This window comes from Vibrio sp. Vb1729 (assembly GCF_033338655.1).
Classification (GTDB): domain Bacteria; phylum Pseudomonadota; class Gammaproteobacteria; order Enterobacterales; family Vibrionaceae; genus Vibrio; species Vibrio alginolyticus.
This window is the reverse complement of the sequence record NZ_JAWOTB010000018.1, coordinates 1-54,857: the sequence shown is the minus strand read 5'-3', so window position 1 is coordinate 54,857 and position 54,857 is coordinate 1. Positions and strand designations below refer to the sequence as shown.

At 46.3% G+C, this 54,857-nt stretch carries 52 protein-coding genes; 16 read left to right on the top strand and 36 right to left on the bottom strand.

The window, feature by feature from the left end; translation table 11 throughout:
• Positions 1 to 231 precede the first annotated feature (231 nt).
• The 8 genes from fusA to fkpA all read right to left on the bottom strand — a co-directional run bounded on the left by fusA (position 232) and on the right by fkpA (position 6,207).
• On the bottom strand, positions 232 to 2,331 hold the full coding sequence (fusA, locus tag R7E29_RS10610) for an elongation factor G (protein ID WP_005382794.1): 2,100 nt from the start codon (positions 2,329 to 2,331) through the stop codon (positions 232 to 234).
• A 75-nt stretch (positions 2,332 to 2,406) separates the two neighbouring features.
• The gene (rpsG, locus tag R7E29_RS10605; RefSeq protein WP_005382796.1) at positions 2,407 to 2,877 is read right to left on the bottom strand and encodes a 30S ribosomal protein S7; all 471 of its coding nucleotides are present in this window, start codon (positions 2,875 to 2,877) and stop codon (positions 2,407 to 2,409) included.
• A 101-nt stretch (positions 2,878 to 2,978) separates the two neighbouring features.
• Positions 2,979 to 3,353, bottom strand: a complete 375-nt coding sequence (gene rpsL / locus R7E29_RS10600) for a 30S ribosomal protein S12 (RefSeq protein WP_004399892.1) — start codon at positions 3,351 to 3,353, stop codon at positions 2,979 to 2,981.
• 177 nt (positions 3,354 to 3,530) lie between these two features.
• Positions 3,531 to 3,806, bottom strand: a complete 276-nt coding sequence (tusB, locus tag R7E29_RS10595; RefSeq protein ID WP_005382799.1) for a sulfurtransferase complex subunit TusB — start codon at positions 3,804 to 3,806, stop codon at positions 3,531 to 3,533.
• A gap of 7 nt (positions 3,807 to 3,813) precedes the next feature.
• Entirely contained in the window at positions 3,814 to 4,170 is a 357-nt protein-coding gene (tusC, locus tag R7E29_RS10590; protein WP_054577174.1) for a sulfurtransferase complex subunit TusC, read from the bottom strand.
• The gene (tusD, locus tag R7E29_RS10585) at positions 4,167 to 4,562 is read right to left on the bottom strand and encodes a sulfurtransferase complex subunit TusD (RefSeq protein WP_017821752.1); all 396 of its coding nucleotides are present in this window, start codon (positions 4,560 to 4,562) and stop codon (positions 4,167 to 4,169) included. The genes tusC and tusD overlap by 4 nt, the downstream gene beginning before the upstream one ends.
• Positions 4,559 to 5,281 carry a transcriptional regulator gene (locus tag R7E29_RS10580; protein ID WP_005382804.1) on the bottom strand — a complete coding sequence of 241 codons (723 nt, stop codon included), beginning with the start codon at positions 5,279 to 5,281 and terminating at the stop codon, positions 4,559 to 4,561. The genes tusD and R7E29_RS10580 overlap by 4 nt, the downstream gene beginning before the upstream one ends.
• A gap of 143 nt (positions 5,282 to 5,424) precedes the next feature.
• Positions 5,425 to 6,207, bottom strand: coding sequence for an FKBP-type peptidyl-prolyl cis-trans isomerase (gene fkpA / locus R7E29_RS10575; protein WP_054577175.1), 783 nt, complete (start codon positions 6,205 to 6,207; stop codon positions 5,425 to 5,427).
• A 128-nt stretch (positions 6,208 to 6,335) separates the two neighbouring features.
• Here fkpA and R7E29_RS10570 point away from each other — a divergent pair, with 128 nt between their 5' ends.
• Together R7E29_RS10570 and R7E29_RS10565 are read left to right on the top strand one after the other, a co-directional pair.
• On the top strand, positions 6,336 to 7,322 hold the full coding sequence (locus R7E29_RS10570; RefSeq protein WP_017633742.1) for a WD40 repeat domain-containing protein: 987 nt from the start codon (positions 6,336 to 6,338) through the stop codon (positions 7,320 to 7,322).
• Positions 7,319 to 7,546: a SlyX family protein gene (locus tag R7E29_RS10565; RefSeq protein WP_005381455.1), complete on the top strand. Its 228-nt coding sequence runs from the start codon at positions 7,319 to 7,321 to the stop codon at positions 7,544 to 7,546. The genes R7E29_RS10570 and R7E29_RS10565 overlap by 4 nt, the downstream gene beginning before the upstream one ends.
• An 83-nt stretch (positions 7,547 to 7,629) precedes the next feature.
• Here the strand turns inward: R7E29_RS10565 and R7E29_RS10560 are convergent, their stop codons facing one another.
• The 5 genes from R7E29_RS10560 to kefG form a co-directional block, all read right to left on the bottom strand.
• A complete protein-coding gene (locus tag R7E29_RS10560; protein ID WP_031812779.1) occupies positions 7,630 to 8,571 on the bottom strand; it encodes an isoaspartyl peptidase/L-asparaginase family protein in 942 nt (313 codons plus the stop codon).
• 131 nt (positions 8,572 to 8,702) lie between these two features.
• Positions 8,703 to 9,254 (bottom strand): peptidylprolyl isomerase, encoded by a 552-nt coding sequence (slyD, locus tag R7E29_RS10555; RefSeq protein WP_005381451.1) that lies wholly within the window; start codon positions 9,252 to 9,254, stop codon positions 8,703 to 8,705.
• A 92-nt stretch (positions 9,255 to 9,346) separates the two neighbouring features.
• Positions 9,347 to 9,547 carry a YheV family putative zinc ribbon protein gene (locus R7E29_RS10550; RefSeq protein WP_005381449.1) on the bottom strand — a complete coding sequence of 67 codons (201 nt, stop codon included), beginning with the start codon at positions 9,545 to 9,547 and terminating at the stop codon, positions 9,347 to 9,349.
• 33 nt (positions 9,548 to 9,580) lie between these two features.
• Positions 9,581 to 11,377 (bottom strand): glutathione-regulated potassium-efflux system protein KefB, encoded by a 1,797-nt coding sequence (kefB, locus tag R7E29_RS10545; protein ID WP_005382809.1) that lies wholly within the window; start codon positions 11,375 to 11,377, stop codon positions 9,581 to 9,583.
• Positions 11,361 to 11,954 (bottom strand): glutathione-regulated potassium-efflux system ancillary protein KefG, encoded by a 594-nt coding sequence (kefG, locus tag R7E29_RS10540; RefSeq protein ID WP_017821749.1) that lies wholly within the window; start codon positions 11,952 to 11,954, stop codon positions 11,361 to 11,363. The genes kefB and kefG overlap by 17 nt, the downstream gene beginning before the upstream one ends.
• Positions 11,955 to 12,163: 209 nt before the next feature.
• On the opposite strand from kefG, the gene R7E29_RS10535 reads away from it, so the two are divergent.
• The 6 genes from R7E29_RS10535 (at position 12,164) to crp (ending at position 17,777) form a co-directional block, all read left to right on the top strand.
• Entirely contained in the window at positions 12,164 to 14,083 is a 1,920-nt protein-coding gene (locus R7E29_RS10535; protein WP_054577176.1) for an ABC transporter ATP-binding protein, read from the top strand.
• Entirely contained in the window at positions 14,080 to 14,568 is a 489-nt protein-coding gene (locus R7E29_RS10530) for a TIGR02444 family protein (RefSeq protein ID WP_033907158.1), read from the top strand. Before R7E29_RS10535 ends, R7E29_RS10530 begins: the two co-directional genes overlap by 4 nt.
• A gap of 87 nt (positions 14,569 to 14,655) precedes the next feature.
• Complete coding sequence (locus R7E29_RS10525; RefSeq protein ID WP_033907159.1) at positions 14,656 to 15,663, top strand: hydrolase; 1,008 nt, start codon at positions 14,656 to 14,658, stop codon at positions 15,661 to 15,663.
• A gap of 33 nt (positions 15,664 to 15,696) precedes the next feature.
• Entirely contained in the window at positions 15,697 to 15,909 is a 213-nt protein-coding gene (locus R7E29_RS10520) for a YheU family protein (RefSeq protein WP_005382815.1), read from the top strand.
• Between the two features lie 125 nt (positions 15,910 to 16,034).
• A complete protein-coding gene (locus tag R7E29_RS10515) occupies positions 16,035 to 16,904 on the top strand; it encodes a phosphoribulokinase (protein ID WP_005381434.1) in 870 nt (289 codons plus the stop codon).
• 240 nt (positions 16,905 to 17,144) lie between these two features.
• Positions 17,145 to 17,777 (top strand): cAMP-activated global transcriptional regulator CRP, encoded by a 633-nt coding sequence (gene crp, locus R7E29_RS10510; protein WP_005381432.1) that lies wholly within the window; start codon positions 17,145 to 17,147, stop codon positions 17,775 to 17,777.
• A 136-nt stretch (positions 17,778 to 17,913) separates the two neighbouring features.
• Here crp and R7E29_RS10505 read toward each other — a convergent pair whose 3' ends face one another.
• The 6 genes from R7E29_RS10505 to R7E29_RS10480 form a co-directional block, all read right to left on the bottom strand.
• A complete protein-coding gene (locus R7E29_RS10505; protein ID WP_042523639.1) occupies positions 17,914 to 18,705 on the bottom strand; it encodes a DUF1338 domain-containing protein in 792 nt (263 codons plus the stop codon).
• A 248-nt stretch (positions 18,706 to 18,953) separates the two neighbouring features.
• Positions 18,954 to 20,411 carry a succinylglutamate-semialdehyde dehydrogenase gene (gene astD, locus R7E29_RS10500; protein ID WP_053303044.1) on the bottom strand — a complete coding sequence of 486 codons (1,458 nt, stop codon included), beginning with the start codon at positions 20,409 to 20,411 and terminating at the stop codon, positions 18,954 to 18,956.
• Positions 20,412 to 20,439: 28 nt separating this feature from the next.
• Positions 20,440 to 21,459 (bottom strand): arginine N-succinyltransferase, encoded by a 1,020-nt coding sequence (astA, locus tag R7E29_RS10495; protein ID WP_005381422.1) that lies wholly within the window; start codon positions 21,457 to 21,459, stop codon positions 20,440 to 20,442.
• Positions 21,460 to 21,568: 109 nt separating this feature from the next.
• Positions 21,569 to 22,780, bottom strand: coding sequence for an aspartate aminotransferase family protein (locus R7E29_RS10490; RefSeq protein WP_005381420.1), 1,212 nt, complete (start codon positions 22,778 to 22,780; stop codon positions 21,569 to 21,571).
• A 361-nt stretch (positions 22,781 to 23,141) separates the two neighbouring features.
• On the bottom strand, positions 23,142 to 23,729 hold the full coding sequence (locus tag R7E29_RS10485; protein ID WP_053303043.1) for an aminodeoxychorismate/anthranilate synthase component II: 588 nt from the start codon (positions 23,727 to 23,729) through the stop codon (positions 23,142 to 23,144).
• A gap of 69 nt (positions 23,730 to 23,798) precedes the next feature.
• Entirely contained in the window at positions 23,799 to 24,278 is a 480-nt protein-coding gene (locus R7E29_RS10480; protein ID WP_033907165.1) for a MarR family winged helix-turn-helix transcriptional regulator, read from the bottom strand.
• 122 nt (positions 24,279 to 24,400) lie between these two features.
• Between R7E29_RS10480 and R7E29_RS10475 the strand changes: the two genes are divergently transcribed.
• From R7E29_RS10475 to R7E29_RS10460, 4 genes are all read left to right on the top strand, one after another.
• Positions 24,401 to 25,273, top strand: coding sequence for an EamA family transporter (locus tag R7E29_RS10475; protein WP_053303042.1), 873 nt, complete (start codon positions 24,401 to 24,403; stop codon positions 25,271 to 25,273).
• Positions 25,274 to 25,312: 39 nt separating this feature from the next.
• Positions 25,313 to 25,906: an NADPH-dependent FMN reductase gene (locus tag R7E29_RS10470; protein ID WP_053303041.1), complete on the top strand. Its 594-nt coding sequence runs from the start codon at positions 25,313 to 25,315 to the stop codon at positions 25,904 to 25,906.
• Positions 25,907 to 26,053: 147 nt separating this feature from the next.
• A complete protein-coding gene (locus R7E29_RS10465; RefSeq protein ID WP_053303040.1) occupies positions 26,054 to 27,226 on the top strand; it encodes a M20 aminoacylase family protein in 1,173 nt (390 codons plus the stop codon).
• Between the two features lie 52 nt (positions 27,227 to 27,278).
• On the top strand, positions 27,279 to 28,790 hold the full coding sequence (locus R7E29_RS10460; RefSeq protein ID WP_053303039.1) for an AbgT family transporter: 1,512 nt from the start codon (positions 27,279 to 27,281) through the stop codon (positions 28,788 to 28,790).
• 6 nt (positions 28,791 to 28,796) lie between these two features.
• Here the strand turns inward: R7E29_RS10460 and R7E29_RS10455 are convergent, their stop codons facing one another.
• Complete coding sequence (locus R7E29_RS10455; protein ID WP_033907171.1) at positions 28,797 to 29,711, bottom strand: LysR family transcriptional regulator; 915 nt, start codon at positions 29,709 to 29,711, stop codon at positions 28,797 to 28,799.
• 167 nt (positions 29,712 to 29,878) lie between these two features.
• A complete protein-coding gene (locus tag R7E29_RS10450) occupies positions 29,879 to 32,833 on the bottom strand; it encodes an ExeM/NucH family extracellular endonuclease (RefSeq protein ID WP_258630613.1) in 2,955 nt (984 codons plus the stop codon).
• 543 nt (positions 32,834 to 33,376) lie between these two features.
• Between R7E29_RS10450 and R7E29_RS10445 the strand changes: the two genes are divergently transcribed.
• On the top strand, positions 33,377 to 33,751 hold the full coding sequence (locus R7E29_RS10445; protein WP_053303037.1) for a hypothetical protein: 375 nt from the start codon (positions 33,377 to 33,379) through the stop codon (positions 33,749 to 33,751).
• Between the two features lie 56 nt (positions 33,752 to 33,807).
• On the opposite strand, the gene trpS is transcribed toward R7E29_RS10445, so the two are convergent.
• From trpS to nsrR, 5 genes are all read right to left on the bottom strand, one after another.
• Positions 33,808 to 34,824 (bottom strand): tryptophan--tRNA ligase, encoded by a 1,017-nt coding sequence (gene trpS, locus R7E29_RS10440; RefSeq protein ID WP_005381398.1) that lies wholly within the window; start codon positions 34,822 to 34,824, stop codon positions 33,808 to 33,810.
• A 116-nt stretch (positions 34,825 to 34,940) separates the two neighbouring features.
• Positions 34,941 to 35,627, bottom strand: a complete 687-nt coding sequence (locus R7E29_RS10435; RefSeq protein ID WP_005382834.1) for a phosphoglycolate phosphatase — start codon at positions 35,625 to 35,627, stop codon at positions 34,941 to 34,943.
• 110 nt (positions 35,628 to 35,737) lie between these two features.
• On the bottom strand, positions 35,738 to 36,481 hold the full coding sequence (gene rlmB, locus R7E29_RS10430; protein ID WP_047103967.1) for a 23S rRNA (guanosine(2251)-2'-O)-methyltransferase RlmB: 744 nt from the start codon (positions 36,479 to 36,481) through the stop codon (positions 35,738 to 35,740).
• A gap of 67 nt (positions 36,482 to 36,548) precedes the next feature.
• A complete protein-coding gene (rnr, locus tag R7E29_RS10425; protein WP_053303036.1) occupies positions 36,549 to 39,056 on the bottom strand; it encodes a ribonuclease R in 2,508 nt (835 codons plus the stop codon).
• A 115-nt stretch (positions 39,057 to 39,171) separates the two neighbouring features.
• On the bottom strand, positions 39,172 to 39,597 hold the full coding sequence (nsrR, locus tag R7E29_RS10420) for a nitric oxide-sensing transcriptional repressor NsrR (RefSeq protein WP_005381392.1): 426 nt from the start codon (positions 39,595 to 39,597) through the stop codon (positions 39,172 to 39,174).
• 157 nt (positions 39,598 to 39,754) lie between these two features.
• Here nsrR and hmpA point away from each other — a divergent pair, with 157 nt between their 5' ends.
• Positions 39,755 to 40,939: an NO-inducible flavohemoprotein gene (gene hmpA, locus R7E29_RS10415; protein ID WP_005381390.1), complete on the top strand. Its 1,185-nt coding sequence runs from the start codon at positions 39,755 to 39,757 to the stop codon at positions 40,937 to 40,939.
• Positions 40,940 to 41,019: 80 nt separating this feature from the next.
• Here hmpA and motX read toward each other — a convergent pair whose 3' ends face one another.
• The gene (gene motX / locus R7E29_RS10410; RefSeq protein WP_005381388.1) at positions 41,020 to 41,655 is read right to left on the bottom strand and encodes a flagellar protein MotX; all 636 of its coding nucleotides are present in this window, start codon (positions 41,653 to 41,655) and stop codon (positions 41,020 to 41,022) included.
• 216 nt (positions 41,656 to 41,871) lie between these two features.
• Positions 41,872 to 43,188 (bottom strand): adenylosuccinate synthase, encoded by a 1,317-nt coding sequence (locus R7E29_RS10405; RefSeq protein WP_005381385.1) that lies wholly within the window; start codon positions 43,186 to 43,188, stop codon positions 41,872 to 41,874.
• A 172-nt stretch (positions 43,189 to 43,360) separates the two neighbouring features.
• On the opposite strand from R7E29_RS10405, the gene R7E29_RS10400 reads away from it, so the two are divergent.
• Positions 43,361 to 43,546 (top strand): DUF2065 domain-containing protein, encoded by a 186-nt coding sequence (locus R7E29_RS10400; RefSeq protein WP_017633729.1) that lies wholly within the window; start codon positions 43,361 to 43,363, stop codon positions 43,544 to 43,546.
• Between the two features lie 63 nt (positions 43,547 to 43,609).
• Here the strand turns inward: R7E29_RS10400 and hflC are convergent, their stop codons facing one another.
• The 8 genes from hflC to tsaE all read right to left on the bottom strand — a co-directional run bounded on the left by hflC (position 43,610) and on the right by tsaE (position 52,757).
• Positions 43,610 to 44,590 carry a protease modulator HflC gene (gene hflC / locus R7E29_RS10395; protein ID WP_005381382.1) on the bottom strand — a complete coding sequence of 327 codons (981 nt, stop codon included), beginning with the start codon at positions 44,588 to 44,590 and terminating at the stop codon, positions 43,610 to 43,612.
• A 2-nt stretch (positions 44,591 to 44,592) separates the two neighbouring features.
• Positions 44,593 to 45,798: an FtsH protease activity modulator HflK gene (hflK, locus tag R7E29_RS10390; RefSeq protein WP_017633728.1), complete on the bottom strand. Its 1,206-nt coding sequence runs from the start codon at positions 45,796 to 45,798 to the stop codon at positions 44,593 to 44,595.
• A 45-nt stretch (positions 45,799 to 45,843) separates the two neighbouring features.
• A complete protein-coding gene (gene hflX, locus R7E29_RS10385; protein ID WP_318082641.1) occupies positions 45,844 to 47,133 on the bottom strand; it encodes a ribosome rescue GTPase HflX in 1,290 nt (429 codons plus the stop codon).
• A 38-nt stretch (positions 47,134 to 47,171) separates the two neighbouring features.
• Positions 47,172 to 47,435, bottom strand: a complete 264-nt coding sequence (gene hfq, locus R7E29_RS10380; protein WP_005381379.1) for an RNA chaperone Hfq — start codon at positions 47,433 to 47,435, stop codon at positions 47,172 to 47,174.
• Positions 47,436 to 47,629: 194 nt separating this feature from the next.
• Positions 47,630 to 48,562 carry a tRNA (adenosine(37)-N6)-dimethylallyltransferase MiaA gene (miaA, locus tag R7E29_RS10375; protein WP_005381378.1) on the bottom strand — a complete coding sequence of 311 codons (933 nt, stop codon included), beginning with the start codon at positions 48,560 to 48,562 and terminating at the stop codon, positions 47,630 to 47,632.
• Positions 48,559 to 50,571: a DNA mismatch repair endonuclease MutL gene (gene mutL, locus R7E29_RS10370; protein ID WP_017633727.1), complete on the bottom strand. Its 2,013-nt coding sequence runs from the start codon at positions 50,569 to 50,571 to the stop codon at positions 48,559 to 48,561. The genes miaA and mutL overlap by 4 nt, the downstream gene beginning before the upstream one ends.
• Before the next feature lie 18 nt (positions 50,572 to 50,589).
• Entirely contained in the window at positions 50,590 to 52,299 is a 1,710-nt protein-coding gene (locus tag R7E29_RS10365) for an N-acetylmuramoyl-L-alanine amidase (protein ID WP_005381374.1), read from the bottom strand.
• The gene (gene tsaE, locus R7E29_RS10360) at positions 52,293 to 52,757 is read right to left on the bottom strand and encodes a tRNA (adenosine(37)-N6)-threonylcarbamoyltransferase complex ATPase subunit type 1 TsaE (protein ID WP_005381372.1); all 465 of its coding nucleotides are present in this window, start codon (positions 52,755 to 52,757) and stop codon (positions 52,293 to 52,295) included. The genes R7E29_RS10365 and tsaE overlap by 7 nt, the downstream gene beginning before the upstream one ends.
• A gap of 276 nt (positions 52,758 to 53,033) precedes the next feature.
• Between tsaE and queG the strand changes: the two genes are divergently transcribed.
• Positions 53,034 to 54,161 (top strand): tRNA epoxyqueuosine(34) reductase QueG, encoded by a 1,128-nt coding sequence (queG, locus tag R7E29_RS10355; protein WP_005381370.1) that lies wholly within the window; start codon positions 53,034 to 53,036, stop codon positions 54,159 to 54,161.
• Positions 54,162 to 54,857 lie beyond the last annotated feature (696 nt).

The window sequence follows — 54,857 nt, the reverse complement described above, 5'->3', positions numbered from 1 at the left end:
TGTTTTACCGTGGTCAACGTGGCCGATAGTACCAACGTTAACGTGCGGTTTCGTACGTTCAAATTTTTCTTTAGACACGATCGTGTTCCTTCCTAGTTATGATTCGTCGTGATCATTATTGATCGACGACGCGCCAGAAATTGTTATTTTATGCGCCAACGCCCGTTAGCGCAATATTTGGACGCCCTGATCTCGCAAAAAGTCGTAAACTTTTTGCAGTTCAATCGTCAATTAGTAACCACGCTCTGCAATAATTTTATCTGCGAAGTTTTTCGGCACTTCAGCGTACTCGTGAAACTCCATAGAGTAAGACGCACGGCCTTGAGTTGCAGAACGTAGATCAGTTGCGTAACCGAACATTTCGGATAGTGGTACTTGAGCACGGATGATCTTAAGACCAGCCACACCTTCGTCCATGCCTTCAATGATACCGCGACGACGGTTTAGGTCACCAACAACGTCACCCATCCAGTCTTCCGGAGTGGTTACTTCGACATTCATCATAGGTTCTAGAATCACAGGTTGTGCTTCTAGTGCACCTTTCTTGAATGCCATCGAGCCAGCGATCTTAAACGCCATCTCGCTTGAGTCTACATCGTGGTAAGAACCATCAAATAGTGTAGCTTTAATATCTAGTACAGGGTAACCCGCTAGAACACCACTATTCATTTGCTCTTCGATACCTTTCGATACCGAACTGATGTATTCCTTAGGAATCACACCGCCCACGATTTCGTCTACGAATACGAAACCTTCACCAGGCTCAGAAGGCTCAAGTTTGACCCAAACATGACCGTATTGACCACGACCACCTGATTGACGAACAAACTTGCCTTCAACTTCCGCTTTACCACGAATGGTTTCACGGTAAGCAACCTGAGGTTTACCAACGTTACAATCAACGCTGAATTCACGCTTCATACGATCAACGATAATGTCTAGGTGAAGTTCACCCATACCTGAGATCAGAGTCTGACCTGATTCGTCGTCCGTTTCCACGCGGAATGATGGATCTTCCGCTGCTAGTTTACCTAGCGCGATAGCCATTTTCTCTTGGTCTGCCTTAGAACGAGGCTCTACAGCAATCTGAATAACTGGTTCAGGGAACTCCATGCGCTCTAGAATCACTTTGTGGTTCTGATCACACAGTGTGTCACCTGTTGTTACGTCTTTCAGACCGATAGCAGCTGCAATATCACCAGCGCGAACTTCTTTCACTTCTTCACGCTTATTCGCATGCATCTGAACGATACGACCGAAACGCTCTTTCTTCTCTTTTACTGAGTTGTAAACAGCGTCACCCGAGTTTACAACACCGGAGTAAACACGCATGAAAGTTAGCGTGCCCACGAATGGGTCAGTCGCAATCTTAAACGCTAGCGCTGAGAAAGGTTCGTTGTCGTCAGCATGACGCTCAACTTCATTTTCTCTTTCGTCGACACCTTTAATTGCAGGTACGTCAACAGGCGATGGCAAGAACTCAACTACTGCATCCAGTACCGCTTGAACACCTTTGTTCTTAAACGCACTACCACAAGTAGCCAGTACGATTTCGTTATTTAGTGTGCGAGTACGTAGAGCTTGTTTGAGCTCAGCTTCAGTCAATTCACCTTCTTCAAGGTACTTGTCCATCAGCTCTTCGCTAGCTTCAGCAGCGGATTCAACCATGTGGTTGCGCCACTCTTCAGCAAGTTCAATCATGTCAGCTGGGATGTCTTCGTAAGTAAACGAAGTGCCTTGATCGGCATCATTCCAGTTGATCATTTTCATCTTGATAAGGTCGATGACACCTCTGAACTCATCTTCCGCACCAACGTTCAGCTGGATTGGAACAGGAGTCGCACCAAGACGATTCTTAATTTGGTTCACAACGCGTAGGAAGTCTGCGCCCGCACGGTCCATCTTGTTTACAAATACCAAACGTGGAACGTGGTATTTGTCTGCTTGACGCCATACAGTTTCAGACTGAGGTTCAACACCAGATGAGCCACAGAACACAACCACAGCACCATCAAGTACACGAAGAGAACGCTCTACTTCGATAGTAAAGTCAACGTGTCCAGGGGTATCAATGATGTTTACGCGATGCTCAGGGAACTGTGCTTCCATACCACGCCAGAATGTAGTAGTCGCAGCGGATGTGATAGTGATACCACGCTCCTGCTCCTGCTCCATCCAGTCCATGGTTGCTGCACCATCGTGAACTTCGCCGATTTTGTGAGAAAGGCCAGTGTAGAACAGAATACGCTCAGTTGTGGTTGTTTTTCCTGCATCTACGTGAGCACAGATACCGATATTACGGTATAGCTCAATAGGAGTTTTACGAGCCACGATTGTATCCTCTTACTAAGGTGTACCTTAGAGTATAGAAAAGTGCTGCGAGAGAACCTCGCAGCACAGAAGGTATTACCAACGGTAATGAGCGAACGCTTTGTTTGCGTCAGCCATGCGGTGAACGTCTTCACGTTTCTTAACCGCAGTACCTTTGTTCTCAGACGCGTCTAGCATTTCAGCAGCTAGGCGTTGAGCCATAGATTTTTCACCACGCTTGCGCGCAGCTTCAACCAACCAACGCATAGCAAGTGCGTTACGGCGAACCGGACGTACTTCTACAGGTACTTGGTAAGTTGAACCACCAACACGGCGAGATTTAACCTCTACCGCTGGGCGAACGTTTTCAAGAGCTTCTTCAAAAATAGCTAAGTGGTCTTTACCAGACTTTTCAGCCATAGCATCTAGTGCAGTGTAAACGATTTTCTCTGCAGTAGATTTTTTACCGTCAACCATTAGGATGTTAACGAATTTTGCCAGCAATTCAGATTTGAATTTTGGATCTGGAAGGATCTTACGCTGACCAATGACGCGACGACGTGGCATGGATTTATCTCCGTTGTCTTCTTCAGGTTTTATCCAAAACTTTTCAGTTTTTTCAAAAAATTAAAAATAATTTAGTGTTTGGCCTTACTTAACGGAATCCATTAAGACTTAGGACGCTTCACACCGTACTTAGAACGACCTTGTTTACGGTCATTTACGCCAGCACAGTCTAGTGCGCCGCGAACAGTGTGGTAACGCACACCTGGAAGGTCTTTAACACGACCACCACGGATTAGAACAACTGAGTGCTCTTGAAGGTTGTGACCTTCACCGCCGATGTACGATGTAACTTCGAAGCCGTTTGTCAGACGTACACGACAAACTTTACGAAGTGCTGAGTTAGGTTTTTTAGGTGTAGTAGTGTAAACACGAGTACATACACCACGTTTTTGTGGGCACGCTTCTAGTGCAGGCACGTTGCTTTTAACAACTTGCTTTGCACGTGGCTTACGTACCAACTGGTTAATAGTTGCCATTAACTAGCTCCTGATTTACTTGAAAGTAAGCTTTGTGAAAAATCTATCCCCAACTGCCAATGCAGTTAGGGACGCAAAATTCTATGCAGCAGTGAGAGGTGTGTCAAGAAATATACGGATCTTTTTTGTTCAATTAGAACAATTCATCCGTAAAGCTTTGTCGACAGCAAATCTTGTTCAATCCCAAGTTAGGGATTTATCCTGTTTTGCTGTTAGTTCAACGAAGCCTGAGTAATTCACAATCGTCAGCGATGGACTGATACGATTTGCAATACCGCGAGCTTGCGCATCGCTCTCTAACACAAATACGCTGCGATTTTTTAGATGGGAAAATGCTTTATGTTGCGAGTTAGCAGCGTACACTGCATCTTCTATAAGTAAGATGTCATCCTGTTCACTGCATAAAGGCATAGCGTCTTCTAGAGCAGAGACTGTTTTTATGATGTGTAACATAACTTCCTCAAAAAGACAGTAGCTTGCCAGCGTGTTGTAACTTAGCTTTGAGCTGTTCTGAGCTTAACGCTTGGGCTTCAATGACTAAATCCGCTTGCGCCAAACCTCGCTGGGTTAACGACTCTGAACACACAAAGACTTGTTCGATGTCGTATAAATCGAAAAGCTTTAACATCGGCGCGTAATCTTTACTCAAAATATTGTTGGGGTCTTGCCCGAGTAGAAGCTGGTATACCCCGTCACCCATGAAAATGACGCTGATATCTTCACAGTAAGCCGACGCGGCTAACAGTGCATCCACACCTTCACGACCAGCTGCACTGCCATGTGGCGCACTACGAAATAGATAAGTTAACTGACTCAAAACTGTACCACTCTGTCTTGGGTTAACATCGCTTCAGCTAGGCTACCTAAGCCTGCTTGTTCAAAACCATCGGCTAGATTGTTCTGAACCAAACCATGTTGATTCGCTTCTTCTTCACTTACAATCCCGCGACGCAAAGCGGCCGCGACACAAGTTTCTAGGCGAACACCATGCTCTTTAGCCAAAGACTGCCACGCCTTATTGAGATCAAATTCATCGTTGGCTGGCACACTCAAAGCAGTACCATTAGTCACACCATCTTGATAAAAGAAGACGCTCACTAGCTGATGGCCTTGCTCTATCACCGCTTTGGCGAACTGATAAGCACTGCGCGCTGACTGGCTGCCATAAACGGGACCATTCACCACTAACGTGTAAGTCAGTTTACTCACCTTTCATCATCCTCGGTTTTACGTTGACGAATGTACAAGTAAACGGTGTGTTTTGAAATATTAAGGCGATCCGCGACACGGTTGATGGCATCTTTAATATCGAAGATACCTTTGTCGTACAACTCCATCACGATCTGGCGATTTTTGGTGTTGTTAGACACGGATTTATCCGCATTGATCTCTTCGATGGTGCGTTCAACAGTTTGGTCCACCAGCTCTTCTACGTCACTAGCAAAGTTGACCGAGGAAGCCGCTTCTTTCGCTTCTTGCGTCGGCATGAAAGACTGAAGGACTTGCGAGAAAGGCGCATCCAAGTTGACGTTGATACACAACAAACCAATCACGCGATTTTCGCCATTACGAATGGCGACAGTAATCGACTTCATCAACACGCCACCTTTTGCACGGGTAAAGTACGAACGTGAGAAGTTGCGCTCCGAGCCTTCGATGTCTTTTAGCATCTTAAGCGCTAAATCAGTGATTGGTGAGCCGACTTGGCGCCCCGTGTTTTCACCGTTAGCGATTTTAATTGCAGAGGTATTTAAGTCTTCTAGAGAGTGAAGAACGATTTCACAAAATGGACCTATCAGGCTGGCGATACCATCCACGACCGCCTCATAAGATCTTAAAATGATTTTGTCGTGCTCGGTAAACGGCATCACGTTAACGGATTCCATTTCGAGCAACATCTCCGCGTTTATTGTTTCTGTAGTTGTCATAAGCCTTCGAGCGAAAAATCAACAAATTGGTGTAAGTTTATCAGAAAATTTGAAAAGCAACCTAGCAAACTCACCAACTAGTGACCTAGAACAAAAAAGGCCCGTTAAACGGACCTTTTTCAATAACTTATCGCAGCTTATTGTTATTGCTCTGCGTTGTCGTTCTCAACTTTTAGCAGCTCAACTTCAAATACTAGCGTTGAGTTAGCAGGAATGCTTGGTGTGTCTTGGTCACCGTATGCTAGCTCTGGCGGGATAACGAATTTGAATTTAGAACCCACAGGCATTAGCTGAACACCCTCTGTCCAACCTGGGATTACACGGTTAAGTGGGAACGTTGCAGGTTCACCACGATCGTATGAGCTGTCGAACTGAGTACCGTCGATCAGAGTACCTTTGTAGTGTACTTGAACCGTATCAGTGTCTTTTGGCTTCTCACCTTCAGCTGGTGTCATTACTTGGTATAGAAGACCTGTATCTGTCTTCACTACGCCTTCTTGCTTCTCAAACTCAGCTCGGAAATCATCGCCAGCTTTTTTCGCTTCAGCTGCTTTCTCAGCCGCTTGTACTTGCATCTTTTCTGCAACACGCTTGTCTAGAGATTCTAGTGCTGCACGTGTTTCTTCTTCATTCAATTCAGCATTGCCTTTGAAGACGTCTTCGATACCTTTTAGTACCAAATCTTTGTTAAGATTAATGCCGATTTCGCTTGGCTTGTCGATGCTTGTGCTTAGGTAGTTAGCAAATGAAACACCGATTGCGTATGCCGCTTTGTCGTCGTCGGTTTTAAAGTGAACCGCTTTACCGGTTTCTGCTTGAACTTGTTCTGCTTGAGGTGCGGTTTCTGTTTTAGTTTCTTCTTTCTGACAACCTACCGCTAGCATAACTGTTGCAGCAAGTAGCGACACTTTTAAAACTGATTTCATTAAATTCTCCCAATAATGGCTCTGCCATTGGTTGTTGTGCACAAATCTTCTATGAGACTAGTGAAGACAATCGTTATACCAATATACTAGCTATATGTCTTAAGACACAAACCGGATTATTAGATGTGATGCAAAGAATTTTTCATTTATTCCTATATTTAATTGTCATCACCACGTTAAATGGTTGCTTTTTCGCCGAGCGTGAAGTGCAGCGTTGGCCGATAGAACCTCAAGGTGCGACGAGCTTCGCACTTAGCAGAGATGGACGGTTTGCTCTGCTCTATTCTCAACAACGTCATTTGATGTTGTGGGACCTAGAGCAAAATGAACAACTAGCCAATCTGGGTGAACTCGATGCCGATGCCAATGTGGTTTCCCATATCCGCATATCTGACAATGGTCGCTACGCAATTACAGCAAGCCAAATGAACTTCGCAGTTTGGGACCTAGGCTGGACGCAATCCGAAGGCCTTTGGTCTATCTCTGATGCGCTCATTCGCGACGTTGATATCACCAGTAATGGTGAACAAGTTCTGCTTGGGTTATCCAACGGTAAAGCAATTTATGTCAACTTAGTCACCGGGCGTCGCATGGAGTTCCTTGCACATCGTGAAAAAGTCAATTCCGTGGCCATTTCTCCTAATGGGCGCTTCGCCCTAACCGGAGGTAATGACTATAAAGCGTATCTGTGGGACACCGAAACCGGACAAGTACTACGAACCTTCGAACATGAACAACGAATTGTTCGCGTGGCCCTGCAAAGAGATGGAAAATTAGCAATGACATCTGATGGCGGAAACCAAGCGATTGTTTGGAATTTAAAAACTGGACAAGAAGTCACACAGTTGAGCAGTTGGTCACGCCAATTAATTTTCTCTACCGCACGATTTTCTGACGACGGGACTCAACTAGTCACAGGAAGCCCTTCTGGCCGTGTGTCGATATGGGATACTCAAACCGGAAAACGAATGAGTGGATTTGAAGTGGAGCCCAAAAAAGACACTCGCCCTCCCCGTGCGGTCGTGTATGATGCAGCCTTTGATTCAAAACAACGCGTAATTACTGCTACTTCAGCAGGTATTGCCCAAGCTTGGCAGTTAGAGAACGGATCATGACAGAAAAAATCATTCAGCAATTGGAAGCACGCATTAATGACTTAGAATGTCAGCTTGCGTTCCAAGAACAGACTATTGAAGATCTGAACGGAGCTTTATCGCAGCAACAACTGCAAATTACCAAGATGCTCGATCAGATGAAATATGTGGTAGGTAAAGTAAAAAATATGGACTCGTCGAATTTAGCCGATCCGTCAGAAGAAACCCCACCACCGCATTATTAAAATGCAGGCTCAAATAGCATAAAGCCCAGAACATGTTCTGGGCTTTGTTGTATTAATTACTTAAGAAGGTACTCAAGAGGAAGCTATTCGTCGGCGTAGATTTTAACGCTCAGCTCGCCTTGCGTATTAATGCCTGCTCGGTACATGCCAGAACTGTTCATCGCAAAGTGCATCTCACCTTTAGCATCAATGGCAATCAAACCGCCCTCTCCGCCCATCTGTTTGAGATCACCTTGGATAATGTGTTCACAAGCCGTATGAATATCTTCTTGTAAGTAACGCATACGTGCTGCAACGTCTTCCGCAACACGTTTACGAATAAAGAACTCGCCGACACCCGTAGTGGAAACTGCCACGACGCCATTTTCGGCCACCGTACCACAACCAATAAGAGCCGAATCTCCGACTCGGTTGTATTTCTTATTCGTCACGCCACCCGTACTGGTGGCAGCGGCTAAGTTGCCTTGTTGATCTAACGCTACCGCACCAACCGTACCGTGCTTACGGTCATCTGGGTAACGAGATTCCGACAAAGCAAACAGTCCTTTCTCACGCATAGACAGCAACTGCTCATAACGGCGATCAGTAAAGAAGTAATCTTGCTCGGTATACTCATGGCCTTGCTCAAAAGCAAACTTCTCTGCGCCCTCACCCACCAACAACACATGATTGCTGTTTCGCATCACGTCACGAGCGAGCTCAATTGGGTTTCTGATATGACGAACCCCAGCGACCGCGCCTGCTGCAAGGTTTCGCCCATCCATCACAGAAGCGTCCATTTCAACCATTTCGTTGTTGGTCAGCACTGAGCCTTTACCCGCATTAAAGTTAGGAGAGTCTTCCAATACTTTCACTGCCGCTACGACGGCATCTAAGGCTTCACCGCCCGTGTCTAGAATTTGATGTCCCGCTTTTACCGCAGCTTCTAAATCCGCCAAGATGGATTGTTGCAGCTCATCGCTCATCTGTTCACGCAAGATGGTGCCTGCACCGCCATGAATGGCAATCGAGAAAGGTTTCGTCATCACTTTGTCCAACTGTTATTCCTTGTATGGTTGGCACTACACCTTAGATAAACAAAAAGCGCAAGTTGAAAACTCAACTTGCGCTTTTCAAAGCTTTGCTAGATAAGATTATCTAGTGAAGGAGCTTATGATTAGTGAGAACCACAGCTACCGCCGCCACAGCAGCCGCCTTCTTCTTCGTGATCGTGGTCATGATCGTGACCACCACAACAGCCACCACCTTGGTGGATGTGACCGTGTTCGATCTCTTCTGCTGTTGCTTCACGTGTAGACATAACTTCTACTTCGAAAGTTAGTGTTTGACCAGCTAACATATGGTTACCGTCAACAACCACTTCGTTGCCGTCAACTTCTGTTACTTCAACAGGGATTGGACCTTGGTCAGTGTCAGCTAGGAAGCGCATGCCCACTTCGATTTGCTCAACGCCTTGGAATACGTCCGCAGGAACGCGCTGTACTAGCGCATCGTTGTGCTCACCGTAAGCTTCTTCAGGAGCTACCGTTACTGAGAACTTGTCGCCAGCCACTTTACCTTCAAGTTCTTTTTCAAGACCTGTGATTAGGTTGTTGTGACCGTGAAGGTAATCTAGAGGTGCTTCTGCTGTTGATTGATCAACAACGACACCGTCTTCCATCATTACTTTGTATGCAAGGCTTGCAACAACGTTCTTTTCAATTTTCATACTAACTCCAGGGAGATTAATTGACTTAACCTGAATGGGGTTAAGTACTGAGATATCTGGGTGTATTATGGGGATCAATTATCGAAGTTCAATTACTCCGGCTTAAAAATTCCGATCATTTCCTGATCTGAGTGTTTATTTTTCTCTACAGATTGTGGTTTACGCTGCTCTGTAAACTCACACTCGACACACTCAACTAATTCGATGTTATTTTCAATCCACCAGCGCAGGGTATCTTGCTGGCTGCAATTTGGGCAGCTAGCGCCGGCAATAAAACGTTTCTTGATTTTCACGCTATTTCCTTAGCTTGAGTCTTGGCTCAAGTACTACTTCCAATGATTAGGTGACTGATGGTCGCTCTCCATTTCACGACCAAATATTTCTTCTAGCTCTTTGCGGGCCTCTTTCGCTCTTTGAGCTAATTTCTTATCTTCATTGTGTTGAGGCAATAAGTCCTTAAGCATAGCATTATCTAACTTGCGAAAATGTGCTTCTGCCCGCTTTGCTTGATAAGGATGCATACCCAGTTCTACGAGCGCTTGGCGACCGAGATCTAGTGCCCCTAGAAATGTTTCACGAGAGTAATTCTCTACACCATGACTCATTAACTGGTAAGCCTCGACACGGCTTCTTGCTCGGGCTAACAACTTAAGTTTCGGGAAGTGCACGCGACAAATGTCCACGATGGCCATCACCTCATCAGGTGAATCAGTACAAATAACCAATGCTTCCGCTTTATCAGCGCCAGCAGCCCTCAATAGGTCAATTTGTGTAGCATCGCCATAAAACACTTTGTAACCATACTTACGTAATAGGTGGATTTGGCTGGCATCACTTTCTAATACTGTCACTTTGATTTTATTGGCATACATTAAACGTCCGACGATCTGACCGAAACGTCCAAAGCCTGCAATGATAACGCGTGGTCGGCGATCCACGACTTTCGTGGTCATGCCCTCTTCTTCTTGATTCAGGGTATGAGCAAACCACTTCTTTTGTCCCATCAGCAAAAGAGGAGTCGTCACCATGGATAGACTGACCACCACCAACAGAAACGCCACTTGCTCTTTGGACAAAATGCCCTCTTGGCTCGCCGCGGTAAATATGACAAAGGCAAACTCACCGCCTTGGCTCAAAATTGCAGCCATACGGCTTCTCGCTTTGGCTCCGACACGGGCAGCTCTCGCCAATGCATACAAAACCAAACCCTTAACTACGACCAAAGCCACCACCGCACCGAGAATCTCTAAAGGGTGTAATGCCAATAACCCCAAGTTTACCGCCATGCCCACCGCAATAAAGAATAACCCCAACAACAGACCTTTAAATGGCTCGATAGCGATTTCCAGCTCATGGCGATACTCACTCTCTGCCAGCAAAACGCCTGCTAAAAAAGTCCCCAATGCCATCGAAAGGCCGAGCTTTTGCATCACGACCGAAATGCCAAGCACGACTAAAAGTGCAGCAACGGTAAAGAGTTCACGAACGCCGCTCATCACGACAAAACGAAATAGCGGACGTAGTAAAAAGTGACCACCAATCAACAGTGCTACCACACTGCCTAAAATAGTGAAGACATCCAACCAACTTCCACCACTATGCCCGCCTGCTAGCAAGGGCAACATCGCCAGCATCGGGATCACTGCAATATCTTGAAAGAGCAGCACCGCAAAACCAGATTGCCCCGTTTCGGTACCATTAAGCCCTTGCTCTTCAATGACTTTAAGTGCAATCGCCGTCGAGGACAGCGCCAACCCCATCCCGATCACTAAACTCACTTGCATGCTTACGCCAAACATACTGACGACACTACCAATCACGGCGGTCGTGACCACAACCTGCGCACCGCCTAAACCTAAAATCGGCCCTCGCATCTGCCACAATTTTTTAGGGTTTAATTCCAGCCCTATCAAAAACAGTAACAACACAACCCCAAGCTCGGCAAAATGCAAAATGGCATCAACGTCGCTAATTAAGCCAAGCCCCCATGGGCCAATCAACACACCAGCGAGTAAATAACCTAAAACCGAGCCAAGCCCAAGGCGCTGAGCAATCGGCACCGCAATAACCGCAGCCGAAAGAAAGACCACACTGCTTTGAAGAAACTCACTGGTGATCGCCATACTGACCTCCTCGCTCTGCCGCTTGCCAGTTTTCAAGTGGGTTACTCAGCCATCCACGGTATAACTCGGCATGTTCGTAGCGTTCAATATCTGAAACATTTCTTGACCAATACAACACCAGTGGTTCAATCCAGTGCATTTGACATAGGGCTGCCGTCAGTTCAAACGGTTGCAAGATTTGCTCAAGTGGGTATTTGTTGTACCCCTTCGCGCTGAAGGCTTCTTCTTTACCACCTGTTGTAATGACACTGCGCCAGTATTTTCCTTCTAGCGCCGCACCTCCGCCAAACGCAAAGCCTTTACCTAACACTCGGTCTAGCCACTCTTTTAATAGGGCTGGACATGAATACATATAAAGTGGGTGGTGAAATACAATCACATCGTGAGCGAGCAACAACTCATGTTCGTAATTCACATCAATAAAGAAATCGGGGTAAACACCGTAAAGATCGTGCACAGTGACGTGATCAAGCGACTGAGCTTTTTTTATCATCACTTGATTGGCAATCGAGTTATGTGGCTCTGGATGAGCATAAATGACCAGAACTTTTGGGAGAATAGACGGTGCAACAGCCAAATGGTCGTCCTTGTGGTTATTTTTATCCGTTATCAAATTGTTATACTTTTTTGTACAGCATAATGCAATTAAAGCGAATCAATCGACTTTTCCGGCCAATACCCCTACTATTCACCGCTAGATATATACCCAAGTGGCTTTAAAAACGATTGAAACCACTTCGCTATGTAACCAAGCAACGCGCACTGCGCAAAGTGAATGAAAACTTTATGATTACCTTCTCTGATATTCAGTTACTGCGTGGCGGTAAACCTCTTTTAGACCAAGCTTCTGCGACTATTCACCCTGGCGATAAAGTCGGTCTTGTGGGCAAAAACGGCTGCGGTAAATCAACGCTGTTTGCCCTACTGAAAGATGAACTGTCAATTGATGCAGGCTCATTTAGCCAACCTCAACATTGGGAGTTGGCCTGGGTCGCACAGGAAACGCCTGCGCTAGAGCGCACTGCACTGGAATACGTCATTGATGGTGATCGCGAATACCGCGCTCTCGAAAAGCAGTTAGCTGAAGCAGAAACACAAGACAACGGAACCCTAGTTGCCGAGATACACGGTAAAATTGAAACCATTGGTGGTTACAGCATTCGCGCTCGCGCGGCAGAACTGCTCGATGGTTTAGGGTTCAGCCAAGAGCAAATGAGTTGGAGTTTGACCCAATTCTCGGGTGGTTGGCGTATGCGTCTTAACTTGGCTCAAGCGCTATTGTGTCGTTCTGATCTACTGCTACTCGACGAACCAACCAACCACTTGGATTTGGACGCGGTAATGTGGTTAGAGCGTTGGCTACAAAACTACCCTGGCACGCTGATTCTGATCTCGCACGACCGAGACTTCCTTGATCCAATTGTTGGTCGCATCATTCACATCGAGAATCAGCAGCTGAACGAATACACGGGTAACTACTCGTCATTCGAAAACCAACGCGCACAAAAGATGGTGTTGCAACAAGCGATGTTTGAAAAGCAACAGAAGCAGATGTCGCACATGCAAAGCTACATCGACCGCTTCCGTTACAAAGCATCAAAAGCACGCCAAGCCCAAAGCCGTATCAAAGCTTTGGAGCGCATGGAAAAAGTACTGCCAGCTCAATTCGATAACCCATTTAGCTTTCAATTCCGTGAGCCAACTGCGCTGCCAAACCCAATCATGATGATGGATGAAGTATCTGCAGGTTACGGTGACAACCTCATCTTAGAGAAGATCCGCTTGAACTTGGTTCCTGGCAGTCGTATTGGTCTACTCGGCCGTAATGGTGCGGGTAAATCGACCTTAATCAAGCTGCTCTCTGGTGAACTTAACGCGCAAGGTGGTGACCTAACTTACTCACAAGGCGTGAAAATTGGTTACTTCGCTCAGCACCAGTTAGAAACGCTTCATCCTGAAGAAACGCCGCTGCAACACATGATGCAAATCGCACCCGATCAAACCGAACAGCAGCTACGTGATTACCTAGGTAGCTTTGGCTTCCAAGGTGACAAAGCACTAGAAAAAGTTGCGCCGTTTTCTGGTGGCGAAAAAGCCCGTTTAGTGCTGGCCTTAATTGTGTGGCAAAAGCCAAACCTGTTGCTACTTGATGAACCAACCAACCACTTAGACTTGGACATGCGCCAAGCACTTACGATGGCACTGCAAACATTCGAAGGTGCGATGGTGATTGTTTCGCACGACCGCTATTTACTGCGCGCTACGACCGATGACTTGTATTTAGTGCATGATCGACAAGTTGCTCCGTTCGACGGTGATTTAAATGACTATTATAAATGGTTAACCGAACAACAAAGAGCGGAACGCAAAGAAGCGCAGGCTGCGCAGCCAAGCAAAGATACGGCCAACAGCGCAGCTGCGAAGAAAGAGCAAAAACGTCGCGATGCAGAGTTTCGAAAACAGACAGCGCCAATTCGCAAAACGCTGACACAACTAGAAAATAAAATGGATAAGTTAGGTGCTGCACTGGCCGAAGCTGAAGAACAATTGGCGGACAACTCACTGTATGCGGCCGAAAATAAAGCTAAACTTAACCAAGTGCTGGCACTTCAAGCTTCTAGTAAGGCTGAGCTCGAAGAAATTGAAATGGAATGGATGTCTGCTCAAGAAACGTTGGAGCAGATGGAGCTAGAGTTTAATCAATGAGTAATCAACACGCTGAATACACACTCACCCTAGAACACCTTTGGCAGTTTAGTCTGCAGTTTTATGGTGTGCGAGAAGTGAAAGAGGCGTGCTTATCATTGCAAAACAACTACCACGGTAACGTGAACCTACTCCTGCTGCTCAGATGGCTCGATGAGCAGCAACTCATTTTCCAAGAAAAAGACTGGCCCTTGGTGCAAGACTGTCTAGGTAGGAGCGAAACTTTACTTCACTCCTTTCGCGACCTTCGTCGCCACCTTAAGTCTCAAGTCAATGACGCTTTGTATCGTGAGACCTTGCAGTTTGAGCTGCAACTAGAAAAGCAGCAACAAGCGGATTTGGTGGACTGCATTAACTCACTTGCACTACTCAAAAATGATGGTGACCCACTGACGTTGAGATACTGTCGTCAACTCGGTGGGGAGCATTTGCAGCAAGCCTTTGCTATTCCGGTGCCAAACATTCAACCACCAAAACGCCCATAAATCTGTAGAATACCTATAATCTTTATAAAGGATTATATTAATAAGTTCTTCAACGGACACCGAAGGACCGCATAAGAGCAGTTAGGTATGACACAATTTTTCGCAGCCGCCGGGATCAAAAACCCGCATCTCCAAACGCTTTTGCCGCGTTTTATTCGCAAAAAAGCGTTATTTACGCCGATTTGGCAAACCCTCGATACATCCGATGGCGACTTTCTCGATCTCGCGTGGAGCGAGGACCCAACCCAAGAGCCTGCACAAAAAAAGCCGATTTTTGTTTTATTTCATGGGTTAGAGGGGTGCTTCTATAGCCCTTATGCCAATGGGCTAATGAATGCATTTGCTCAATCTGGATGGCTGTCGGTGATGATGCATTTTCGTGGCTGCAGCGGTAAACCAAACAAAAAAGCACGAGCTTATCACTCGGGAGAAGTGACGGATGCTCGTTACTTCCTAGAGCACCTTGAACAACGTTTTCCTGATAATCCCAAAGTTGCAGTTGGTATTTCTCTTGGCGGTAACATGTTGGCGAATTATTTAGCCCAATATAAAGACCACCCTATTTTGAATGCAGCGACTATTATCTCAGCGCCTTTAGACCTAGCGGCGTGTGCAAACCGTATTGAACAAGGCTTTTCGAAAGTGTATCGCCGTTACCTGCTTTCTTCACTGAAACGTAACGCGTTACAAAAGCATCATCTACTGCACGGCGAGCTTGCGCTGTCCTACAACTCAATAAAACGTGTCACACGGCTGTATGAATTCGATGATTTGATCACCGCACCATTGCATGGCTTTAAAGACGCACAAGATTATTACGATCAATGTTCAGGCTTAAGTAAATTACAACAGATCACGCTACCGACACTGATCATTCACGCCAAAGACGATCCGTTCATGACCGACGATGTGATCCCGAAGTTTGTTCTGCCAGATAACATTGATTACCGTCTCTTTGAACACGGTGGCCATGTTGGCTTCCTGACAGGAACGGCGTTAAAACCTAAGTTTTGGTTGGAGGAAGCGCTGCCCGCGTATTACGAAAGTATCGCCGCAGATTACCTTTCTGCTGTATCCAAGCAACGAACGCAGTAAACTAGCCGCTCATCATAAAAGTTAGAGGTATTTATGATCATTCCATGGCAAGACATTGCGCCGGAAACATTGGAAAACTTAATTCGTGAATTCGTCTTACGCGAAGGAACGGATTACGGAACCGTCGAGGTTTCTTTGCAAGACAAAATTGATCAAGTCAAAGCTCAATTGGAAAAAGGTGAAGCGGTTATCGTGTTCTCTGAGCTACACGAAACCGTCGATATTCAACATAAAACAAAATTTTAGACCCTTCACATTTTACCGTATCCCACTCGATGACAAGGTATTGTTACGTGCTATAGTGGGATATCGACCGTGCAGTAGTAACTCTACTGCACATTACAGGTAAGTAATTTTCGACAAGGTTTGTCATGTCAGCTAAACACCCAATTATTGCGGTTACTGGTTCGTCCGGTGCCGGCACGACCACTACATCTGAAGCCTTCCGTAAAATGTTCAATATGATGAACGTTAAACCCGCATGGGTTGAAGGCGATAGCTTCCATCGCTTTACTCGCCCAGAGATGGACATCGAAATCCGCAAAGCCCGCGAGCAAGGTCGACACATTAGCTACTTTGGCCCACAAGCTAATGACTTCCCGGGATTAGAAGAGTTTTTCCGTAAGTTCGGGCATGACGGCACTGGCAGCGTGCGCCGTTATCTGCACACGTTTGACGAAGCGGTTCCCTACAATCAAATGCCAGGCACGTTTACACCGTGGCAAGACTTACCCGAAAACAGCGACGTGCTGTTTTATGAAGGGTTACATGGTGGCGTGGTCGATGGCGATGTTAATGTTGCTCAACATGTGGATTTCTTAATTGGCATGGTGCCGATTGTGAACTTAGAGTGGATCCAAAAATTCGTACGTGACACTCGCGATCGCGGCCATTCGCGTGAAGCGGTAATGGACTCAATCGTGCGATCCATGGACGATTACCTCAACTATATCACTCCGCAGTTTTCTCGTACTCACATCAACTTCCAGCGCGTACCGACCGTTGATACTTCCAACCCACTTAATGCAAAAGGCATCCCTAGTTTGGATGAGAGTTTTGTGGTGATTCGCCTACGCGGTATCAAGAATGTCGACTTCCCATATCTGCTGGCCATGATTGATGGCTCATTCATGTCACGCCACAACACGATTGTCGTACCCGGCGGTAAGATGAGCTTTGCAATGGAGCTCATAGTTCGGCCTATCCTACAACAGCTCATCGAAACAGGGAAAATTGGCTAAAAACCTGCCTGCGAAGATGTTTACTTTTCATACCGTGATCATGTGCACAGTTTTGCTTACAAAATCTCAATCATGGCACGATTAAAATCAAGAAATCGTTTTCGAAAAAGGATACTATTTCTTACCGAAACACAAGAGAGCTTGCAGCATATAAAAAGTGCTCTTATTCTAGTAGGCCTAATTCAGGCTTAGCTAAAATATGGATAGCGCAAGCGTACCCTGCAGAGGAAGTGAGATATTATGGTTCTAGGTAAACCTCAAACCGACCCAACATTAGAGTGGTTTCTTTCACACTGTCATATTCATAAGTACCCTTCAAAGAGCACGCTAATTCACGCGGGCGAAAAGGCAGAAACTTTGTACTACATCGTTAAAGGTTCTGTTGCGGTTCTTATCAAAGACGAAGAAGGTAAGGAGATGATCCTTTCTTACCTAAACCAAGGAGACTTTATTGGTGAACTTGGTCTATTCGAGGAAGACCAAGAGCGCACAGCTTGGGTTCGTGCTAAATCTCCTTGTGAAGTTGCTGAAATTTCTTTCAAGAAGTTCCGTCAGCTTATCCAAGTAAACCCAGACATCCTAATGCGTCTTTCTGCGCAGATGGCTCGTCGTCTTCAAGTAACTAGCCAAAAAGTGGGTGACCTGGCGTTCCTAGACGTAACTGGTCGTATCGCTCAGACGCTTCTGAACCTTGCAAAACAACCAGACGCAATGACTCACCCAGACGGCATGCAAATCAAGATCACTCGTCAAGAAATCGGTCAAATTGTTGGCTGTTCTCGTGAGACAGTAGGTCGTATCTTGAAGATGCTAGAAGAGCAGAACCTAATCTCTGCTCACGGTAAAACCATCGTGGTTTACGGTACTCGTTAATCTCGAACTAGAGTGACACGAACAAAATTATAAAAGCCACCAATGGCAACATTGGTGGCTTTTTATTTACTCATGACCAAATGAGATAGGGTGCAGCGAACACTAATGAGTAAGCTTAACAGGTTAACCCTAAAACTTAGCCATTCGTACTTTCAAAGATTTTGTCCGCTGAAGCGGCCACGAAACCTGGGTACAAATCACCATTTTCCATCGGATAGCGCTTAGCAAATTCATAAAACCCGCCAGGGATAATTTCAGTGCCTTCGCTAAAACGAACCGCTACTTTATCTGCCATGGTCGATGACTGCTCTAGCAACACCTCAGGAGTGCCCTTCACTTCACCACCATTTTCATTAATGGTAAACCCAGCGGTACGCAGATGATCGTTTACCTGCTTCACTTCTTCATATTCATTGAGTTGGTTAACGCTCACCGTGAAGTGGTTTGCTCCGTAACCATGCGCCGCAAGCCAAGATGCGTACTCACTTTCTTTAGCCAACGTTTGGTAATCAGCAAAGCTTAAATCCCACAAGCGTCCACCATGTAAGAATGCGCTATCGTTCAGCTTGTCAGCATCGACTTGTGCCACCAAATTTTTCACAATCTCTTGTAGCTCAGGCGAGCACTCTTCAACTTTTAGCTCACTAATAAATACTTTAGGTTGCTTCGGATCTGGGTGCTCATAGTGCTTAGCAACCAGCTTTTTGCTTTCGAAAACGTAATCACCACACGCCTTGTAACCAATAGCTACAAATGGCTTAGCTAGAGTTTCAATACCAAGAGGCGCGATATTGAAGGTACGTAAAGCTATATGATCATTAATCAGAGGCTCATCTTCTTGAAGCAGCTGATGCACTTTAGCCGCCGAAGGGCAAAGACGTTGAATGTAATCTTGCCATAGCGATTCAAATAACACATCGGGCGTCATAACGACTCCTTGTTACGAGATGTAGAGTTTAAAGGTAAGCGGAAGTTGGCTGCTCGTTCACAACAAAAGTTGTCCAGAATAATGAACGAGCAACCATCAACCTGTGACGGTAAATGCCAGTCAGTCAACACGCTTTTCCGAGTCTTTGCTCACTTTTCGTGTTCTGCCAACGATCACTACAACCCATACCTAAATGATGCGCCGGCAAGGTGAGCCGCAATGCATAGTTGCGACTCTATTATTAAAACTTATAGCGCTACACCTGGACTCAATGTTGCAGGCAAGACAGTCTCTTGACCTTCCATTGATGCCATTGGGTACGCACAGTAATCTGCTGCGTAGTAAGCGCTTGGGCGCAAGTTACCCGACGCCCCCGGACCACCAAATGGCGCATCACCACTTGCACCAGTGAGCTGGCGGTTACGGTTCACGATACCTGCACGAATGTGGTCAACGAAGTATTCCCATTCTTGGTCGTCGGTTGAGACCAAACCAGCAGATAAGCCAAAGCGCGTATCGTTTGCTAGCGCCACGGCTTTGTCTAACCCTTCGTAACGCACCACTTGCAGAAGTGGGCCGAAGTATTCTTCATCTGGTAACTCAGCAATGTTCGTTACATCAATGATGCCAGGAGAAACAAACGCCGCCTCTCCTGCTTTCGCTTCAATCAAGCTTTCACCGCCAAGAGACTGTAGATTAGCTTGTGCATCAAGAATAAACTTGGCTGCCGCGACCGAAATTTGCGGTCCCATAAATGGCGCAGGTTCTGCAAATGGTTGGTCTACGCGAATATTGCGTGTCGCTTCAACGAGCTTGGTGATAAGCGCATCGCCCTTTTCACCCAATGGCACATACAAACGACGAGCACACGTACAACGCTGCCCAGCACTGATAAACGCTGACTGGATGATGGTATAAACCGTGGCATCCAAATCACCATATTTATCAGAGATCACCATCGGGTTATTACCACCCATTTCTAGTGCGAGCATCTTGCCCGGTTGACCCGCAAATTGACGGTGTAATACATGCCCCGTATTCGCGCTACCCGTAAACAGTACGCCATCAATGCCTTTTGCGTCAGCGAGGGCGATACCAGTTTCTTTCGCGCCTTGAACAAGGTTAATCACGCCTTTCGGCAGACCGGCATCTTCCCATAGCTTCATTGCCAATTCACCCGTCCATGGCGTTTGCTCAGACGGTTTGAAGACTACCGTGTTACCAGCCAGTAGCGCAGGCACAATGTGACCATTTGGTAGGTGGCCTGGGAAGTTGTAAGGACCAAACACCGCCATCACGCCCAATGGGCGGTGGCGCAATACGATTTGGTTGCCTGCTGCTTCACGGCTCGCCTCACCAGTGCGGTCATGATAAGCGCGAATCGAAATGGCAATTTTACCTGCCATGGCTGCTGCTTCAGTGCGCGTTTCCCAAATCGGCTTACCGGTTTCTTTGGCAATCACTTCGGCGATTTTTTCGCTGTTCTCTTTTACTTTCTCCGCAAAAGCCAACACGATTGCCTCACGCTCTGAAAATGAACGCTTTTTCCAGTCAATAAACGCTTCACGCGCTGCAGATACCGCTTGGTTCACCTGCTCTGCCGTTGCACCTTTGCCTTGCCAGATCACTTCTTGGTTGTACGGCGACAGAGACGTAAATGCTTCACCCTGACCTTGTACCCATTCACCTGCAATCCAATGTGTCATTGTTTCTATCCTTAAATTCTGTCGTCTGTTACTGCGGAAGAAGGCGAACGAAATCCCCTTCTTCAACCGAAAGTGCATCCGCAACGTCTGGTGCGATCATTACGCTCTGTGTCTCTGCGTCATACGCCGCCTTAGTGACTGTCGCACGGAAGTTCTCGAAAGATGAATTACACATCAAGAAGTCTTGTGTGCTGGAATGTTCAGAGATTTTGACTTGCGCGCGGAATGAATGACGTACCGACTCAATATTACGCAGATCACACTCAACCGTTGGGCCACCATCGAAGATGTCGACGTAGCCTCGGTTGGTAAAACCTTCACGCTCAAGCAGCTTCAGCGCTGGACGCGTGTTGTCATGTACTTGACCAATCACGGCTTGCGCTTCTGGGCTGAGCAGGTTGATGTAAATAGGCAGTTTCGGCATCAAGTCGGCGATAAAGCCTTTCTTGCCGATACCTGTCAGGTAATCTGCAAGCGTGAAATCGATAGAGAAGAAATGCTCTTGAAGCCATTGCCAGAATGGTGAATTACCCTCGTCGTCTGAAACGCCACGCATCTCCGCAAAGATCGTTTCAGAGAAGCGCTCTGGGTGCTCTGCCATCATTAGGAAACGACACTTCGACATTAGACGACCATTCAGACCTTGGCGGAATTTCTCACGCAAGAACAAGGTACAAATTTCGCTGTTACCCGTGTAGTTATTACCAAAAGTAAGCAGTTTAACGACGTTGTTAACGCCAAGCTTTGGCGACGAGTGCACGACTTTACTAATGTGATATGAGTAAAATGGGACATCCCAGCCGATAGATGCTTCGATTCCGGTGGTACCCGCAACCTCACCCGTTTCAGAGTCAAAGCCAACCATCAGGTAGCCTTCATCGCCTGGTTCTGCCACATCTGGCTTACCAAAGCTGTACTCTGAATGTTTGATTCGATTGGTTAACAGTTCTTCGTTAACCGGTAGAGATGTAAATCCGTGACCAGACTCCACCGCACAAGTGTGCAGTGCGTCGTAATCCGACATCGCGATAGGGCGAACTACTAGCATCAATACTCCCTCCAGATGCAAGAAGATCCTAACTATATTGTAGGAACAATTCCCCCATCAGAGATCCTTGACGGGGGTGTCTGCGTTGACGTTTAAACTGATATCGCGCTTAAACTAAAGTCGCGATCGCTTTATCCAGTTTCGCCAAGCCTTCTTCAATTTCTTGTTGTGTGATAACGAGTGATGGTGTGAAACGTACGACATTGGCACCCGCAACCAATACCATGAGACCTTGTTTACCTGCAGCAACCAGCACGTCACGCGCACGGCCTTGCCATTCTTCATTTAGTGCAGCGCCAAGTAATAGGCCTTGACCGCGCACTTCTGAGAAGATGTTGTACTTCGCGTTGATCTTCTCTAGACCTTCACGGAACATTGCTTCGCGTTCTAGCACACCAGCCAACACCTCTGGCTTGGTAACTTCATTTACAACCGCTTCTGCAACCGCACACGCTAGTGGGTTACCGCCATATGTAGAACCGTGAGTGCCCACTTTCATGTGCTCTGCCAATTTTGCTGTCGTTAGCATTGCACCGATTGGGAAACCGCCACCAAGTGATTTCGCAGTACTTAGAATATCTGGCGTGATACCTAAACCTTGGTAAGCGTAGAAGTTACCTGTACGGCCATTACCAGTTTGCACTTCATCGAAGATCAGTAAGGCGTTGTGTTTGTCACACAGCTCGCGAACCGCTTGAGCGAACTCAGGCGTTGGTGGCACGATGCCGCCTTCACCTTGTAGTGGCTCCATCATGACCGCACAAGTACGATCAGACATGTGTGCTTGTAAAGCTTCGATATCGTTGTAAGGAAGGTGTGTCACGTCGCCTGGCTTAGGACCGAAGCCGTCAGAGTATGCCGCTTGGCCACCAACCGTTACGGTAAAGAATGTACGACCGTGGAAACCTTGTTTGAATGCAATGATTTCAGATTTCTCAGTGCCATGAACGTCTGCTGCATAACGACGTGCCAGCTTCAAAGCGGCTTCGTTTGCTTCTGCGCCAGAGTTAGCAAAGAACACTCGCTCAGCAAAACTCACTTCTGTTAGCTTTTTCGCCAGACGAAGGGCTGGTTCGTTCGTCATAACGTTACTTAAGTGCCAAAGCTTGTTAGCTTGCTCTGTTAGCGCGTTTACCATTACTGGATGACAATGGCCAAGACAGCTCACTGCAATACCACCAGCAAAGTCGATGTATTCATTACCTTCCTGATCCCAAACACGTGAACCTTCACCTTTAACAGGGATCATTTCCATCGGGTTATAGCAAGGTACCATTACCTCATCGAATAAACCGCGCTCTACTTTAATTTCCGTTGTCATTGCACATTCCTTCTTGATACCGCATGCGTAGCAGATAAGCGAATTTAACCGGCTCTCTTTGCCAGCAAATAATGTTTTGCATTTAAGCTATTGCGGCATTGTATTTACATTTAATTAACCATTTCAATAGTGATTTATTCTTTTCGTTCTCGAAAGCAACTTCCATTAATCACTGCTTATGACTATTTATGCATCAAGAAAGTAAAATAGAGAAGTGATTTTTTATAAATGTTATGTAATACAGGGGATAGAAGGTTTAAAAAGACATGAATAGACAAAGAGACTCGAGAGAATCGCATAGTTTTGCAATCCGCTCACCTCAGCAAAAAGATGAATGATTTGTTAAGAAAAGTGATCGCGATCAGATCGCTTTGCGTGCTAAAAAGTTCGCAAGCAACTCGTGACCTTGCTCAGTTTTGATTGATTCTGGGTGGAACTGCACCGCATCAATTGGCAAGGTTTTATGTTGGTAACCCATTATTTCATCCATGCTTCCGTCAGGCAGTTCTGTCCATGCGGTCAGTTCAAACACGTCGGGTAAAGTACCGTTTTTCACCACAAGAGAGTGATAACGGGTTACCGTGAGTGGGTTATTCAGATTTTTAAACACACTACGACCGTTATGACGAATCGGTGAGGTCTTACCGTGCATCACTTGTCGTGCACGTACCACTTCGCCCCCAAACACTTGCGCTATCGCTTGGTGACCAAGGCAAACACCCAATATTGGAAGCTTACCAGCGAAGTGTTCTATCGCTTTCAGTGAAATACCTGCTTCGTTCGGCGTACATGGCCCTGGCGAGATCACCAAATGAGTTGGGTTGAGCGCCTCAATGCCTTGGATATCGATTTCATCGTTACGCACCACCTTTACGTCTGCACCAAGCTCGCAGAAGTATTGGTAAAGGTTGTAGGTAAACGAATCATAATTATCGATAATTAACAGCATGGGACTACATCGTGGAAACCTGAAAGCGAGTATTGTGCCGCCTTTTTATCTAAACGCAAGTACGATCAGTTATTCCACCTCGGCTTGCAGGAACTTACTCAGCAGGCTTTCCAACGCATTTCTTTCTTCAGAGTCGAGACAAGTTAAGTGCTGTTCCATGCTCGCGACATGCGCTTCAAGCACCTGATCTAAAAAGGCAACACCGTCTTCCGTCAATGTCACTCGATTACTTCTGCGGTCGCTTTCGCTCGCTACGCGGTGCACCCAACCTTTTTGTACCAAGCCTTCTAAGCGTGTACTCACTGCACCAGACGAAATCATCAACGTTTTGTACAACGTTGTCGGCGTGACGGGGTCTATGCTACGTCTTAGCGTGGCCAGAATATCGAACTCAATTGCGCTGATCCCAGCATCACCGCACACTTGGCCATGGACCTGTTCCCAGAAGTTTGCCGCGCGACGAATGCGCCCAACCACGCCCATCGAAGAACAATCTAAGTCAGGTCGTGCTTGCTGCCACTGCTGAAGAATCTTATCTACACCGTCCATTACATCATCCCCATTATCATCACCAACTAAAAATCTTTTCAAAAAGATACTTGACCAAAAGAAAAAACGCCATTACTTTTAAAAAACAATCTTTCACAAAAGATACTTTTACAGGAGGTATCATGACCAACGCAGAAAGGATTCAAGCAATACTGCTCACCGCGATTGCTCCCATCGTTTGGGGCAGCACCTACATCGTCACTACTGAGTTGCTACCCGCAGATAGTCCCCTACTCGCGTCTGCGATACGCGCACTTCCGGCGGGATTATTACTCATCGCTTATACGCGGTGCTTTCCGAACCAGCAATGGTGGGGAAAACTCGCATGCCTTGGAGTGCTCAACATCGGACTGTTCTTTTACTGCCTGTTTTTTGCTGCAAGTTACCTACCTGGAGGAACCGCGGCACTGGTCATGTCGAGCCAACCGATCATCGTGATGCTGCTCAGTGGGCTGGTATTAAAAAGTAAGATCGCTTTGAGCCACTGCATCGCAGCAATATTCGGTGTGCTCGGTGTAGCGCTTATCGTCATCAACGAAACGGTGCAGATCAGCGCGCAAGGAATTGCTCTGGCGGTACTAGGCACATTAAGCATGGCAAGTGGCGTGGTGCTAACCAAATACTGGGGACGTCCGAAGGATATGTCGACATTGGCGTTCACTGGCTGGCAACTCCTCGTCGGAGGCATCCTTTTATTACCTGCAGCGCTATGGTTTGAAGGTCTACCGGAGACCATTTCGCTAAAAAACTTGGCCGGATACAGCTACCTAACCATAGTGGGTGCGGTACTCGCTTACGCACTGTGGTTTAAAGGAATCGAGCGTCTTCCTGCAACAAACGTCGCGTTTCTAGGATTTCTGAGTAGCGTCTCGGCGAGCGTGTTGGGCTACGTATTTTTAGATGAAATACTCACACCACTGCAATTGTTAGGTGCAGGAGCAATACTGGTTTCGATCTTTTTGGCCTCCCATAGTCCTAAAGCTGCAAATGCATAACTCCAATAAACAAGATATAAAATTCAAAAGGAAATGATTATGAAACTAACGATTGTCTCTGGCAGCCAAAGGGCAAATTCACAAAGTCTCAACGTAGCTCGTTTTATCAAACAGCACGGTTTGCAAGAATTCGATCAAGTGGAAATCCTCGATCTGCATGAACTGAACCTGCCATTTTGGAATGAAGGCGTTTGGCAAGGTAGCGAAGAGTGGGGTGTCTGGACGCCAATCGCGCAAAAACTGAAAGAGTCTGACGCGTTTGTCTTTATCACACCGGAATGGCACGGGATGGCGACCCCAGCGCTGAAAAACTTCCTATTGCTGACGACCGCAAACGAACTGGCACATAAACCAGCACTATTGGTGAGTGTTAGCGTCAGTATCAACGGTGTTTACCCGATCAGCGAATTACGCATGACTGGCAGCAAAAATAACCATGTGTGCTTTTTGCCTGACCATCTCATTGTACGTGACAGTGATAAACTCATTGATCAAGAGGCGCACAGCGATGACAGTGACTTTGTCGCTCGCACTCAATACACTTTGAAACTGCTCAGCTGCTACGCGAGCGCATTAGCACCAGTGCATCAGGACATGCTGCCGCTCGGTAAACCATTTACCTATGGGATGTAATCGTCATTCAAGCCGCTCAGTATTGGGCGGCTTTTAGTTTAACCTCTCTCCAAGCAACTATTAGCAACGCTAATAGTTTCAGTAGAAATCCGGTTTGTTTGAATTGTTTCAATAGTGTTAAATCACTCTCAATTAAAGGGGAGATGTATGAACATTATTGAAGTCTTAGAACCTTGGTTAGCCGACGCGATTAGTATCCGTCATGCCATTCATAAGCAACCAGAATTAGGTTTTGAAGAAAATAACACTCAAGCGTTAGTGGTTGCCGAGCTCGAAAAGTACGGCGTCGATGAAATCTGTACTGATTTCGCCAAAACGGGCGTGGTGGGTGTGATTCACGGCTCGATCGGGGACGGAAAGAGCATCGGTCTTCGCGCCGACATGGACGCGCTACCCATCCATGAAGCCAACACATTTGCCCACCGTTCGTGCCACGACGGTAAAATGCACGCCTGTGGCCATGACGGTCACACCACTATGTTGCTACTCGCTGCGCGCTACTTGGCCCGGTCGCGTAACTTTGCAGGCAAAGCGGTGCTGATATTCCAACCGGCAGAAGAAGGTCGCGGTGGCGCCGAGACCATGATCACCGACGGCGTGTTAGAGCGCTTCCCGATCGACGAATGCTACGCTCTGCACAATATGCCGGGCATTCCTGAAGGGCATTTCGCATTTAAGACGGGGCCAATAATGGCGAGCTCTGACCGTCTGTTTGTCACTGTCGACGGAAAAAGTGGTCATGCTGGCTTACCACACACAACCCAAGATCCATTGCTTGTCGCGACCCATATTTACCAAGGTATTCAAGGCATGGTCAGCCGCAACTACGACCCGTTTGATCCACTAGTGGTTTCGGTCACACAGCTGCATTGTGGAGAAACAACCAACGCCATCGCCGACCAAGCTCATATGAGCGGTACGTTCCGTACTTTGTCTCAACAAACACGAGATAGCTTGGTTGAACGACTCGAGCAACTAGTAGCTCACAGCGCCAAGGCGCACGGGATGCAAGCAGAATTTAAACTCGGACCAATTTCTCACCCACCGACGGTTAACACCGAAAACGAAACTCGGCGAGCGATCGACGCAGCGGCTCAAACCGTTGGAGCTGAGCGCGTTAACCCAAGCTGTGAAGCTATGCTAACCAGCGAAGACTTCGCCTTTTTCCTCAACAAAGTACCGGGTTGCTACGGCTTTATCGGCAACGGCACTGAGGAGCAAGGATGCAGCGTTGGCCTGCACAACAAAGCCTACGACTTTAACGACCGGCTGCTGCCGATTGGCGCCGCTTACTTTATCAATTTGATTGAACAGCAATAACAACAAATGAGGGGAAGTGACTCCCCTTTTTACACAAAGGAGTGTTCTAACAATGTCGACTGCAATTACGCAAAAATCGAGTTCAGGCGCGTCAATGATCGACCGCATTGAGCGACTGGGCGATAAAGTCCCTCATCCCTTCTATCTGTTTATCTTCCTGTGCCTCAGCGTCATGCTGCTCTCTTGCCTATTCTCGTTTATTGGCGGCGGCGTGACCCATCCATCTACGGGTGAAGTAGTGCACGTTAAGAGCCTAATCAGTGGTGAAGGTCTGGTTTACATCCTGCAATCGACGGTGAATAACTTCGTCTCGTTTAAACCACTCGGATTGGTCTTATGTATGATGCTAGCGGTGGGGCTATTGCAAGAAGTAGGCTTGGCCGACAGTGCAATCAAGCAATCATTGCTCAACGCGCCGCGTCAGTTTGTCACCGCGTCGATTTTCGTCACTGGTATCATCGGTAACCTCGCCTCAGACGCTGCGTTCATTTTGGTTCCCCCTCTCGCAGGTCTGATTTTTGCGGCAACCAACCGCAACCCAATTGTCGGCATCGCCGCAGGTTTTGTCGCGGTCGCGGCTGGGTTTACCGCCAACCTATTTATTGCTGGCACCGATGTATTACTTTCCGGTATTTCAACCGAAGCGTCTGCCATCGTTGAACACGTCGAAGTTAGCCCGGCAGCAAACTGGTACTTTATGTTGCTTTCCGTTCCGATTTTAGTCGTCACAGGGACGCTCATCACCGACAAATACATCGAGCCTAAATTCGCGCATAAAGTGACAACCAACCACGCCGATAGTGAACCGTCTTTTGAAATTACCACTAAGCAAAAGAGTGCGTTGAAATGGGCTGGAGCAGCGTCTTTGGTGTTTATCGCTTTGCTTTTGGCCGCCCTGCTGCCAGCCGATTCACCTCTACGTAATGCAGACGGCGGTTTGGTACCTTCACCTTTCCTAAAAGGGATTATCCCGATCATCATGGCATTCTTCTTTATGAATGCGGTGGTTTACGGCGTCAAAGCGGGTACGATCAAACAAGCCAGTGATATTCCTGACTTGATGTCCAAAGCGCTCAAGGGCGTTGGCGGCTACATTGTCTTGGTATTTGTGATTGCCCAGTTCATTGCTTGGTTTAAGTGGTCTAATTTAGCTATCTTTATTGCGGTGAATGGTGCGGAATGGATTTCGTCTGTCGAGATGCCAAAGCTGGCGATGATGGCGCTGTTTATGATGCTTGCTGGCGTGATGAACATGATTGTGTTTAGTGGTTCGGCGCAATGGGCGATCATGGCCCCGGTATTTATCCCACTCTTTATGTTACTTGGCGTAGACCCGCAAATTACGCAAATGGGCTATCGTATTGCCGACTCCACCACCAACATCATTTCACCGACCAATCCATATATTCCGATGGTACTGGCGCTGATCGCCAAATATAATCCGCAAGTGAAATTTGGTACTTTCCTCGCGATGATGGTGCCATACGCTCTGGTGCTATTTAGTGTTTGGGGCGGGCTATTCCTGATTTACATGCTGACAGGTTTACCCGTCGGGCCAATGTAACGTCGCTTAACGACTGGGGATAAACTCAGCAAAGCCCCAGTCGCTGACATGCTTTTTCAAAATCAAACTGAACTCATCGACTAACTCTCGATGAGTTTCTTTACGTGTAATGAGCCCTACTGAGCGGTACTGAACCGGTTGAACAATCGGAATAAAGCGAACTTCCACGTTGTTGCTCAACTCACCGATAGTGGAAGACAGAATCGTCGAACCTAGTCCGCTGGAAATCATCCCTAATAGCGTTGAGGTATGCGAAGCGCTCAACTCCGGATCATAGGTTAAACCAATGCGTTGAAACGCTTCGTCGGCAAGTGTGCGTAAACTGTTCCCGGGGCTGACACCAATCGACGCGTATTGATGCGCTTGTTCCCAACTGACTTGCTTATGCTCGGCGAGCGGATGGTCTTGCCGGCAAACAAAGCACAGGTAATCGCGAAACAGTAAATCAAAGTTCAATTCTGGGTGATTCGGATTGGTGTTGATGCCGATGTCTGCCTGCCCTTGTAGTACTGAATGGGTAATGTCATCAACCCGTTCTTCAATTAAGCGAAAAGTAAAATCTGGATAGCGCTTTTTCAGGTCATTGAGGGTTTTCGGCGCTAAGGATGCACACAACGTATATAGCGACGAAACCACCAGCGACTTGTTGTAGCCGTGCTGGCGGTCTTTGTTTTGCTGAACTAGTTTATCCAAGCGATTAACGATAAATCGCGCTTCCTGATACAACTGCTCGCCCGCTTCGGTGAGGATGATTTTCCTGCCTTGGCGCTGATAGAGTTCGCTGGCAAGTTGCTGGGTCAGCTTTTTCATCATCTGGCTCAACGCAGACTGGGTGATGTGCACCTTTTCAGCGGCATAAGTAAAATTTTGTTCCTCAGCCAAGGCGATAAAAGCTTTGAGCTGACGATAGCTAATGTCCATTTAGTAGTCTCACCCTTTGCTCTGCTGAAAAAGTATACCCAAACTTGGTAACTAATACGTCAATATGATTATCCATTTCTATATTTTTTCTGAACATAAAGGCCAGCATAGGCTGGCCTTTGGTCTTTACAGCTATTTAGGAACTGTTTGTCAGGAAGTAAATTCGCTTAGCGGCGACGACGGAATAAGCCAAGACCTAGCAGCGCAAATAGAGCACCAAAACCAAACGAACCACCATCTGAATCCTTCGACCCTTCTGTTCCAGCTTCAGTTTGCGTCATTGAAACATCACGAACAGAGCTAAACTTCACGATATTACCTGTCGAGTCAGTCACTTTCTCTTCTAACTGATAATTACCTTGCTCTGGCGTTTGTTCAAACTCAATATTCACGCTACGCGCATCAATATCAGCTTGAACTAAAGTTTGGCTAGCCGAGTAAGCTTTCGTATCGCTGCTTGCCGCAGCCGCTTGTGTGGATGGCGTTAAGTTCACCGTAACAATATCGCCCACAACCGCCGTTGGTGGTAAACGGACATCGACGGCTAAGTTGTCACCTGCTTTCGGTAAATCGATGTCATCATCTGGTAAATCAATCGCGATGATCACTGGATCGTGGTCAGAGGCAGAGAACGCATCTTTGTACTTCGGCATATCACCTGTGTACTTGCTGCTGTATTCGAACAAGTTACTCTCTAGTGAGTTGATGTGCCAATCTTCAATTGCTACCACTTTTTGCGCTAGGCTACTGCTTGCCAATGCGTGGTCCAAATTACCCAGCTCGCCCGAATAGGTGTAAGAAAACGTATCAGTGCCGTGCAGCAACGTGTTTAAGTTGTGCAGACCGTAACCTTTTTCAATTTTGGTCTTCTCTACTTGAAGTTCACCATCACCAATGGTTGTGTAAGCAGCAGTATAAATGTCACGGCCGTATTTCTCTTTCGAGTAATCAGTCAGTGTCAGAAGTGGGTCTTCCATGCCATAAGCATTGAGGTCGCCCATGAGCAATACATCGCCTTTCACCTCTTTCAACGCTTCACCCACTGCGTGCGCAGCAGAAACGCGGAAGTTGTTACAGTTGCCTTGCAGATCCGCTGGCTCAGAATCTTCTACACCGGCAATCCACTCTTCAATACACTCAGAGCCTTTCGACTTAAAGTGGTTTACGACAATAGACAAATCTTCACCCGTCTCTTTCACCGTAAAGGTCTGAAGTAGACTGTGGCGTTGATATTTGTCGTATGCAGGGTTACTTTCAGTGCCCTCTTTACGAGTAATGGTGTTCTCTGCAATGTGTTGCTCTGGCGTCACAATGACTTTTGCTGCTTCTTTTGGTGTTACTGCGTTAGCACGATATAAGATCGCCACCATGATCGCATCACTGCCAAAGTATTCGTCTTGGTATTTGTCTTGCTCTTCGATTTCGACATACGTGTAATGATCTTCCACGTCATCAATCTCAGCGTTTAAAGCATCAACCAAGTTTTGGATAGCACTACCATCACCAAAGCCGTTATTTTCCACTTCCATCAAGCCAATGATGTCCGCGTCCATCTTATTCATCGCTGAAACTATTTTCGCTTGCTGGATCAAGAACTCATCAAGGTTTGTCGCGCCACGATTTTGCCCGGTTGGGTTGTCGTGCCCGCTGTCAGCAACTGAAGTGAAGTAGTTAAGAACGTTGAAGCTCGCTACTCGTAAATCAGAATCGGCTATGGCTGGCGCCGCTTTACGCGCAACGTTAAAGTCATCACCTGACGTGACAAAGTTGCTGCTATCAACTTCATTGGTCGCAATTAGGCGGTACTCGTTGTAGCTGTAAGCCACAACACCTTGCAGGCCTTCGACACGAGAGCCTAGGCGAATGTGCTGCTCTGAAGAGCCATTTTGGTCTGCATCTTTAGCAAAATCTGGGTAGTATGGGATTTGTCCGTTTGGTGCTTTGCCATCTGATTCTAGGTATACGCGGTTCGCTGCGTTGTCTTTTGCTAGCTCAACGGCTGCATCGCTCTCTGCCGCGTGTAATTGAGTCGGCTTTAACAATGGCGCTTCATGAGAGAGCATCATATTGTTACGACGTGAATCGTAGTCGTAAGAGAAGTTTCGAGTTACAAACAAGTCACTTGCCGAGGTCAACTCAACTTGCATCCCTTCATGACGCTCAAGCGCATCACGTAGTGTCTCACCTTCTTTGATAACAAGATCGGTAACTCGAGGGGTTTCAGAGGTGCCTGTTTTCACATAGCTGTTAGCATCAGAAGCAAGCTGAGTATTGCTGTAATACTCTTGAACTTTACCTTTCACACAAACAACGTCACCAGCTTTCAGCGCCGTGTCTGCCGCGTCAGTATGAATGAACAAGCCTTCTGAGGTCTTGTCGTTGTTGTCGCTTTCTAATGCTTGTAGGTAGAAACCTTTGGTTAGGCCAGTGGTAACAGCAGTCACGACACCCGTTACGAAATGATCTTCGTCAGTAATGTATGGGTAACCATCAATGAATGGAGACGTATCGCCTTCACCTTGAATATCTTGGATGGTAGTGAAGTTAGGTTGCTGACCGTCGACTTCACAAGCGAATGGTGCTGATGGCTCAGTCGCATTTAGCTCACCAAGGCCGTCAATGTTGTCTTTCTCAAATGCCGTCCACTGAGATGCATCATAAGTAGCAGAAGGGGTTAGTGCATCACTGTTACGAACTAATGTGGTGTCTTTACCAAAATCTACGTCACCCATCACACCGATGATGTCGTGCACTTCACCATCTTTAAGCAGTGCGAGCGGGTCGTCACCGTTAAAGTTCGCAACGCTTTTATCTATGATATCCGAGACAGCTTTAATGGTATCGCTCGCATCACCATGCGCCAGTACATACACTTGGTTAGCTTGTAGCGTCACTTGGCTAAGGTCGAATGTGCTACCCCAAGTACCACCACCGTTTGATGATTTCGCCAACTCGTAGCCAGTGAGTGTCACCGCAGTATCACCCGTATTAGCGATCTCTACCGCTTTATTATAAGCGCCGCCTTCTACGTATTGGGAAATAATAATCTCTGCGTTCGCGTTTGCACTAAGTGCACTGGCGATGGTTAATGCGAGTATTGAGGGTTTGATTAACGTGTCCATTGTCATACCTGATATTTATGTAAATGCAAACTTAGCTCTGGTTAGAGCCTGCCATTTGCGTCTACTATCAGGTTTATTTATGAAATAAATAAGAATGAGTAATTAAAGCCGTGAAATGAATCACATGTGAATATAAGAAAATATGCCAGAGCATCCCATTCAAACATTTTTTGTAATAAATACAGAGCGCTATTGATAAACAAGTCAGAATTTAGATTGATTACTCAGTTTACTTTTTCACTTCATGTTAAGGAGTAGAAAATACATCACTTGTTGAGTTGCTTATTAACCCAACCGTTCCGTTACAAATAAAAAATATAATTAGTCACTAATTTAGAATGCTTTAATTTTCACTTGCATCACTGTTCAAGCCCAAGAATCTATTACTCGCTTCGTTCTCTCTTATACAGGCCCCTCATACTTCAAAGTTTTCATGATTTATTCAATAACTTTTCATTACTCACTAGCCAAAAACATACACAAAAGATATAACACCTGCGCGAGACAATAAGATCTCATTAGCTGTAAACCCAGGAACGACAAATGAAAACAATTCAACGCAGTGTGCTAGCTATCTCCCTACTTGGCTTGATAGCGGGGTGTCAGTTGACCGCCAGTGAGCCACTTCAACCTACGGCGAATCAAGACATCATCGAATCAGCCAAAAATGAACTGGATGGTATTGAAGAGCTAGAAGTCAGTGACGAGGGTGTTATTACCTTTACTCAGCGTCTAAGAACGCCAGGAACCTACTGGATTCCAGCGAGAATTAAAGAACTCAGCTACGATATATCATGCGTACAGCTTAGTTACTTCATTGATAGAGGCATGGTTGTGAAGTCTGCCTTTCTAGGAGCTCGAGGACGTGTTGAATATTACGACATGGAACGCTGTATGAAAGACACGCCATTTCAGTAATACAGGCATAAAAAAAGCTCCACCAAAGTGGAGCTTTTCGTATTCGTTCTTAGCAACTATGGGCGAGCTACAAAACCTACTGCTTCGTATGCTTTCTTAAGCGTTTCAGCCGCTCGTGCCGAGGCTTTCTCAGCGCCTTGCTGCATTACCTCGTCCATGTAAGCACGATCAGCGCGAATACGGTGATATTCTGCTTGAATTGGCTCAAGCATTGCTACAACTGCCTCACCAACATCTTTCTTAAATGGGCCATACATTTCTACGCCTTGGTACTTCGCTTCAATCTCTTCGAAGCTCATGCCTGTCGCCGCAGAGTACAGACCCATTAGGTTAGCAATGCCCGCCTTGTTCTCGATATCATGACGGATACTTGGCGGCGTTTCGGTATCGGTTTGCGCTTTGTTGATCTTCTTAAGGATCGACTTAGGCTCTTCCAGCAGCGTGATAACGTTCTTACGGTTGTCATCAGATTTAGACATCTTCTTCGTTGCGTCTTGAAGGCTCATTACACGCGCATTTACTGTCGGAATGTAAGGCTCTGGAACTTGGAAGATTGGCTGCTCTGGCGAGTAAATATTGTTGAAACGCGTTGCGATATCGCGCGCTAATTCTAGATGTTGCTTCTGGTCACTGCCTACAGGTACTTGGTGTGCACCGTAAAGCAAAATGTCAGCCGCCATCAACACCGGGTAGTCAAATAGACCGACGTTTACGTCATTCGCGTAACGTGCCGATTTGTCTTTAAACTGAGTCATACGGCTCAGCTCACCCATTTGAGTGTAGCAGTTAAGAAGCCAACCTAATTGAGCATGCTCTGGTACATGTGACTGAACAAATAGCGTGCTCTTCTTCGGGTCAACACCAACTGCCAGACAAATTGCCAGTGCGTCTAGAGTTGCTTCATGCAGCGCTTTAGGGTCCTGACGAACCGTAATCGCGTGAAGGTCTACCACACAATATTGGCAATCATAATCGTCTTGCATCTGCTGCCATTGACGTAGAGCACCCAAGTAGTTACCGATACTTAGTTCACCTGAAGGTTGAACACCACTCAATACAATGGGTTTGCTCATTAGAATGATTCCTTTGACTTCTTAATCTAATTAAATGAAAAAAACCGTGCAGTAATAGGTGCACGGTTTACTCAGTGTACTCATTAACGAGTATTTTGGAAGCTCTTTTGTAGCCGTTATGCAGAAACCGCTACAACGTCCAATAATTCTGCCAAACTGTCAGCGACGAAATCTGGATTTGATGCTGAAATAGGTTCACCGTGGTTGTAACCATATGTCAGACCAAATGAGGCACAGCCTGCATTCTTTGCTGCGAGAATGTCGTTTTTCGAGTCGCCAACCATCAGCATTTCACTTGGTTGGATTTGGTGCTTTTCCATTAGCCAGTTCAATGCTACTGGGTTTGGTTTTTTCTCTGGGAATGCATCACCGCCAAGGACATCAACGAAGTATTTTGCGATGTCGTGCTTTTCCAAAACGTCAGGCACAAACTTTGAAGGTTTGTTAGTCACCAACGCCATAACAAAGCCCGCTTTGTGCAGCTCTGCTAGTGTCTCTTTTACCGTTGGGTAAAGATGACTTAGCTTGTGACCGCTTTGCTCGTAGTAGTCATCAAACAATACACGCGCTTTAGCACGAAGCTCTTCACTCAGCTCTGGGTTGATGGTCAGGCTTTGGCTTAATGAGCGACCAATAAGCACGTCTGCGCCGTTACCCACATAATCACGAACTTGTTCTTCTGAAACCGATGGAAAGCCAAGCGCCTGTACTGCTTGGTCTGCCGCGACAGCTAGATCTGGCACGCTATCAAGCAAAGTACCATCTAGATCGAAGGCGATGAATTTAATGTCTTGTTGAGTCATAACTTCCCTGAGGATTTTTATTTATAAATCGGTGAAAACGACAAAGGATGGCACCCCATCCTTTGTTTTTATCATTATGTCTGATTCTACAGTAACTGTTTGTTTCGTCGTTACTTTGCAGCAATACGCTGACGAACTGCCTCAAACAAACAGATGCCGGATGCCACAGATACGTTCAAGCTTGAAACGCTACCAGCCATTGGGATCTTAATCAAATCGTCGCAGGTTTCACGAGTCAGACGACGCATACCGTCACCTTCAGCCCCCATTACGATAGCAAGAGGTCCAGTCAGTTTGGCTTGGTAGATGTCGTGCGTTGCTTCACCCGCAGTACCAACAAACCAGATGCCTTTCTCTTGCAATGTACGCATAGTACGAGCCAAGTTAGTCACTCGGATCAATGGTACGACTTCAGCTGCACCACAAGCGACTTTACTTACCGTCGCATTCATTGGCGCAGAACGATCTTTCGGTACGATGATCGCCGCAGCACCTGCCGCATCTGCGTTACGTAAACACGCACCAAGATTGTGTGGATCGGTCACGCCGTCTAACACTAAGAGCAGTGGTGATTCGTGCTTTGCAAGGATGTCATCAATATCGTTCTCATTCAGCTGCTTCGCTGGTTTCACACGAGCGATGATGCCTTGGTGATTTGCACCGCGTGCTTTGTCATCCAAGGTTTTACGTGTCATCTGCTGAATAGAAACACCACAAACCTGAAGATCATTTAGGATTGGCATTAGGCGATCATCTTGACGACCTTTTAAAACGTACGCCTCGATAAAACGCTCTGGTTCGCGCTCCAATACCGCCTTCACTGCGTGAATGCCGTAGATAAATTCGTTACTCATTGTTTAACCTGTTGTTCTGGTCGTATTGCCTGCGCCAACCGAGTTTGAACTAAGTTGGCGCTTCAACCTACTGCGCTTCTTTTTTAGTGCGCTTGGTTTTCTTCGGCTTACTGTGCGGCTTCTTTTTACGTGCTTTTTTCACTTTAGGCTTCTCGTTGCCTTGGGCGTCACCACGTTTTGGGCCATTACGCTTACTCGTTGCGCCCGTTTCTTCTGGGCGTTTAGTTGGCTCTATCGCAGGAATTGCACGAGCCGCGCCACCTTCTTTCGATGAAGAGCGAGTCGCAGCGCGTTTTTTATCTTTCGCTTTGCGTTTTGCTTCCGCTGCGCGTTTCTTCGCAGTCTTACCTTCGCCGCGTAGCTTACGACTTGTTTCGACCAATTCAAAGTCAATTTGCTTGTCATCGAGGTTAACAGCCAGTACTTTTACTTTTACTGCATCACCTAAGCGGTAGATGTTACCGAAACTTTCACCAATAAGTCGTTGACCAATCGGGTCAAATTGATAGTAGTCGTTCGCAAGGGTAGAAATATGTACCAAACCATCGATGTGCAAATCCGTTAAACGTACAAAGAAGCCAAAGCTAGTGACATTAGCGATAACACCGTCTAGTTCGTCACCGACGTGGTCTTGCATATATTCACACTTCAGCCAATCCGCAACATCACGTGTTGCATCATCAGCACGGCGCTCTGTCATCGAACATTGTTCGCCGTAAAAATCCATGTCGTCAAACGAGTAATGATAGCCACCTGTTGGTGTCCAGCGATCTTGATTACGACCTTCTTCTTTAGCAATCAGATACTTGATTGCACGGTGAAGTAACAAGTCAGGGTAACGACGAATTGGCGACGTAAAGTGCGCATAGCGTTTCAATGCCAACCCAAAGTGCCCCGCGTTATCTGCGTTGTATACCGCTTGCTTCATTGAGCGTAGCAGCATGGTCTGAATCAACTCTTGATCTTGACGCCCGGAGATTTGACGTGCGAGATCAGCATAGTCCGTTGGTGAAGGCTCTAAACCACCTTTTAGCTCAAGACCAAGTTCACTTAAGAAGTCACGGAAACCTTGCAGGCGTAATTCACCTGGAGATTCGTGGATACGATAAAGCGCGGGCTCTTTCGCTTTTTCTACCAGCGATGCCGAAGCAATGTTGGCTAAAATCATACATTCTTCGATGATCTTATGCGCGTCATTACGAATTACTGGCTCAATGCTTTCGATTTTACGTTCCGCATTGAAAATAAATTTGGTTTCAACGGTTTCAAATTCGATTGCACCGCGTTGATCTCGTGCTTCTTTCAGCACTTTGTACATCTTGTGCAACTCTTCTAGATGAGAAACAAGCGGCTGGTAGCGCTCACGTAGTTCTTCATCCCCTTCTAGAATCGCGCTCACTTTGCTATATGTGAGACGAGCGTGCGAGTTCATCACCGCCTCGTAATGCTTGTAACCAGACAGCTTACCTGTATCGGAAATGGTCATTTCGCACACCATACACAAGCGATCTACTTGCGGGTTAAGCGAACATAGACCGTTCGACAGTACTTCTGGCAACATTGGCACAACTTGCGAAGGGAAATATACTGAGTTACCACGATTGATCGCTTCTTTGTCCAACGCAGAGTCAGGACGAACGTAGTAACTGACGTCAGCAATCGCTACCCATAAACGCCAACCACCTTCTTTGTTCTTTTCACAGTAAACGGCATCATCAAAGTCTCGTGCGTCTTCGCCGTCAATGGTCACTAGTGGCAAATCACGTAGATCCACACGACCAACTTTCGCTTCTTCTGGTACTTCTTCGCCTAAGTTTTCGATTTGTTTATCGACGGCTTCTGGCCATTCGTGAGGGATTTGGTGTGTACGAATCGCAATTTGTGTTTCCATACCTGGTGCCATGTTTTCACCAAGGACTTCAACCACTTTACCCATCATGCCGCGTGAGCGTGAGCCACGATCAGTAATTTCAATTACGACTACGTTACCCATGCGTGCACCCGCTTTGTGCTCATTTGGGATCAGGATATCTTGGCTGATACGCGAGTCATCTGGGACAACATAGGAGTATCCATATTCAAGGAAGAAACGACCAACGATTTGATCATTGCGCTCCTCTAGCACACGCACCAAACGTCCTTCACGGCGGCCGCGCTTGCTGTTGTCTGTCGGTTGCACTAAGACAAAATCACCGTGGATGATGTTCTTCATCTGATGGTGCGGTAACAGAATATCATCATCCTTGCCGACGCTGCCTTCTGGACGTACCCAACCATGGCCATCACGATGACCAATCACGTAACCTTTCACCATTTCAAGTTTTTCAGGCAATGCATAGCACTGACGACGGGTAAACACCAGTTGGCCATCTCGCTCCATCGCACGTAGCCGACGACGCAACCCTTCGTATTGCTCTTCGCCCTCAAGCTTTAGTGCCTCAAACAAGTCGTTACGATTCATTGGAACGCCCGCTTGCTCTAGAAACTCGATGATAAACTCTCGGCTTGGAATTGGATTTTCGTAATTTTTGGATTCACGATCTGCAAAAGGATCGTTTGGAATATTGTCTGACATAGGCACGCCTATCTAGCAAGGAAGGTATATGGCTAGTATATCTGAGTCTCTCGATAAGCTACAGAATTGCTTTGAAAAAAGAATGATCGAGATCGACTCTAGGCATGCAAATGAGTTAAGGACGAGCCAGCAAGATCAAAAGTTCAGAATTGTCACTGAGCAAGGATTCAATCGTGCAGTCATCCAACTCCGCCAGAAAGGCACTTTTTGCTTTCGCCAATTTATCTTTGAGGCGGCAAGCAGGGGTAATATGGCAAAAATCCACACCACAGTTGACTAAATCTAACGGCTCTAAATCGCGCACAACACCACCGACTGTGATTTCAGACGCTGGCTTCATCAGCCGGATACCACCGTTTTTTCCGCGCACGGTATGGACATAACCCAACTGCCCTAACCGATTGATAACTTTAACCATATGGTTGCGCGACACACCAAATAAATCCGTCACTTCGGTAATGCTGGTTAACTCATCTTCCGGCAACGAAGCCAAGAAAATTAAGGTTCTCAACGCATAATCAGTGAAACTAGTTAACTGCATATTCTCTCCCAAAGTGCGACTCAATAACCCGCTGGTGATGCTAAAACCCCAAACTTGAGCTATCGATAAAAGTGTAAATCTTTTCTTGATCGAAAGATACATTTGAGATACAACTTTAAACATGCATTATAAATACAACTTAAAGTAGGAAGCCCTTATGCTCAGCAATCAAACTATCGAGATCGTCAAAGCGACCGCACCACTCATCGCCGAAACAGGACCAAAACTGACCGCGCACTTTTACGAGCGTATGTTTACTCATAACCCTGAGTTGAAAGATATTTTTAACATGAGTAACCAGCGTAACGGCGATCAGCGTGAAGCATTATTCAACGCTATCTGTGCCTATGCTGCCAATATTGAAAATTTGCCAGCTCTGCTTGGCGCAGTAGAGAAAATTGCGCATAAGCACACGAGCTTTTTGATCACAGAAGATCAGTACCAAATCGTTGGTAAGCATTTACTTGCGACAATCGATGAGCTTTTTAATCCAGGTCAAGAAGTGTTGGATGCTTGGGCTGAGGCTTACGGCGTACTTGCGAATGTATTTATTCAGCGCGAAGAACAAATTTACCAACAAAATGAAGCTTTGGAAGGCGGCTGGCGCGGTCTACGCGAATTTGAATTAGTCGATAAAAAGATTGAGAGCGAGCACATTTGCAGCTTTGTGTTCAAGCCAACCGATGGCCAAAAAGTGGCGCCGTATAAACCGGGACAATACCTTGGCATCTACATCAACAGTGACCAGTTAGAAAACCAAGAAATTCGCCAATATAGCCTGTCTTCTGCGGTCCAAGAGAACACCTACCGTATCTCAGTAAAACGTGAAGAAGGCGGAAAAGTGTCGAACTACCTGCACGATAGCCTGAACATTGGCGAAAAAGTGCAGCTTGCGGCCCCTGCCGGTGATTTCTTTATGGATGCCGAACCACAAACACCCGTTGTTCTAATTTCTGCTGGTGTGGGACTTACTCCAACGCTGTCAATGCTAGAAAGTCTCTCAGCACATCAAGCACCTGTAACTTGGGTTCATGCAACAGAAAATGGCCAACAGCATGCTTTCAAGCAACACGTAAACCAACTCGTTGCAGAAAAAGAAAATATGAACGCGCTCGTTTGGTATAACCAACCAACGGCAGAAGACAAGCTAGGCGAAGACTTCCACTTCACGGGCTTTGTCAATCTGTATGAAATTGAAGCTGCATTAAAGCAAGATAACGTGCAGGTATACTTCTGTGGTCCTGTAGGATTTATGCAGCACGTAGCGAAACAGCTATTAGAACTTGGCGTACCAGAAGAGCAATTCCATTACGAATGCTTCGGTCCACACAAAGTGGTTTAAGCGCTACCAACTATCGGGAAAACAACAAAGCCCACGTGACGTGGGCTTTGTTGTATGAAGTTGTTTGCAATATTGAAGCGTTACCAAAAGGTGTCTCGCCGTTTAGCTCGAGCAATAACGTTTTGTGGCATGCGCTGTTCAAGGCCGTTTCTCAATACAGTTATGCGCTTATGCTGCCGCTTATCTGCTGTGACAGAGTTATATAACCAACGATACGCATCTTCGTAATCGAGTGGACTGCCATAATCACGTAAAAGCAACTCGGCCAGATGAATACGCGCGTTTAGGTTTCCCATTGACGCAGCTTCTCGCAAATATGGAATTGCACGTTCTTTATCTTGCTGTACTAAAGTGCCACGCGAATAGTATCGGCCAATCTGCTCTAGTGCAGCTGGTAACCCCTGATGCGCTGCATTTTCGATGTAGTAAAGACCCAGTTCGACATCTTGCTCGACACACACCCCCCAAGCCAACATATCTCCGTACAGAAATTCATAAGCGGGTAAGTTAATTCGAGTCGCACGAGCTACGATATCCTCCACCAGCTGGCAGTTATCAGCGCGCACACGTTGTAAGTGCTTATTTTGCTCAATAAGCTTTATCAGCTCTGCTTCGGTATAGATCGGAACTGGTGCCCCCACATCAGCAACATTGGCTTTCACTGTGGTAGCAACCAAGGTCAACAACAGTGAAGCAGCCACTGTTCGTAACTTCATAAACGTACCCTTAAGGTATCTAAGAAACCAAAGATCGGTGAAGGATCTCCTCTGCTTGATAACCTTATCGGCAAAAAACAGCTAAGCTTTAGACAATTTTTGCCTCTGATTTAGGCTCAGCGGCAAAAGCTTGCCATATGAGAGTCACGCTGTTTTTGTTCAGATACAAAAAAGCCGACCAGAAGGTCGGCTTTTGCAATCTTTAACGGCTATCAATTAAGCTTCGAATGGGTGAACTTTGATGATAGTTTCGTTACGGTCAGGACCTGTAGAGATGATGTCTACTGGAACGCCAGTTAGCTCTTCAATACGCTTGATGTAGTCAAGAGCGGCTTGTGGTAGAGCATCTAGTGACTTAGCACCAAATGTGTTCTCAGACCAACCAGGCATTGTTTCGTAGATTGGCGTTGCTTTTTCGAATGCTTCAGCAGCCATCGGAGAAACTTCTAGCACAGAGCCATCTTCCATCTTGTAACCAGTACAGATTTTTAGCTCTTCTAGACCATCTAGTACGTCTAGTTTAGTTAGACAGAAACCAGATACAGAGTTGATTTGGATTGCACGACGCATAGCAACAGCATCGAACCAACCTGTACGACGTAGACGACCAGTTGTCGCACCGAACTCGTGGCCAACTTCACCTAAGTGCTTACCAATTGGATCTTGCTTATCTAAACCGTCGTATAGTTCAGTCGGGAATGGACCAGCACCAACGCGAGTACAGTACGCTTTTGCGATACCCAAGATGTAACCGATGTGACGAGGACCAAAACCAGAACCTGCAGCAACACCACCAGCTGTCGTGTTAGAAGACGTTACGTACGGGTAAGTACCGTGGTCGATATCAAGTAGTGTACCTTGTGCGCCTTCGAACATGATCTTGTCGCCGCGCTTACGTGCTGCGTCTAGTTCGTCAGTTACGTCGATAACCATTGAAGTTAGTAGCTCAGCGTAGCCTTTCGCTTGCTCAAGTACTTCTTCGTAGCTTACTGGCTCCGCTTTGTAGAAGTTAACTAGTTGGAAGTTATGGAACTCCATGACTTCTTTTAGCTTCTCTGCGAAAGTCGCCATATCGAATAGGTCGCCAACGCGTAGACCACGACGAGCAACTTTATCTTCGTATGCTGGACCGATACCACGACCAGTAGTACCGATAGCTTTTTTACCGCGAGCGATTTCGCGAGCTTGGTCCATTGCAACGTGGTAAGGAAGAATTAGCGGACATGCTTCAGAAATGAAAAGACGCTCGCGTACTGGAATACCGCGCTCTTCAAGAGGCTTCATTTCTTTAAGTAGAGCTTCAGGTGATAGTACAACACCGTTACCGATAACACATTTTACGTTATCGCGAAGGATACCTGATGGAATTAAGTGAAGAACGGTTTTTTCACCGTCAATTACGAGAGTGTGACCTGCGTTGTGACCGCCTTGGTAGCGTACCACGTATTTTGCATCTTCAGTTAAAAGGTCTACGATTTTACCTTTACCTTCGTCACCCCATTGGGTGCCTAGAACGACTACGTTATTTCCCATCTTTCCAAGTCTGATTGCTAGTTAAAAATGGATTCTAGCACCGAATCTCACTTCTTGCAGTCATTTTTTGTTCACAGAGTCGCTACCAGAATGTCATCTTGCCGCTTTGTTCATTTTGAAATCAGCATATCACTGATAGTATTTAGCTTTCTCTATTCGACTGGAAAGCGCTATGTCTGAATCCATATGGTTGGCGATTGGGCTCGTCTTGATCGTGGAAGGCATTGGGCCACTGATTGCTCCTAACGGTTGGCGGAATATGGTGGTTCAATTAAGTGAACAACCCAACAATCAGCTACGACGCATCGGTGGCTGCCTAGTAGTTGCTGGAGCCGTCATCGCCATCATGATGAGCTAGCACTTAGCATCAGATACAAAAAAGGCTCCCTAAGGAGCCTTTTATTTCAATAAGACGCGGAGATTATTTCTCCATGCTGCCCTTCGACTGGTTCATGTATTGGAAGAACTCACTCTTCGGATCAAGCACCAGAATATCGCTCTTAGAGCTGAAGGACTTCTCATACGCACGTAGCGAGCGTAGGAAGCTAAAGAACTCAGGGTCTTTGTTGTACGCTTCAGCATAAATCTTCGCAGCTTCAGCATCCGCCTCACCTCGTGTCACACGCGCAGTTTTATCAGCTTCAGCTAGAATAGTTGCTACTTCTAGTTCTGCTTGAGCACGAATAACTTCCGCTTTTTCACGACCTTGAGAACGGTGCTTACGAGCAACGGACTCACGCTCCGCACGCATACGACGGTAGATAGACTCACTGATTTCATCAGGCAGGTTGATTTTCTTCATTCGGAAATCAACGACACGAACACCCAAGTCTTTCATTGCGCTTTCACGCGTGTCCTTCAATACTTCAGACATGATTAGGTCGCGTTCACCATCAATCTCAAGCGCTTCACGAGCCGCTTCAGTTGCGACAACATCAGCACTTGCGTCTTCTGGTAGCACATCATCGTTACGTGGACCAGATACGATCTGTTTGATTTCACGAGCACCGATTTCAGAACGAAGCACGTCCGTCACTTTACGCTCAAGTAGTGCCTCTGCCGTTAGCGAGTTACCACCGCCTGTCGCGAGGTAGTAGCGACCAAAATCTTCAATACGCCACTTCACGTAGGTATCAATGATAACGTCTTTTTTCTCAGACGTTACGAAACGGTCTGCACGACCATCCATTGTTTGGATACGTGCATCAAGTTGTTTCACACGGTCAAACAAAGGCATCTTGAAATGCAGACCAGGCTCGTAAATTCGAGTGATGTCGTTGTTGTCTTTCAAGACACGACCAAATCGAACCACGATACCGCGCTCACCTTCAGGAATCACAAACAAAGACATCAACATTAATGCCAGTGCGATTACCAGTACAGGGATCATTAACTTACGCATTCTTAGTATCTCCCTTGACGTGAACCTGTTGAACGAGACTGCGTGTTCGAAGTGTCTTCTTGTGTACGATCAGACTCAAGTTGAATTTGATCATAAGTTGAAGATGACTTCGATTTACGTTTGGTATCTGCTTTGCCCTCTTGTCCCGCCAACTTATCGATTGGAAGGTAAAGAAGATTGCCGCTTGATTCCGAGTCAATCAACACTTTCGAAGTGCTTGAGTACACCTCTTCCATTGCGTCAATGTACAGACGATCACGCGTTACACCAGGCGCTGCTTGGTATTCTGGTAGTAGTTTTTCGAACTGTGCTACCTGACCAAGAGCCTCGTTAGTGACACGCTCATTGTAACCTTGTGCTTCTTTCTTCAAACGCTCTGCACGACCCGTTGCCTTAGGCAAGATTTCGTTCTTGTATGCTTCAGCTTCACGAATGAAACGCTCTTCATCCTCACGTGCTGCGATTGCATCATCAAACGCATCTTTCACTTGCTCTGGTGGACGAGCAGACTGGAAGTTCACATCAACAAGTACCAGACCCATATCATAGCTATCAATGATTTGGTTCAGTGTTTCTTGCGTAGTTTGACGAATTTGCTGACGACCACTGGTTAGAATGCTATCCATCAATGAGTCACCAATTACTGCACGTAGTGCAGAATCCGTTGCTTGACGCAAGCTGTCGTCTGCATTGGTTACACGGTACAAGTATTTGTATGGGTCAGTCACTCGGTACTGAACATCCATCGCAACTGTTACAACGTTTTCATCTTTGGTCAGCATTAGACCAGATGCACGTAGTGAACGAATCGCTTGTACGTTTACCGCTTCGTACTCATCAATAAAGCGAGGACGCCAGTTAAGACCTGGGTCTACGATACGATCGTATTTACCTAAACGCAGTACAACACCACGCTCTGCTTCACCAATGGTGTAAAAACCAGCGAAGAACCAAACTGCAACAGCAATCAGAGCAATCACGCCAAAGCCAATTGCACTACCACCACCGCCGCCGATTGGAGAACCACCGCCGCCTTTTTTACCAAACTTGCCGCCCAGCTTTTGACTCAGTTTGTTGAACACTTCATCTAAATCTGGCGGACCTTGATCTCGGCCACCAGGACGCTGGCCACCACGATTATTATTACCCCAAGGGTCATTATCGCGGCCATTGTTGCCGTTGTTATTTCCAGGCTCATTCCACGCCATTAGAAAGCTCCATCATTTGATATGACGTTATACTGTAGCAGTCCTTTAAGTGACTATAAAGCCAGTCAAAACTGCCCCTTCTCTTTTTTCAAGTCTAGACCAATCTACTTGCTGCATTCGAATATCGATCAACAAGTTACCATCCTGGTCATATTCCTCACGTTGAATACACTTCATTTGGAAGAAGGTACTACGGAATCGTCCTTGATACTGTGGAGGAATTCGCAACTGATGCTCGACCATTTGTGACGCCAGACGTTCCGTCAGCACCTCAAACAGGACATCAATGCCCAACCCATCCATTGCTGAAACCCAAACTGCGCGAGGTACGCCTTCCTCGTCTCGTTCTATACGTGGTTTCTGCGAATCTAGATTGTCGATTTTGTTCATGACAACCAGAGTCGGCACTTCATGCGCGTCGATCTCTTCTAGTACTTCATGAACAGCTTGAATATTCTCACGAAAACGCTCATCACTGGCATCAACAACATGTAACAAAATGTCAGCTTCTTGCGTTTCCTGCAAGGTTGCCTTGAAGGCCGCAACCAAGTCGTGTGGCAAATGTCGAATAAAACCAACCGTGTCTGCCAAGATGGCAGGACCAACATCTGCTAACTCTATCTTACGTAAAGTCGGGTCCAAAGTAGCAAATAATTGATCAGCCGCGTACACGCCAGCTTCTGTAATACGGTTGAAGAGTGTCGACTTACCCGCGTTGGTGTAACCCACAAGTGAAACCGTTGGGATTTCAGCTCGATTTCGGGCGCGGCGCCCTTGTTCACGCTGCTTCGCTACTTTGTCTAAGCGTCGCAGGATGGCTTTGATTCTGTCACGCAATAAGCGACGGTCGGTTTCCAGCTGGGTTTCACCCGGGCCACGTAAACCGATACCACCTTTCTGCCTTTCAAGGTGCGTCCAACCACGAATCAAACGAGTAGAGATATGACGAAGTTGAGCCAGCTCTACCTGTAGCTTACCTTCGTGTGTTCGAGCTCGTTGAGCAAAGATATCGAGAATAAGACCAGTGCGGTCGAGAACTCGACATTGGCACAGTGCTTCGAGGTTACGTTCTTGGGCAGGAGAGAGGGCGTGATTAAAAATCACAATTTCGGCACCAGTTGATTGTACCGCTGTAGCAATCTCTTGGGCCTTACCCTCTCCGACATAGTATTTCGGGTGTGGGGATTGACGACTACCAGTTACCACTTGTAGCGCCTCTACCCCAGCAGAAGAAACCAGCATTTCGAACTCAGCCAGATCTTCCCATTCACCTTCTTGCGTGAAGTTGATATGAACAAGTACGGCTCGCTCACCGGATTCATAACGGTCAAACAAGCAATCAACTCCTTATTTTAAAAATACTCGATGAAGAATTAATCTTCAGATTTCTCTTGTGGACGCTCACCTTGTGGACGTTCACCGCTGTGATGGCTCACTGGACGAGCCGGCACAACTGTTGAGATCGCGTGCTTGTACACCATTTGGTTAACAGTATTCTTCAGCAGGATCACAAATTGATCGAATGATTCGATCTGACCTTGTAGTTTAATACCATTCACAAGGTAGATAGATACCGGGATACGCTCACGACGTAGCGCGTTTAGAAATGGGTCTTGTAGAGATTGCCCCTTAGCCATTTTTATTTTCCTTATTTAATTTGTAGTTGTAATTATTTAGCTAGTGGTGCAATGCAAAAGATACGGCTTTTGCATCTGAGCTAAACGAATCAAAAATGCACTCTAAGTAATTAGCAGCATAGTATAAAAACCGCCAACAACAGATCCTTTGAGAGTGCGTTCACGCAAAAACGATCACATTATACACAGCTATGTCAATCAGATGCTATTGCTTCCGACATCGTTTCTAATGCCTGTTCAATGTTCTCGCTATCCAACCAAGTTAAATCATCCCAGCTGCGTAACCAGGTGATTTGACGCTTGGCCAATTGACGAGTCGCGCATACGCCACGAAATACCGCTTCGTCACGTGTACACTCCCCATCTAAATACTCCCACATCTGTCGGTAACCGACGCATCGTATGGAAGGAAGATCGGGGTGAAGATCTTTTCGCGAATGTAACGCTTTCATTTCTTCTTCAAAGCCCGCTTCCATCATCTTCTCGAAACGGAGTTCAATCCGACGGTGAAGTTCTGCCCTATCCTTGGGAGCTATTGCAAACTGCTTGACTCGGTATGGTAGGCTTTCACCTTTCGTTTGAGTCAATTCAGTCAAAGTTTTACCTGAAATGCGAAAAACTTCCAATGCCCGAGATAAACGTTGGGGATCATTGGGATGGATTCTCGCGGCTGACACAGGATCAACCTCTTTGAGTTCATCGTGCAACACTGACCAACCTTTAGTCAATGCCTCTTGTTCAATTTGCTGACGAATTTCAGGATTTGCAGCAGGAAGTGGTGATAAACCTTCAAGTAACGCCTTGTAATACAGCATTGTTCCACCCACAAGAAGTGGAATTTTTCCTTCTGCAACAATATCATCCATCGCTTTCAATGCATCTCGACGAAAGTCGGCGACAGAGTAAGATTCACTTGGATCCAAAATATCTATCAAGCGATGAGGCGCCAAACTTAACTCTTTTTCATCCGGTTTCGCCGTACCGATATCCATCCCTTTGTAGATCAAAGCAGAATCAACACTGATGATCTCAATCGGAAATTTTTGACGAAGACGAATCGCCAGCTCAGTTTTGCCTGATGCAGTTGGCCCCATTAAAAATAGCGCCAAAGGTAGTTTATCTGTCATGGTTTTAATTTGGCTATCGTGGCAGAGAAATCAACAGCGGATACGAATTTTGTATCTTCTAATGGCAATTGACCATGTCTTAGCTGTTCAAGTTCCGCAATAATTTGAATGGCTTCAGAAAAAGTATAGTGACTCTTCACTGTCGTGACCTGTAATGCGAGCCAATCTATCAACTCAGACAGCATCTGAGCCGCTGCTATACCTTCGTTCACACAAGATTGCGCGTAAGATAACAGATCTGGTACTAAATTTTGTAAGTTTTGTTGACGCAGCGGAGCTGGGACGCCCATCACCATTAAGGCGTGCTCGTTTCTCGCTTTCAATTGAATACCAAGCAATGCCAAATCTTGTTGATAATCTTGGGCCAGTCTCACTAATTCGGCCTCTAACTTAATAGATAGAGGAACAAGCAGAGGTTGTGCCTTGAGTGCACCATCGCTTGGAGAAAGCTGGCCTTTTACACGATAAAATTCTGCTCTAGGTAACGAGACTAACGCCGCCCCACTGTCACTGCTCATCAAAACAAATTGTTCATCGACCACCATCAGCGCTTTGCCCAATGCAGTAATCGATGGCATTGATGTGTGCGAAGTTATCGTTTGGGGCGCTATTGGAGTGACTGCCTGAGCCTCAAACTCTGGCGTTTTCAACAGCTCGTGATAAGCGCGTACTTCTTGTTTAGTTGGCGCTGGTTCTACGTGGCGCTCTTTACTGTGACTTGGCTTTGGTGCAGGTTTGGATTCCACCCAATCATTACGTTTGAATGACTCCACTACGCGCGCCTCTCGCACGGAGGTTTCACTAGGACCGCTATTACGAGGCTTCACTTCATAATCACTGCGTCCAGGATAAGCCGGTGTACTCTCTATCGCTTGATAAACCCGCTCTGGTACTGGTGAAGATGCTGGCTCTTGTACATTTTCAGGCTCTGGCGAATGCTCAATCTCTTCGGACTCAGTCGGTTCCACGCGATGAAATGCCGATTCATTCACCTGTGGTTTATCAATCACGGCGCTTTGCGCAAGTGCATCCGTCAAAGCTTGATAGATGAAATCATGCACCAAACGAGCTTGGTGGAAACGCACTTCATGCTTAGCAGGGTGAACATTCACATCTACTTGGTGCGGATCTAGCTCAATAAAGAGCACATACGCAGCAAACTGATCTGGCTTTAAGCTCATTTCATAGCTTTGACGAATCGCGTGATTGATTAATTTGTCACGCATCATTCGGCCATTCACATAGCAATATTGTAAATCGCTTTGCTGCCTTGCTCCCTCTGGCGTGGTAATCCACCCATGTAGCTTTAACCCTTGATGCTCAAGCTCGATTCTGAGCATATGCCGCACAAACGCATTACCGCAGACAGCAGCAATACGCTTTTCGGTTTGAAGCTGATTTTTCGCCGCGCGATATTGACGGATGATCTTGCCGTTATGACGCACATTGATGGTGACATCAAAGCGGCTTAACGCAATACGTTTCAATAACTCATCAATATGAGCAAATTCGGTTTTCTCCGTACGAAGAAACTTGCGACGCGCTGGAGTATTAAAAAATAAGTCCAACACCTCAACAGTCGTGCCAATCGGGTGCGCTGCTGGCTTAAGCTTCACCTGCATATCACGCCCTTCGGAGTAGGCACTCCAGGCTTCTTCTTGTGCCGCAGGACGCGACGTGAGCGTCAAACGCGAGACTGAGCTAATACTGGCTAACGCTTCACCGCGAAAACCTAGACTCATAATGGCTTCGAGATCATCTAAGGTATGTATCTTAGATGTCGCATGACGACTGAGCGCTAAGCCAAGTTCATCTTTCGCGATACCTTTTCCGTTATCACGAACACGAATCAGCTTTGCGCCTCCTTTCTCGATATCGATATCGATTCGAGTTGCGCCAGAATCAAGACTATTTTCAACCAGTTCTTTAATCACAGAAGCAGGTCTTTCGACCACTTCCCCTGCGGCGATTTGGTTTGCAAGTCTGGCTGGCAAAATTTTAATCGTCATAATGAGTTAGAAGCTCACCTACTTGTTTGGAATGATCAGGACTTGCCCAACCGCTAGCTGATCAGAGCGTAAGTTATTCGCTTTACGAATGCTCGATACGCTAACGCCGTATTTGGACGCTATTTTGCCAAGGAACTCACCCCGAGAAACCTTGTGCTTACGAATCGGTTTATCTTTTACCGCGACCGTTATCTTCAACTTTTGCCCTACCCACAAGGTATCTGACTTCAAGTTATTCTCTCGGCGGATATCTGAAACCTTCACTTTATAGTGATTCGCAATCTTACCTAAGAACTCACCAGACTTAACCTTGTGCGTAATGGTTTCTGTCTCAACAGTAATCGGTTTACTTGGCACTTTAATCGTACCAGCAGAAGGAATGTTGAGCTTCTGACCAATTGCCAAGCCTGTCGACTTCAAGTTGTTTGCCGACATCAGCGCTTTAGAGCTAAGCCCATATTTGTTCGCGATCACCGATAATGACTCGCCACGCTTTACAATATGTACCATTGGCTTCGCTGAAGGCGAGAACACCGTACCCTCTGGTGGGTTATCTTTTAAGTACTTGACGACCGCCTTAGTGATAGCCTGAGCTAACTTATCTTGGTGCGCTCGTTGAAACAGTAAACGCTCTTCTGTTGGGTTAGAAATAAAGCCCGTTTCCACTAGCACAGACGGAATCTGTGGAGAGCGTAAAACCGCAAGGCTGGTGTTGATCGGTTTGGTGTTATGCAGGTGCGCAACACGTCCCATCTCACCTAGGATTTCTGTTGCCAGCTTATAACCTTCTTTTTGTGAATGACTAAACTGCAAGTCCAACAAAGTTTGGTTCACGTTACGATCTTTTGTCTTCGTGAAGAACGCATTACCCGAGCCGCCCAATAACTCAGACTGTTTCTCATGGTTCTCGACCCAACGAGCAATTTCGGTATTTGCACGACGAGTATTTAGTACGAAGACCGATCCACCGCGAGGCTTCGGTGAAGTAAACGCATCTGCGTGAATGGAGATCAGCAAGTGCGCATCATTTTCACGAGCAATCGCGACACGACGGTTTAAGTTTACAAAATAATCTCCCGTACGAGTCATGCGCGTTTTAATACCAGGAGTCGCATCGAGCTGAGCAGCAATTTTTCTTGAGATACTCAATACCGCATCTTTCTCGTACTTACGACGTGAAGGGCCAATAGAGCCAGGGTCTTCCCCACCGTGACCAGGGTCGATAACAATTAACACTTCTTGAGCTCGTTGAACTGAACTCATGTCTTTGCTGGCCGCCGCTGGCTTACTCGGTTTAGAGGTCGATGCCTTCTTACCGTGCGGTAAATCAATCACCAAGCGGTGACCATACTGCCCACCTGGTGTTGGGCTTAATTTAAATAATTCCGCTTGAACGCTCTTTTTTAGTTCAAACACCAAACGATAAGTGCCCTTCTCTGGAGGCGAGCTTTTTCGTACCAGTTTTAAAACAGGGCTATCCGTAACAGTAACAGGCAGTTTGGCCTGCATCGTCGTGCTTTTTAAATCCACGACAAGGCGATCCGGCCCTGATAAAGAGAAATAGGAATAGTCAGCTTCCGAGCCTAAATCGATGACAACACGTGTTTCATCAGGTGAAGGCCAAACTCGAAAACTCTTAACGACGTTAGCAAATGCTAAATTGGGGATGAGAAGGAGAAAAGTGGCGACAAACGTCGCCACTACTCTAAAATTAGAAAAACTCAACATAGCTCCAATCGACTGAGTAACTGCACACCATAATCATTATTAGCTGTTAGTTCGGCTACACGTTGCTCACCTTGGTAGCGAATGTTTACATCAAGATCCGGTTGTGGCAGTAAGCCATGCCCTTTTTCAGGCCATTCAACCAAGCAAATCGCATCGTCTGTGAAATAGTCTCGAATCCCCATAAACTCAAGCTCTTCAGGATCCGCAAGACGATAAAGGTCGAAGTGATATACTTGCCACTGATCCAACTGGTACGGTTCGACTAGAGTATAAGTTGGACTTTTCACGTTACCTTGATGACCAAGAGCACGGACAAAACCACGACTAAAGGTTGTTTTACCTGCACCCAAATCACCATGCAGATAAATTGTGGTTTGCTGGGAACAAAGCTGAGCCAAAGCGGTGCCTAGTGCAACCGTTTCATGCTCATCTTTTAAATTGAATTGTTTCGTGCTCATTGATGCTTCTCTAACTAATGATCGTTGACTATATAAAAATCAAAAGAACAGGAATAGTAAACCGTGTTGGTTTTGAGAGACAAGCTTTCAAATGTCATATGTGCGAAAAAAGTATCCAATAAACGGTATCTTAATCATCTTAGTATCGACCTAGATTTAGAATATATGCAAATGACTTCAATAAGCAGTATTCACAACATCAAAAACGTACCTAACTGGGTAGCACCAAAGCCAGAGATCCGTTAAGATCCGCCCCCCTTTATTCCGGTGGTTAATATGAACTACGAACAACTCGCACAACAAATCAAAGTTTGGGGAAAAGAACTCGGCTTCCAAAAAGTTGGGATCTGCGACGTTGATCTGAGTGAACATGAAGCAGCACTACAAAAATGGCTTGATGCAGGCTATCACGGCTCAATGGATTGGATGGCTCGTCACGGTATGATGCGTGCTAGACCCCATGAGCTACTCCCGGGAACCGTTCGTGTTATCAGCGTCCGGATGGACTATCTGCCACCAGAGGCTCAATTCGCTTCGAACCTCGCGAATAAAAGTCATGCCTATATTAGCCGCTACGCACTAGGGCGCGATTATCACAAGCTCGTCAGAAAGCAGCTAAATAAGCTCGGCAAACTTATTGAACAAGAGGTTGGTCAATATGGTTACCGACCTTTCGTTGATTCCGCACCAATATTAGAGCGACCTCTCGCCCAAAAAGCGGGCTTAGGTTGGACCGGGAAACATTCCCTGATTTTAGATCAAGACTGTGGATCGTGGTTCTTTTTAGGTGAACTACTTATCGACTTACCACTACCCGTAGATGAGCCAAGCGTTGATCAGTGCGGTAAATGCAAAGCATGCATTACATCATGCCCAACACAAGCCATCGTTGAAGACAAAGTTGTCGATGCCAGGCGTTGTATCTCTTATCTCACCATCGAGTTCGATGGCGTGATTCCTGAAGAGTTTCGAAAGCCAATGGGTAACCGCATTTATGGTTGTGACGACTGTCAATTGGTTTGCCCATGGAACCGCTACGCCGACATAACGGAGCAAGATGATTTCCACCGTCGTGACAGTTTCAAAAACCCTGACCTCGTCGACATGTTTAACTGGGATGAAGCGACTTTTCTAAAAAATATGGAAGGCTCCGCTATCCGTCGTATTGGTCATATACAGTGGCTACGTAACATCGCTGTCGCACTTGGTAATGCAGAATATAGTCAGCGAATCATAGATGCGCTGGAAAGTCGGCAAGGTGAAAATAAATTACTTGATGAGCACATTAAATGGGCTTTGACAGAGCAACTGAATCAACTCCCCACTGAGAGTAATTCATCTATAGAGACGAAAAAGCAACGCTTAATAAGGATAGTCGAGAAGGGACTGCCGAGAGACGCATAGAGCGTAGTCTATATGCAAGAGATTGAAAGTACTTTTGCATGTTCAATTCATGACCTTGTTCTCAATTTTGTAATGTGGAAAAAAATTTGAGATTCAAGAAAAACAAGCTAGCAGAAAAAAGTTAAACACAGCTCGGAGAAATGACTAGGATCAAAAAAATACCAGTTAATGATCGTATTTTAACGTACTCGATCCGACAAAAAACTTATTTTTTCTTTATATAACAAAGATTTAATTAATATTTCTTTGTTGTTTCAACTTCACTTTAGAGAAAAGATCTTTCTTCCCCATCATAAAAAGTCAAGCTAAAAACACTTTATCAACCAACTTATCCACAGAACGACGTATGTGGATAACTCTGTTAATTAAAGTAGATAAAACACGCGAAGCCTCATCATACTTGTACGTCAGCCGATTCATATCGTGTTTTAAACACAAACGAAATCGTCCGACATCATATGATGCGGATAAAAGTTTAGCTTTTGGGGATTCATGCTTCGCAGCATTATGAAAAGAGCGATGTGATTGGTTGCGAGAAGCAGGCGTTGAATCAAGCGGCGCATCCGTAGACGACTTAACAATTGTATACTAAATAAGTACTCAATCTATCGTCTTGTATTTGGTTGCGGGGGCCGGATTTGAACCGACGACCTTCGGGTTATGAGCCCGACGAGCTACCAAGCTGCTCCACCCCGC

Coding starts and splice junctions, on each gene's coding strand:
- R7E29_RS10535 (WP_054577176.1), top strand. CDS start 12,164: ATGATTACCTTCTCTGATATTCAGTTACTGCGTGGCGGTAAACCTCTT.
- astD (WP_053303044.1), bottom strand. CDS start 20,411: ATGACACATTGGATTGCAGGTGAATGGGTACAAGGTCAGGGTGAAGCA.
- R7E29_RS10530 (WP_033907158.1), top strand. CDS start 14,080: ATGAGTAATCAACACGCTGAATACACACTCACCCTAGAACACCTTTGG.
- R7E29_RS10565 (WP_005381455.1), top strand. CDS start 7,319: ATGACAGAAAAAATCATTCAGCAATTGGAAGCACGCATTAATGACTTA.
- fkpA (WP_054577175.1), bottom strand. CDS start 6,207: ATGAAATCAGTTTTAAAAGTGTCGCTACTTGCTGCAACAGTTATGCTA.
- hmpA (WP_005381390.1), top strand. CDS start 39,755: ATGCTCAGCAATCAAACTATCGAGATCGTCAAAGCGACCGCACCACTC.
- R7E29_RS10465 (WP_053303040.1), top strand. CDS start 26,054: ATGAACATTATTGAAGTCTTAGAACCTTGGTTAGCCGACGCGATTAGT.
- R7E29_RS10485 (WP_053303043.1), bottom strand. CDS start 23,729: ATGCTGTTAATTATCGATAATTATGATTCGTTTACCTACAACCTTTAC.
- R7E29_RS10580 (WP_005382804.1), bottom strand. CDS start 5,281: ATGACAACTACAGAAACAATAAACGCGGAGATGTTGCTCGAAATGGAA.
- R7E29_RS10400 (WP_017633729.1), top strand. CDS start 43,361: ATGTCTGAATCCATATGGTTGGCGATTGGGCTCGTCTTGATCGTGGAA.
- R7E29_RS10570 (WP_017633742.1), top strand. CDS start 6,336: ATGCAAAGAATTTTTCATTTATTCCTATATTTAATTGTCATCACCACG.
- R7E29_RS10455 (WP_033907171.1), bottom strand. CDS start 29,711: ATGGACATTAGCTATCGTCAGCTCAAAGCTTTTATCGCCTTGGCTGAG.
- motX (WP_005381388.1), bottom strand. CDS start 41,655: ATGAAGTTACGAACAGTGGCTGCTTCACTGTTGTTGACCTTGGTTGCT.
- astA (WP_005381422.1), bottom strand. CDS start 21,459: ATGCTAGTAGTTCGCCCTATCGCGATGTCGGATTACGACGCACTGCAC.
- trpS (WP_005381398.1), bottom strand. CDS start 34,824: ATGAGCAAACCCATTGTATTGAGTGGTGTTCAACCTTCAGGTGAACTA.
- crp (WP_005381432.1), top strand. CDS start 17,145: ATGGTTCTAGGTAAACCTCAAACCGACCCAACATTAGAGTGGTTTCTT.
- hfq (WP_005381379.1), bottom strand. CDS start 47,435: ATGGCTAAGGGGCAATCTCTACAAGACCCATTTCTAAACGCGCTACGT.
- R7E29_RS10470 (WP_053303041.1), top strand. CDS start 25,313: ATGAAACTAACGATTGTCTCTGGCAGCCAAAGGGCAAATTCACAAAGT.
- R7E29_RS10480 (WP_033907165.1), bottom strand. CDS start 24,278: ATGGACGGTGTAGATAAGATTCTTCAGCAGTGGCAGCAAGCACGACCT.
- slyD (WP_005381451.1), bottom strand. CDS start 9,254: ATGAAAATTGAAAAGAACGTTGTTGCAAGCCTTGCATACAAAGTAATG.
- R7E29_RS10405 (WP_005381385.1), bottom strand. CDS start 43,188: ATGGGAAATAACGTAGTCGTTCTAGGCACCCAATGGGGTGACGAAGGT.
- rpsG (WP_005382796.1), bottom strand. CDS start 2,877: ATGCCACGTCGTCGCGTCATTGGTCAGCGTAAGATCCTTCCAGATCCA.
- kefB (WP_005382809.1), bottom strand. CDS start 11,377: ATGGCGATCACCAGTGAGTTTCTTCAAAGCAGTGTGGTCTTTCTTTCG.
- tsaE (WP_005381372.1), bottom strand. CDS start 52,757: ATGAGCACGAAACAATTCAATTTAAAAGATGAGCATGAAACGGTTGCA.
- R7E29_RS10520 (WP_005382815.1), top strand. CDS start 15,697: ATGATCATTCCATGGCAAGACATTGCGCCGGAAACATTGGAAAACTTA.
- hflC (WP_005381382.1), bottom strand. CDS start 44,590: ATGCGTAAGTTAATGATCCCTGTACTGGTAATCGCACTGGCATTAATG.
- rpsL (WP_004399892.1), bottom strand. CDS start 3,353: ATGGCAACTATTAACCAGTTGGTACGTAAGCCACGTGCAAAGCAAGTT.
- R7E29_RS10475 (WP_053303042.1), top strand. CDS start 24,401: ATGACCAACGCAGAAAGGATTCAAGCAATACTGCTCACCGCGATTGCT.
- R7E29_RS10505 (WP_042523639.1), bottom strand. CDS start 18,705: ATGACGCCCGATGTGTTATTTGAATCGCTATGGCAAGATTACATTCAA.
- R7E29_RS10490 (WP_005381420.1), bottom strand. CDS start 22,780: ATGACAACGGAAATTAAAGTAGAGCGCGGTTTATTCGATGAGGTAATG.
- hflK (WP_017633728.1), bottom strand. CDS start 45,798: ATGGCGTGGAATGAGCCTGGAAATAACAACGGCAACAATGGCCGCGAT.
- R7E29_RS10435 (WP_005382834.1), bottom strand. CDS start 35,627: ATGACTCAACAAGACATTAAATTCATCGCCTTCGATCTAGATGGTACT.
- R7E29_RS10560 (WP_031812779.1), bottom strand. CDS start 8,571: ATGACGAAACCTTTCTCGATTGCCATTCATGGCGGTGCAGGCACCATC.
- mutL (WP_017633727.1), bottom strand. CDS start 50,571: ATGACGATTAAAATTTTGCCAGCCAGACTTGCAAACCAAATCGCCGCA.
- R7E29_RS10445 (WP_053303037.1), top strand. CDS start 33,377: ATGAAAACAATTCAACGCAGTGTGCTAGCTATCTCCCTACTTGGCTTG.
- nsrR (WP_005381392.1), bottom strand. CDS start 39,597: ATGCAGTTAACTAGTTTCACTGATTATGCGTTGAGAACCTTAATTTTC.
- R7E29_RS10525 (WP_033907159.1), top strand. CDS start 14,656: ATGACACAATTTTTCGCAGCCGCCGGGATCAAAAACCCGCATCTCCAA.
- rnr (WP_053303036.1), bottom strand. CDS start 39,056: ATGTCAGACAATATTCCAAACGATCCTTTTGCAGATCGTGAATCCAAA.
- miaA (WP_005381378.1), bottom strand. CDS start 48,562: ATGACAGATAAACTACCTTTGGCGCTATTTTTAATGGGGCCAACTGCA.
- tusB (WP_005382799.1), bottom strand. CDS start 3,806: ATGTTACACATCATAAAAACAGTCTCTGCTCTAGAAGACGCTATGCCT.
- rlmB (WP_047103967.1), bottom strand. CDS start 36,481: ATGAGTAACGAATTTATCTACGGCATTCACGCAGTGAAGGCGGTATTG.
- R7E29_RS10515 (WP_005381434.1), top strand. CDS start 16,035: ATGTCAGCTAAACACCCAATTATTGCGGTTACTGGTTCGTCCGGTGCC.
- R7E29_RS10450 (WP_258630613.1), bottom strand. CDS start 32,833: ATGGACACGTTAATCAAACCCTCAATACTCGCATTAACCATCGCCAGT.
- R7E29_RS10365 (WP_005381374.1), bottom strand. CDS start 52,299: ATGTTGAGTTTTTCTAATTTTAGAGTAGTGGCGACGTTTGTCGCCACT.
- R7E29_RS10460 (WP_053303039.1), top strand. CDS start 27,279: ATGTCGACTGCAATTACGCAAAAATCGAGTTCAGGCGCGTCAATGATC.
- queG (WP_005381370.1), top strand. CDS start 53,034: ATGAACTACGAACAACTCGCACAACAAATCAAAGTTTGGGGAAAAGAA.